This is a genomic window from Mycobacterium innocens, assembly GCF_900566055.1.
Classification (GTDB): Bacteria; Actinomycetota; Actinomycetes; order Mycobacteriales; family Mycobacteriaceae; genus Mycobacterium; species Mycobacterium innocens.
The window spans coordinates 1-56981 of sequence record NZ_UPHQ01000021.1; the positions used below are offsets into that span (position 1 = coordinate 1).

At 67.7% G+C, this 56981-nt stretch carries 50 protein-coding genes, 3 pseudogenes and 1 riboswitch (1 of these 54 running past the window's edge); of the genes and pseudogenes, 29 read left to right on the forward strand and 24 right to left on the reverse strand.

The window, feature by feature from the left end; translation table 11 throughout:
* The first annotated feature begins 139 nt into the window (after positions 1 to 139).
* The 4 genes from EET03_RS02145 to EET03_RS02160 all read left to right on the forward strand — a co-directional run bounded on the left by EET03_RS02145 (position 140) and on the right by EET03_RS02160 (position 4233).
* Positions 140 to 1225 carry an LLM class flavin-dependent oxidoreductase gene (locus tag EET03_RS02145; protein ID WP_075542498.1) on the forward strand — a complete coding sequence of 362 codons (1086 nt, stop codon included), beginning with the start codon at positions 140 to 142 and terminating at the stop codon, positions 1223 to 1225.
* The gene (locus tag EET03_RS02150) at positions 1222 to 2337 is read left to right on the forward strand and encodes an LLM class flavin-dependent oxidoreductase (protein ID WP_075542497.1); all 1116 of its coding nucleotides are present in this window, start codon (positions 1222 to 1224) and stop codon (positions 2335 to 2337) included. Before EET03_RS02145 ends, EET03_RS02150 begins: the two co-directional genes overlap by 4 nt.
* A complete protein-coding gene (locus tag EET03_RS02155; protein WP_075542496.1) occupies positions 2337 to 3671 on the forward strand; it encodes an NtaA/DmoA family FMN-dependent monooxygenase in 1335 nt (444 codons plus the stop codon). Before EET03_RS02150 ends, EET03_RS02155 begins: the two co-directional genes overlap by 1 nt.
* A 301-nt stretch (positions 3672 to 3972) precedes the next feature.
* Positions 3973 to 4233 (forward strand): hypothetical protein, encoded by a 261-nt coding sequence (locus EET03_RS02160; RefSeq protein WP_075542495.1) that lies wholly within the window; start codon positions 3973 to 3975, stop codon positions 4231 to 4233.
* A gap of 135 nt (positions 4234 to 4368) precedes the next feature.
* Here the strand turns inward: EET03_RS02160 and EET03_RS02165 are convergent, their stop codons facing one another.
* Positions 4369 to 5133, reverse strand: a complete 765-nt coding sequence (locus EET03_RS02165; protein WP_075542494.1) for an MBL fold metallo-hydrolase — start codon at positions 5131 to 5133, stop codon at positions 4369 to 4371.
* Between the two features lie 127 nt (positions 5134 to 5260).
* On the opposite strand from EET03_RS02165, the gene fgd reads away from it, so the two are divergent.
* Genes fgd through EET03_RS02180 form a run of 3 tightly spaced genes read left to right on the forward strand, consistent with a single transcriptional unit; the run spans position 5261 to position 9522 of the window.
* A complete protein-coding gene (fgd, locus tag EET03_RS02170; RefSeq protein ID WP_075542493.1) occupies positions 5261 to 6271 on the forward strand; it encodes a glucose-6-phosphate dehydrogenase (coenzyme-F420) in 1011 nt (336 codons plus the stop codon).
* A gap of 10 nt (positions 6272 to 6281) precedes the next feature.
* The gene (gene pta / locus EET03_RS02175; protein WP_075542492.1) at positions 6282 to 8360 is read left to right on the forward strand and encodes a phosphate acetyltransferase; all 2079 of its coding nucleotides are present in this window, start codon (positions 6282 to 6284) and stop codon (positions 8358 to 8360) included.
* Positions 8350 to 9522 (forward strand): acetate kinase, encoded by a 1173-nt coding sequence (locus tag EET03_RS02180; protein WP_075542491.1) that lies wholly within the window; start codon positions 8350 to 8352, stop codon positions 9520 to 9522. The genes pta and EET03_RS02180 overlap by 11 nt, the downstream gene beginning before the upstream one ends.
* Here EET03_RS02180 and EET03_RS02185 read toward each other — a convergent pair.
* Complete coding sequence (locus tag EET03_RS02185; RefSeq protein WP_075542490.1) at positions 9484 to 10665, reverse strand: DUF1501 domain-containing protein; 1182 nt, start codon at positions 10663 to 10665, stop codon at positions 9484 to 9486. The genes EET03_RS02180 and EET03_RS02185 overlap by 39 nt on opposite strands.
* Positions 10662 to 11972 (reverse strand): DUF1800 domain-containing protein, encoded by a 1311-nt coding sequence (locus EET03_RS02190; RefSeq protein WP_075542489.1) that lies wholly within the window; start codon positions 11970 to 11972, stop codon positions 10662 to 10664. Before EET03_RS02190 ends, EET03_RS02185 begins: the two co-directional genes overlap by 4 nt.
* 183 nt (positions 11973 to 12155) lie before the next feature.
* Here EET03_RS02190 and EET03_RS02195 point away from each other — a divergent pair, with 183 nt between their 5' ends.
* Entirely contained in the window at positions 12156 to 13016 is an 861-nt protein-coding gene (locus EET03_RS02195) for an endonuclease domain-containing protein (protein ID WP_075542488.1), read from the forward strand.
* A 448-nt stretch (positions 13017 to 13464) separates the two neighbouring features.
* On the opposite strand, the gene EET03_RS02200 is transcribed toward EET03_RS02195, so the two are convergent.
* Genes EET03_RS02200 through glnX form a run of 3 tightly spaced genes read right to left on the reverse strand, consistent with a single transcriptional unit; the run spans position 13465 to position 18058 of the window.
* Positions 13465 to 15753, reverse strand: coding sequence for a serine/threonine-protein kinase PknG (locus EET03_RS02200; RefSeq protein ID WP_075542487.1), 2289 nt, complete (start codon positions 15751 to 15753; stop codon positions 13465 to 13467).
* Positions 15753 to 16739, reverse strand: a complete 987-nt coding sequence (locus EET03_RS02205; protein ID WP_075542486.1) for a glutamate ABC transporter substrate-binding protein — start codon at positions 16737 to 16739, stop codon at positions 15753 to 15755. Before EET03_RS02205 ends, EET03_RS02200 begins: the two co-directional genes overlap by 1 nt.
* Positions 16739 to 18058, reverse strand: coding sequence for a protein kinase G-activating protein GlnX (gene glnX, locus EET03_RS02210; protein WP_063472067.1), 1320 nt, complete (start codon positions 18056 to 18058; stop codon positions 16739 to 16741). The genes EET03_RS02205 and glnX overlap by 1 nt, the downstream gene beginning before the upstream one ends.
* 175 nt (positions 18059 to 18233) lie before the next feature.
* On the opposite strand from glnX, the gene EET03_RS02215 reads away from it, so the two are divergent.
* A complete protein-coding gene (locus EET03_RS02215) occupies positions 18234 to 18857 on the forward strand; it encodes an NUDIX hydrolase (protein WP_075542485.1) in 624 nt (207 codons plus the stop codon).
* On the opposite strand, the gene thiE is transcribed toward EET03_RS02215, so the two are convergent.
* The gene (gene thiE / locus EET03_RS02220) at positions 18829 to 19488 is read right to left on the reverse strand and encodes a thiamine phosphate synthase (RefSeq protein ID WP_122508717.1); all 660 of its coding nucleotides are present in this window, start codon (positions 19486 to 19488) and stop codon (positions 18829 to 18831) included. The two genes, EET03_RS02215 and thiE, sit on opposite strands and share 29 nt — an antisense overlap.
* Before the next feature lie 217 nt (positions 19489 to 19705).
* On the opposite strand from thiE, the gene thiO reads away from it, so the two are divergent.
* The 4 genes from thiO to EET03_RS02240 are packed head-to-tail and all read left to right on the forward strand — an operon-like array spanning position 19706 to position 22446.
* Positions 19706 to 20728 carry a glycine oxidase ThiO gene (thiO, locus tag EET03_RS02225; RefSeq protein ID WP_075542484.1) on the forward strand — a complete coding sequence of 341 codons (1023 nt, stop codon included), beginning with the start codon at positions 19706 to 19708 and terminating at the stop codon, positions 20726 to 20728.
* Entirely contained in the window at positions 20725 to 20922 is a 198-nt protein-coding gene (gene thiS, locus EET03_RS02230) for a sulfur carrier protein ThiS (RefSeq protein ID WP_075542483.1), read from the forward strand. The genes thiO and thiS overlap by 4 nt, the downstream gene beginning before the upstream one ends.
* A 1-nt stretch (position 20923) precedes the next feature.
* On the forward strand, positions 20924 to 21679 hold the full coding sequence (gene thiG, locus EET03_RS02235) for a thiazole synthase (protein ID WP_075542482.1): 756 nt from the start codon (positions 20924 to 20926) through the stop codon (positions 21677 to 21679).
* Complete coding sequence (locus EET03_RS02240) at positions 21676 to 22446, forward strand: SGNH/GDSL hydrolase family protein (RefSeq protein ID WP_075542481.1); 771 nt, start codon at positions 21676 to 21678, stop codon at positions 22444 to 22446. Before thiG ends, EET03_RS02240 begins: the two co-directional genes overlap by 4 nt.
* 3 nt (positions 22447 to 22449) lie before the next feature.
* Here the strand turns inward: EET03_RS02240 and EET03_RS02245 are convergent, their stop codons facing one another.
* On the reverse strand, positions 22450 to 22971 hold the full coding sequence (locus EET03_RS02245; protein ID WP_075542480.1) for a serine/threonine protein kinase: 522 nt from the start codon (positions 22969 to 22971) through the stop codon (positions 22450 to 22452).
* A gap of 504 nt (positions 22972 to 23475) precedes the next feature.
* Here EET03_RS02245 and EET03_RS02250 point away from each other — a divergent pair.
* The 7 genes and pseudogenes from EET03_RS02250 (at position 23476) to EET03_RS02280 (ending at position 30453) form a co-directional block, all read left to right on the forward strand.
* Positions 23476 to 23805, forward strand: a complete 330-nt coding sequence (locus EET03_RS02250) for a CD225/dispanin family protein (protein ID WP_063472060.1) — start codon at positions 23476 to 23478, stop codon at positions 23803 to 23805.
* 9 nt (positions 23806 to 23814) lie between these two features.
* Positions 23815 to 24240 (forward strand): DUF2752 domain-containing protein, encoded by a 426-nt coding sequence (locus tag EET03_RS02255; protein ID WP_075542479.1) that lies wholly within the window; start codon positions 23815 to 23817, stop codon positions 24238 to 24240.
* A gap of 141 nt (positions 24241 to 24381) precedes the next feature.
* On the forward strand, positions 24382 to 25884 hold the full coding sequence (locus tag EET03_RS02260; protein ID WP_075542504.1) for a M28 family metallopeptidase: 1503 nt from the start codon (positions 24382 to 24384) through the stop codon (positions 25882 to 25884).
* On the forward strand, positions 25881 to 27344 hold the full coding sequence (locus EET03_RS02265) for a M28 family peptidase (RefSeq protein ID WP_075542478.1): 1464 nt from the start codon (positions 25881 to 25883) through the stop codon (positions 27342 to 27344). Before EET03_RS02260 ends, EET03_RS02265 begins: the two co-directional genes overlap by 4 nt.
* Before the next feature lie 190 nt (positions 27345 to 27534).
* On the forward strand, positions 27535 to 29031 hold the full coding sequence (locus EET03_RS02270) for a neutral zinc metallopeptidase (RefSeq protein WP_075542477.1): 1497 nt from the start codon (positions 27535 to 27537) through the stop codon (positions 29029 to 29031).
* Between the two features lie 264 nt (positions 29032 to 29295).
* Positions 29296 to 29769 carry an Rv1419 family lectin gene (locus tag EET03_RS02275; protein ID WP_075542503.1) on the forward strand — a complete coding sequence of 158 codons (474 nt, stop codon included), beginning with the start codon at positions 29296 to 29298 and terminating at the stop codon, positions 29767 to 29769.
* A gap of 207 nt (positions 29770 to 29976) precedes the next feature.
* Positions 29977 to 30453, forward strand: a pseudogene (locus EET03_RS02280) (Rv1419 family lectin).
* A 54-nt stretch (positions 30454 to 30507) separates the two neighbouring features.
* On the opposite strand, the gene EET03_RS02285 reads toward EET03_RS02280, so the two are convergent.
* The 4 genes from EET03_RS02285 to thiC form a co-directional block, all read right to left on the reverse strand.
* Positions 30508 to 31878 (reverse strand): HNH endonuclease signature motif containing protein, encoded by a 1371-nt coding sequence (locus EET03_RS02285; protein ID WP_075542476.1) that lies wholly within the window; start codon positions 31876 to 31878, stop codon positions 30508 to 30510.
* A gap of 144 nt (positions 31879 to 32022) precedes the next feature.
* Positions 32023 to 32643, reverse strand: coding sequence for an alpha/beta hydrolase family protein (locus tag EET03_RS02290; protein WP_099193923.1), 621 nt, complete (start codon positions 32641 to 32643; stop codon positions 32023 to 32025).
* Positions 32640 to 33482, reverse strand: a complete 843-nt coding sequence (gene thiD, locus EET03_RS02295; protein ID WP_425271493.1) for a bifunctional hydroxymethylpyrimidine kinase/phosphomethylpyrimidine kinase — start codon at positions 33480 to 33482, stop codon at positions 32640 to 32642. The genes EET03_RS02290 and thiD overlap by 4 nt, the downstream gene beginning before the upstream one ends.
* Before the next feature lie 83 nt (positions 33483 to 33565).
* Positions 33566 to 35200, reverse strand: a complete 1635-nt coding sequence (gene thiC / locus EET03_RS02300; RefSeq protein WP_075542473.1) for a phosphomethylpyrimidine synthase ThiC — start codon at positions 35198 to 35200, stop codon at positions 33566 to 33568.
* A riboswitch (TPP riboswitch) is annotated at positions 35190 to 35300 on the reverse strand. Its footprint overlaps the gene before it by 11 nt.
* Before the next feature lie 137 nt (positions 35301 to 35437).
* On the opposite strand from thiC, the gene EET03_RS02305 reads away from it, so the two are divergent.
* From EET03_RS02305 to EET03_RS02315, 3 genes are all read left to right on the forward strand, one after another.
* Positions 35438 to 36079 (forward strand): PAS and ANTAR domain-containing protein, encoded by a 642-nt coding sequence (locus EET03_RS02305; protein ID WP_075542502.1) that lies wholly within the window; start codon positions 35438 to 35440, stop codon positions 36077 to 36079.
* A gap of 93 nt (positions 36080 to 36172) precedes the next feature.
* Positions 36173 to 36553: an STAS domain-containing protein gene (locus EET03_RS02310; RefSeq protein ID WP_075542472.1), complete on the forward strand. Its 381-nt coding sequence runs from the start codon at positions 36173 to 36175 to the stop codon at positions 36551 to 36553.
* A complete protein-coding gene (locus EET03_RS02315) occupies positions 36550 to 40413 on the forward strand; it encodes a SpoIIE family protein phosphatase (RefSeq protein ID WP_075542471.1) in 3864 nt (1287 codons plus the stop codon). Before EET03_RS02310 ends, EET03_RS02315 begins: the two co-directional genes overlap by 4 nt.
* Before the next feature lie 55 nt (positions 40414 to 40468).
* Here the strand turns inward: EET03_RS02315 and EET03_RS02320 are convergent, their stop codons facing one another.
* Positions 40469 to 40744: a hypothetical protein gene (locus EET03_RS02320; protein ID WP_099194309.1), complete on the reverse strand. Its 276-nt coding sequence runs from the start codon at positions 40742 to 40744 to the stop codon at positions 40469 to 40471.
* A gap of 63 nt (positions 40745 to 40807) precedes the next feature.
* On the opposite strand from EET03_RS02320, the gene EET03_RS31075 reads away from it, so the two are divergent.
* On the forward strand, positions 40808 to 41122 hold the full coding sequence (locus EET03_RS31075) for an Rv1535 domain-containing protein (RefSeq protein WP_244232209.1): 315 nt from the start codon (positions 40808 to 40810) through the stop codon (positions 41120 to 41122).
* Here the strand turns inward: EET03_RS31075 and EET03_RS32590 are convergent.
* From EET03_RS32590 to EET03_RS02345, 5 genes and pseudogenes are all read right to left on the reverse strand, one after another.
* Positions 41085 to 45080 (reverse strand): annotated as a pseudogene (locus EET03_RS32590) (HAD-IC family P-type ATPase); the annotation flags it as partial. The gene EET03_RS31075 and the pseudogene EET03_RS32590 sit on opposite strands and share 38 nt — an antisense overlap.
* A 340-nt stretch (positions 45081 to 45420) precedes the next feature.
* The gene (locus EET03_RS02330; protein ID WP_075542469.1) at positions 45421 to 45867 is read right to left on the reverse strand and encodes a hypothetical protein; all 447 of its coding nucleotides are present in this window, start codon (positions 45865 to 45867) and stop codon (positions 45421 to 45423) included.
* A 127-nt stretch (positions 45868 to 45994) separates the two neighbouring features.
* A complete protein-coding gene (locus EET03_RS02335; RefSeq protein WP_075542500.1) occupies positions 45995 to 46810 on the reverse strand; it encodes an exodeoxyribonuclease III in 816 nt (271 codons plus the stop codon).
* A gap of 17 nt (positions 46811 to 46827) precedes the next feature.
* Positions 46828 to 47718 (reverse strand): N-acetylglutamate synthase, CG3035 family, encoded by an 891-nt coding sequence (locus EET03_RS02340; RefSeq protein ID WP_075542468.1) that lies wholly within the window; start codon positions 47716 to 47718, stop codon positions 46828 to 46830.
* Positions 47718 to 48311: a peptide deformylase gene (locus tag EET03_RS02345; protein WP_063472047.1), complete on the reverse strand. Its 594-nt coding sequence runs from the start codon at positions 48309 to 48311 to the stop codon at positions 47718 to 47720. The genes EET03_RS02340 and EET03_RS02345 overlap by 1 nt, the downstream gene beginning before the upstream one ends.
* Positions 48312 to 48673: 362 nt before the next feature.
* Here EET03_RS02345 and EET03_RS02350 point away from each other — a divergent pair, with 362 nt between their 5' ends.
* The 5 genes from EET03_RS02350 to EET03_RS02370 all read left to right on the forward strand — a co-directional run bounded on the left by EET03_RS02350 (position 48674) and on the right by EET03_RS02370 (position 52236).
* Positions 48674 to 48982 (forward strand): nucleoid-associated protein NapA, encoded by a 309-nt coding sequence (locus EET03_RS02350; protein WP_023370272.1) that lies wholly within the window; start codon positions 48674 to 48676, stop codon positions 48980 to 48982.
* A 64-nt stretch (positions 48983 to 49046) separates the two neighbouring features.
* Positions 49047 to 49520, forward strand: coding sequence for a LytR C-terminal domain-containing protein (locus tag EET03_RS02355; RefSeq protein ID WP_075509537.1), 474 nt, complete (start codon positions 49047 to 49049; stop codon positions 49518 to 49520).
* A gap of 171 nt (positions 49521 to 49691) precedes the next feature.
* Positions 49692 to 50399 (forward strand): superoxide dismutase[Cu-Zn], encoded by a 708-nt coding sequence (gene sodC / locus EET03_RS02360; protein ID WP_075542467.1) that lies wholly within the window; start codon positions 49692 to 49694, stop codon positions 50397 to 50399.
* Positions 50380 to 51543, forward strand: coding sequence for a glutamate--cysteine ligase (locus tag EET03_RS02365; protein ID WP_099193926.1), 1164 nt, complete (start codon positions 50380 to 50382; stop codon positions 51541 to 51543). The genes sodC and EET03_RS02365 overlap by 20 nt, the downstream gene beginning before the upstream one ends.
* A 45-nt stretch (positions 51544 to 51588) precedes the next feature.
* Positions 51589 to 52236 (forward strand): LON peptidase substrate-binding domain-containing protein, encoded by a 648-nt coding sequence (locus EET03_RS02370; RefSeq protein ID WP_082274600.1) that lies wholly within the window; start codon positions 51589 to 51591, stop codon positions 52234 to 52236.
* On the opposite strand, the gene EET03_RS02375 is transcribed toward EET03_RS02370, so the two are convergent.
* From EET03_RS02375 to moeA, 6 genes and pseudogenes are all read right to left on the reverse strand, one after another.
* Positions 52134 to 52571 carry a TA system VapC family ribonuclease toxin gene (locus EET03_RS02375; RefSeq protein WP_244232211.1) on the reverse strand — a complete coding sequence of 146 codons (438 nt, stop codon included), beginning with the start codon at positions 52569 to 52571 and terminating at the stop codon, positions 52134 to 52136. The genes EET03_RS02370 and EET03_RS02375 overlap by 103 nt on opposite strands.
* Positions 52566 to 52739 (reverse strand): annotated as a pseudogene (locus EET03_RS32880) (type II toxin-antitoxin system antitoxin VapB33); the annotation flags it as partial. The pseudogene EET03_RS32880 and the gene EET03_RS02375, both read right to left, overlap by 6 nt.
* Positions 52740 to 52784: 45 nt before the next feature.
* On the reverse strand, positions 52785 to 54980 hold the full coding sequence (locus tag EET03_RS02380) for an AAA family ATPase (protein WP_099193927.1): 2196 nt from the start codon (positions 54978 to 54980) through the stop codon (positions 52785 to 52787).
* Entirely contained in the window at positions 54977 to 55837 is an 861-nt protein-coding gene (gene pssA / locus EET03_RS02385; RefSeq protein ID WP_075542463.1) for a CDP-diacylglycerol--serine O-phosphatidyltransferase, read from the reverse strand. Before pssA ends, EET03_RS02380 begins: the two co-directional genes overlap by 4 nt.
* Positions 55834 to 56598, reverse strand: coding sequence for a phosphatidylserine decarboxylase (locus tag EET03_RS02390; protein ID WP_082274599.1), 765 nt, complete (start codon positions 56596 to 56598; stop codon positions 55834 to 55836). The genes pssA and EET03_RS02390 overlap by 4 nt, the downstream gene beginning before the upstream one ends.
* A 243-nt stretch (positions 56599 to 56841) precedes the next feature.
* Positions 56842 to 56981, reverse strand: the final stretch of a protein-coding gene (moeA, locus tag EET03_RS02395) for a molybdopterin molybdotransferase MoeA (protein ID WP_075542462.1). 1066 nt of this gene lie beyond the right edge of the window; the window shows 140 of its 1206 coding nt (coding positions 1067–1206); the start codon falls outside the window, past its right edge; it ends in the stop codon at positions 56842 to 56844.

A 56981-nucleotide genomic window follows, 5' to 3' on the forward strand; every position in this document is an offset into this window, starting at 1 on the left:
GCCGACTCTGCTCATGCGATATCTTCTTCACCACAAAGGCCTTTCCCGCTGGGCTGCGTTGAAGTCGCAAACCCAGCCAGGGTAAGGCCTTTGCCCTATCCTCCCCAGCCGACACGCTTACTCAGGGTCTAGCGCTGACATGACGGATCTGCTGCATCTGGCGGTCGCGCTGGACGGGTACGGCTGGCACCCGCAAGCCTGGCGGGCAACCGCGGCGGTCGAGTCCCGGTCGGTGCTCAGCGGGGGTTACTGGGCCGACGTGGCGGTCACCGCCGAACGTGGCCTGCTCGACTTTCTGACCATCGACGACACCCTGATGCCACAGCCGGGCCGCCGCGAGCGGATCGATCCGCGGCGGCTTGCCGGCCGCGCCGACGCCGTGCTGGTCGCGGCCCGCATCGCCCCGGCGACCCGGCACATCGGTCTGGTCCCGGTGGCCACGGTCACTCACACCGAGCCCTTCCACGTCTCGAAAGCCATTGCCACGCTTGACTTTGTTTCGCACGGCCGGGCCGGCTGGCAACCCAGGGTCAGTGTCACCACCCACGAGGCGGCCCTGTTCGGCCGCCGCTCGGTGAACCCCGACGAATTGTTCGATGAAGCCCGGGATTACGTCGAGGTGGTGCGCCGGCTCTGGGACAGCTGGGAAGATGACGCGGTGATCCGCGACGTGGCCACGGGGCGCTACATCGACCGGGACAAATTGCACTACGTCGACTTCACCGGAAAGTACTTCGCGGTCAAGGGGCCGTCGATAACCCCACGACCGCCGCAGGGCCAGCCGGTGGTGGCCGCCCTGGCGCATGCGGTGCCGGTCTATGAATTCGCTGCCGCCGCAGCAGATGTTGTCTTCATCACGCCGACCGACGATTCGCTGCCGAGCATCCTCGACGACGTGCGCGCCGCCGGCGGCCGGCTGAAAGTGTTTGCCGACGTGGTAGTTTCCTTCCACGGTGCCGGCGACTTCCGCTCCGACGCGCTCGTTTGGGCAGGTAGCCCAACGGATTTGGTTGAGCTGCTGCTGAATTGGCAGCGCCGCGGCATCGACGGTGCGCGGCTGCGGCCCGCGGTGAACGCTTTCGATCTGCCGGTGATCGTCGACGAGGTGGTGCCGCTGTTGCAGCGCGCCGGCCGGTTCCGGACGGGGTATCGCGACACCGAAACGCTGCGCCAGCGACTCGGCCTGCCGTCGGCGCCCAACCGATATGCGGCGGTGAGCCGGTGATCCCGCTGTCGGTCTTGGACCTGTCGCCGATCAGCGCCGGCAGCGACGTGGCGACGGCGCTGCGCAACACCGTCGAGCTGGCTCAGCAGGCCGAGCGGTGGGGCTATCGCCGCTTCTGGATCGCCGAGCATCACTTCGTCGCGGTCGCCAGCGCCGCACCGGCGGTGCTGATCGGTCAAATTGCCGCGGCCACCAACAGCATTCGGGTCGGGTCGGCCGCGGTCCAGCTCAGCCACACCACCGCCGCCGCGGTGGTGGAAAGTTTCGGCATGCTCGACGCCTTCTATCCCGGGCGCATTGATCTGGGCTTGGGCCGGTCCGCGCAGCGACGCGGCGTCAAGCCGAGGGACCCGGCCAAACCTCGGGCACCGCGACCACCGGTCGAGTGGCGCGAGGTCGACGGTGTGGTGATCCCGCCGCCGTTTGACCTGCGCACCCTGCTGGCAAGCGGCCGGGTGCAAGCCACCATGGCGATCCTGCAGCAGCCCGAGGCGGTCGCACCGGACTTCGCCGAGCAGGTCGGCGACATCATCGCCATGTTGGCCGGAACCTATCGGGTGGACGGCTTCGACGTTCACGCGGTGCCCGGCGAAGGAGCCGCGCTGACCCCGTGGATCTTCGGCAGCAGCAAGGGGCGCAGTGCTGCGTTGGCCGGCGCAATGGGACTGCCGTTTGTGGCCAGCTATCACCTCACCCCGGCCACCGCGCTGGAAGCCGTCGACGCCTACCGCGCCGCCTTCGTCCCGTCGGCGTATCTGCCGCGGCCCTATGTCGTGGTGTCGGCGGACGTCGTGGTCGCCGACGACACCGCCACCGCCCGGCACCTGGCAGCCAGCTACGGCCACTGGGTCTACTCCATCCGCGCCGGCGGCGGGGCCATCCCCTACCCCGACCCGGCCGACTGCGCTCCGCTGACCGACGAGCAGCGAGCCGTGGTCATCGACCGGCTGGCAACGCAATTCGTCGGCAGCCCGGACGAGGTCGCGCAGCGGTTGCACGCACTGCAACGGGTCACCGGCGCCGACGAACTCGTCATCACCTCCGTGACGCACCGGCACCGGGATCGGCTGCGCTCCCATGAATTGATCGCGCGGCATTGGGGGCTAACCTGATGAGCCGCAAGCCCGTTCACCTGGCCGCGCATTTTCCCGGAGTCAACAACACCACCGTGTGGACCGATCCGACCGCCGGCAGCCAGATCGAATTCGACTCCTTCGTGCACCTGGCCCGCACCGCCGAACGCGGCCTGTTCGACTTCTTCTTCCTGGCCGAGGGGCTGCGGTTACGGGAGCACCGCGGCCGGATCTACGACCTGGACGTGGTGGGCCGGCCGGACACTTTCACCGTGCTGGTGGCGCTGGCCGCCGTCACCGAACGGATCGGCCTGACCGGAACCATCAACACCACCTTCAACGAACCCTTCGAAGTGGCAAGGCAATTCGCCACGCTCGACCACCTGTCCGACGGCCGGGCCGGCTGGAACATCGTCACCTCGTCGGACGCGTTCACCGGCGCCAACTTTCGCCGCGGCGGCTTTCTCGACCATGCCGACCGCTACGCGCGGGCCGAGGAGTTCCTGGCTGTCGCCCGGAAGTTCTGGGACAGCTGGGCGCCCGGCGCGGTGCCGGCCGACGTCGGGAACGGCGTCTACGTCGACCCGGACCGAATCGGCCGCGTCGAATACTCGGGCATCCACTTCGAGGTAGGCGGTTTCGCGACGCTTCCGGCGGGACCGCAGGGGCATCCGGTGCTGCTGCAAGCCGGCGACTCCGCGGAGGGACGGGCATTCGCAGCCCGCCACGCCGACGCCGTGTTCACCCTGCACACGTCGCTGCACGACGGTCAGCGCTACTACGCAGACATGACGGGCCGGGCACGCTCCTACGGCCGGGATCCCAACCAGCTCAAGGTATTTCCGGCGGCGACCGTTGTCATCGCAGACACCGATGCCGAGGCGCGGGAGAAGGCGCGACACGTCCGCCGGCAACAGGTCAGCGGCGCCACCGCGATCGCGATGCTCGAGCAGGTGTGGGGCCGTGACCTGTCGGGCTACGACCCCGACGGCCCGTTGCCCGACGTGGAGCCGATCGCCGACAGCGCCATCAGTCAGGGGCGCGTCCGCCACGTGGATCCCGTTGCGCTGGCGCGTCGGTACCGGGATAAGGCCGCGGCGGAAAACCTCTCGATCCGGGAACTGGTCATCGCCGTCACCAGCCGTCAGCAGTTCGTCGGCAGTCCCGCACACATTGCCGACGAAATTGACCGCTACGTCCAGGCCGACGCGTGTGACGGGTTCATTTTGGTGCCGCATCTGACACCGCACGGACTGGACGAATTCGTCGATCGGGTGGTGCCGCTGTTGCAGGAGCGCGGTGCGTTTCGCACCGAGTACGCCGGTGCGACGCTGCGTGCGCATTTGGGCCTGGGGCCGGACGCGCGGGTGTAAGGATTCCGCAAACGCGGCTTGCCCACGGCGCCACGGCATAGCATATCGTCAACCAGGGGTGACGCTACGCTGATCTGCCCTGGCCGGAAAGCTACCTGAATGTCAAGCAGCGCAACGATACCCGGTGTCAGTGTAGTGACACAGGACGGCAGCGCGGTCGAAATCTACCGGCGGATGCCGTCGCTGGGCGAAATCGAGCACCTTCAGTCGCTGCTGACGCCCAAGAGTTCGGTGCTGGAGCTGGGCGCCGGCACCATCTCGCGCCAGGGGGCAGGCCATCATCGAATGGGTACCGCCCTCGATGTTGGCGTCCCGGCAGCAGGGCTGGACCAAAACCCTGACTTTCGACGGAGCAGAAGCGACCCTGACGATCCACTCCAACGCCGGCGGCATCGTCACGGGTGAGTTCACCTTGACGGCCGACGGCCGGCGATGGCACCAGTCGCTCGTGCTGCAGCGCGTCAGCCCGGCGACCGTGCGAGACGAGCTCACGGCTGCCGGGCTCACCCTGATGACCGCCACGCCCAATTCGACCCGGTGGTTGCTGGCGAAGCGACGCTGAAAATCGCGTCGTCCTTGAATCCGGAAGGAGGTGATCGACGTGACTTACGGGCAATTGTTCTGCGACGTGGAAATGTCCTGCGCGAACGTCTTCTTCGTGGTCGGCGAAATGGCGGAGTGAGCGGGCCGGCCCTGATCAGCGGGCGAATGCTCCCGCTCGCTTCAGGGCCTCGTCGGTGGCCGCGCGGATCGGGCCGCGCCACAGCTCACCGTGGCCGGGCGCCAGGATCTCGGTTTCCAGTAAGGCCAGCGCCGACAGGCTGCGGATGCAGTTCTGCTGGCTGTAGCTGAACACCGCCGGCAGTAGCTGCGGCCCGCCGCGACGCAGCAAGGGATGGCCGGTGATCAGGGCGTCGCCGCTGGCCAGTACGCCGTCGACCAGATACGAGCAATGCCCGTTGGTGTGTCCGGGAGTGAAGATCGCCATCGGATGGCCCGGCAGCCCCGCGGCCACCTCGGCGGTCAATGGCCGTGTCGTCGGGATGCCGTCGCGGACCAGGCCGCCGTTGCGCACCACATGGGCGGTCCACACCGCCCAACGGGGCCGCCAGATACGCAGCGCGACATCGAGTATCGACACCTGCTCCAGGTACTGGCGCTTGGCGTGCCCGACCTCGTCGGCATGGCAGTACACCGGGGTGTGATGCTCTCGGGCGAACCAGATCGCGGTGCCCAAGTGGTCGATGTGCGCGTGGGTCAGCAGAATTGCGCGCACGTCCCCGGGCTGATAGCCCAACAGGCGCAGCGACCCCACCACCTCCTCGCGATCGCCGGGATAACCGGCGTCGATCAACATCACCCCGGTGTCGTCGGTCACCAGGACCCAGTTGACTGCGTGCCCATGGACGAGGTGAACCTTGTCGGTAACCTGAACAAGCTCCGTCTTCAGCTGGTGGGCCATGTCTTCTCCCTACATCCAAGGCATTGCCAGCCCGATAACCGCGGTCAGCTTAACGGCCGCAGCGCTCACACCTGGTTTCGGTGCGGCGCCGACACCGGCTCCTCGGGCGCAGGAGTAGAAAGAACGAGTGGCTGAACTCAAACTCGGATACAAGGCATCGGCTGAACAATTCGCCCCGCGCGAGCTCGTCGAGCTTGCCGTCGCCGCAGAAGCGCACGGCATGGACAGCGCCACCGTCAGTGACCATTTCCAGCCGTGGCGCCATCAGGGCGGGCACGCGCCGTTCTCGTTGTCCTGGATGACCGCCGTGGGCGAACGCACCACGCGGCTGCTGCTGGGCACTTCGGTGCTCACGCCGACCTTCCGCTACAACCCCGCCGTCATCGCGCAGGCCTTCGCCACCATGGGTTGTCTGTACCCGGGCCGGGTCTTCCTCGGCGTGGGTACCGGCGAGGCGCTGAACGAGATCGCCACCGGATACGAGGGGGTCTGGCCCGAATTCAAGGAGCGTTTCGCCCGGCTGCGCGAATCAGTGCGGCTGATGCGTGAGTTATGGAGCCGCGGCCGTGTGGATTTCGACGGCGAGTACTACCGGCTCAAAGGCGCCTCGATCTACGACGTGCCCGAGGGCGGTGTGCCGGTCTACATCGCCGCCGGTGGTCCCGCGGTGGCCAAATACGCCGGACGCGCCGGCGACGGTTTCATCTGCACGTCCGGCAAGGGCGAAGAGCTGTACACCGAAAAGCTGATCCCGGGCGTGAAAGAGGGCGCGGCGGCCGCCGGCCGCGATGTGGACGACATCGACAAGATGATCGAAATCAAAATCTCTTACGACCCCGACCCCGAGCTGGCCTTGCAGAACACCCGGTTCTGGGCGCCGCTGTCGCTGACCGCCGAGCAGAAGCACAGCATCGACGACCCGATCGAGATGGAGAAGGCCGCCGACGCCCTGCCGATCGAGCAGATCGCCAAACGCTGGATCGTGGCCTCCGACCCGGACGAAGCCGTCGAGAAGGTGGGCCAGTACGTGACGTGGGGCCTCAACCACCTGGTGTTCCACGCGCCCGGGCACGACCAGCGCCGGTTCCTGCAGCTGTTCGAAACGGACCTGGCGCCCCGGCTGCGACGGCTGGGCTGAAAGGCGGGTTGTGCCTGCCAATTCTGCGATCTACATCGCCGCCCCCGAACCGGCGTCCGGTAAGGCGACGATCGCGCTGGGGATTCTGCACCGGTTGACCGCGACGGTCGCCAAAGTCGGTGTGTTCCGGCCACTTACGCGAGCATCCGATGCACGCGACTACCTCCTGGAACTGCTGCTGGAGCACACCACCGCGGGCCTGCCCTACGAGCAATGCGTGGGCGTGACCTACCAATACCTGCACGCCGACACCGACACCGCGATCACCGACATCGTCACGGCGTATCACGCAATGGCGCACAAGTGCGACGCGGTGGTGATCGTCGGCAGCGACTACACCGACGTCGCCACCCCCACCGAACTGTCGGTCAACGCCCGGATCGCGGTCAACCTCGGTGTGCCGGTGCTGCTGGCGGTCAGCGCCAAGGGGCGCACCGCCGACCAGGTGGTCAGCGTCGTCGGGGTGTGCCTGGCCGAGTTGTCGGCCCACCACGCGCACACCGCGGCGGTGGTGGCCAACCGCTGCGACCCGGCGGACCTGGCGGCCGTGGGCGAAGCGCTGCGCGCCGTCGGCCCGCCCAGCTACGTGCTGCCCGAAGAGCCGCTGCTGTCGGCGCCGACGGTGGCCGAGTTGGAGAAGGCCGTCAACGGAACCGCGATCAGCGGTGAGACGCCGCTGCGCAATCGCGAGGTGATGGACGTGCTGGTGGCCGGGATGACCGCCGACCATGTGCTGGAGCGGCTGCGCGACGGTATGGCTGTGATCACCCCGGGCGATCGCTCGGACGTGGTGCTCGCCGTCGCCAGCGCCCATGCGGCCAAAGGCTTTCCGTCGCTGTCGTGCATCGTGCTCAACGGTGGGTTCGACCTGCATCCGTCGATCGCGGCGCTCGTGTCGGGGCTGCGGCTGAGGTTGCCGATTATCGCCACCACGCTGGGTACCTACGAGACGGCCAGCGCCGCCGCGGCGGCTCGCGGCCGGCTCACCGCAACCTCGCAGCGCAAGATCGACACCGCGCTGGAGCTGATGGACCGTCACGTCGATGCCGCCGACCTGATGACCCACCTTGCCATCCCGATCCCGACCGTCACCACACCGCAGATGTTCACCTATGGTCTGCAGCAACGGGCCCGGTCGGATCGCAAACACATCGTGCTTCCCGAAGGTGACGACGACCGCATCCTCAAATCCGCCGGCCGCCTGCTGCAGCGCGGCATCGCCGACCTGACGATCCTCGGCGACGAGGCTCAGATCCGGCCGCGCGCTGCCGAACTCGGTGTGGATCTGGACCAGGCCGAGGTGCTCGACCCGCGCACCAGCCCGTTGTGCGACCACTTCGCCGAGCAATATGCCGAGTTGCGGAAGTCGCACGGCATCACCGCCGAGCTGGCACGTGAAATCATTTGTGACGTATCGTATTTCGGCACCATGCTGGTATACAACTCTCATGTCGACGGCATGGTGTCCGGGGCCGCCCACACCACGGCGCACACCGTCCGCCCGGCACTGGAGATCATCAGAACGGCCCCGGGCATCTCCACGGTGTCCAGCATCTTTTTGATGTGCCTGCCCGATCGGGTGCTGGCCTACGGTGACTGCGCGATCGTGCCGAACCCGACGCCCGAGCAGCTGGCCGATATCGCCATCTGCTCGGCGCGCACCGCCGCACAGTTCGGCATCGAACCGCGGGTGGCCATGCTGTCCTATTCCACCGGGGCCTCAGGGACCGGAGCAGACGTCGAAAAGGTCAGGACGGCAACGGAGTTGGTTCGCTCACGGGAGCCGCAGCTGTTGGTCGAGGGGCCCGTCCAATACGACGCCGCGGTCGACCCCGCGGTCGCGGCCGCCAAGCTGCATGATTCGCCGGTGGCCGGCCGGGCGACGGTGCTGATCTTTCCCGATCTCAACACCGGCAACAACACCTACAAGGCGGTGCAGCGTTCGGCGGGAGCCATCGCGATCGGCCCGGTGCTTCAGGGCCTGCGCAAGCCGGTGAACGATCTGTCGCGCGGGGCGCTGATCGAGGACATCGTCAACACGGTTGCCATTACCGCAATTCAGGCGCAGGGGATCGACGATGGCAAGTAGCCGGCTGGTGCTGGTGCTCAATTCCGGCTCGTCGTCGCTGAAGTTTCAGTTGATCGATCCGGTGTCCGGTATTTCACGGGCGGCCGGCAATATCGAGCGAATCGGCGAATCGTCGTCCTCGGTGCCCGACCACGACACGGCGCTACATCGTGCGTTCGACATGTTGTCCGAGGACGGCATTGACGTGCGGACCTGTGGCCTGGTGGCGGTTGGACACCGGGTGGTGCACGGCGGCAAGGACTTTCACCGGCCGACAGTGCTCGACGATGCGGTGGTCGAAAGGCTCGAGGAACTGTCGGCGTTGGCGCCGCTGCACAACCCGCCCGCGGTGCTGTGCATCAAGGTGGCGCGCACCATGCTGGCCGACGTCCCGCATGTCGCGGTGTTCGATACGGCGTTTTTCCATGACCTGCCCGCCGCGGCGGCAACCTATGCGATCGACCGGGACCTGGCCGAGACGTGGCAGATCCGCCGCTACGGATTTCACGGCACCTCGCACCGCTACGTCAGCGAGCGGGCTGCCGCCTTCCTGGGCCGGCCGCTGGGAACCCTGAATCAGATTGTGCTGCACCTGGGTAACGGTGCGTCGGCGTCGGCGGTCGCCGCCGGGCGACCGGTAGACACCTCCATGGGCCTGACTCCGCTGGAGGGTTTGGTGATGGGTACCCGCAGCGGTGATGTGGATCCCAGCATCATGTGGTACTTGTGGCGCAATGCGAACATGGGTGTGGACGAGATCGAGTCGATGCTCAACCACCGGTCGGGGATGTTGGGACTGGCCGGTGAGCGCGATTTCCGCCGGCTGCGCCAGATGATCGAAAAAGGCGACCGTGCAGCGCGATTGGCCTACGACGTATTCATCCACCGGTTGCGGAAGTACATCGGTGCTTACCTGGCGGTGCTGGGACACACCGACGTGCTGACTTTCACCGCGGGGATCGGCGAGCACGACAGCTCGGTGCGCCGTGACGCGCTGGCCGGCCTGGCTGAGCTCGGTATCGAAGTCGACGAGAAGCGCAACGCCAGTCCAACCGGCGGGCCGCGACAGATCTCGCCGGACAGCTCGCCGATCGCGGTACTCGTGATCCCGACCAACGAGGAATTGGCGATCGCCCGGGACTGCTTACAGGAAACCGAGGCTCGTCCGGCCGGTTCCGACTGACGGTGCCGGGTCGGTTCCGAGGGTGCGTACCAGCAGCTCGTAGTAGATGTCGCGAAAGTCGGTGGTGAACTTGAGGTCTCCGTGGTCGAGGTCGGTGAGACCGGGCTCGTCGCCGTAGTAGCCGCCCTTGACGGGTACCCCCGCGACGAAGACCGGCCCGGCCGTGCCGTGATCGGTGCCCTGGGAAGCGTTGGCGGCCACCCGGCGTCCGAACTCCGAATACGCCAGCACGACGACGTTGCGGCCGCAGCGATCACCGGCCATCTCGCGCAGGAATGCGGTGACGGCCTCGTCGAACGTCTGCAATAGCCGCTGCTGTGTGTCGCGTTCGTCGGCGTGGGTGTCGAATCCGCCGAGCTGCACGCTGTAGACGCGCGTGGGCACCCGCGCCTTGATCGCGGCGGCCACCACGTTCAGCTGGGTGGCCAGCGAATTGTGGGCGCTTTCCGGCTTGATGGACGCGAACGCCGCGTCGGTGGTGCGCGCGTCGCGATAGGCCGTGGAAACCGCCGCCATCGCCGGGGTGTCGTTCGGGTCTGTCGCGCTCAGCGCCAGCATCGTCGCGTCCAACGCATCAGCAGCTTTCTCCGCCGCGGCGGTCGAAAGCGCCGCGGCGGTGTGCTTTTCGCCCACCGCCAGCGGGGGCAGGACGGCACCGATGTTGACCGCGCGCAACGGATCATCTCCGGTGGCGTCGAGCCAGCGACCGATCCAGCCCGACGAGACCGGTTCGGCCGGCGATGCGGTCTGCCAAATGTCCATGGACCGGAAGTGGCTGTGGTCGGGCTTGGGATAGCCGACGCCGCGCACGATCGCGAGCTGCCGCTGCTGCCATAGTTGCGCCAGCCCCCGCAGTCCCGGATTGAGTCCCAGCTGCGCGTCCAGCTGAACGACATCGCCGGCAGCGTAGGCAAGTTCGGGACGGGCGTCGTGATATGCGCTGTCGGCGTAGGGGATTACGGTGTTGATCCCGTCGTTGCCGCCGTAGAGGGTGACAATGACCAGCACGCCGGCGTCGTCGGGCAACGGTCGGTCGTAGGCCGCGTGCTGCAGATCGCGCCAGCTGACCGCCACCGCTCCGGAAAGCAGACCGGTCGCGCCGACGCCGGCGCTGGCGATCAGGAACCTGCGGCGGTTGATCATGACGTCAGGTATTCCGGTGTGTTGACGGCGGCGGCGACCAGCTGGGATGGGCGGCGCACCAGCGGCCCGAGCGCCCGGGCGCTCCGGTCGGTCCAGGCGCCCACGCCGATCAGATAGCCGACGGCGTCGATACGGTCTTGAGCCGCGGTGTTTTCGACGGTCGACAGGTCGGCCGTGTTCGCCAGGTGCAGGGCGACGCGCAGGCGCGTCGCGGCGGACGCGGTGGACAGCCACACCTGGCCCCGCGGCCAGCCGCCGACGTCCGGGGGGAAGAAGGGCCGTTGTCCCAGCGCTTTGAGTGTCGCCTCGATCAGCTTGAGGTGGTTGTCGACGGGGACCCGAAGCGACCGGATCACGCCCACCAGCCATTCGACCGGGGTGGTGACGACCGTCGCGCGATTACCCGTGAACTCGTCGTCGGTGAGCACGGCCCGGGTCAGGGCGCGTAGGTCGCGCGTGGTGCCGTAGGCGCTGACCAGTCGGTCGAGCACCGCTGGGGGCGGCGGTTCGTCGGACGCCAACTGCTGCCACATCCGGCCCGCGACATAGTGCGCTGACTTCGGCTGGGCGAGCACCGCGTCGCAGAACCCGGCGGCATCGAAGTTGCCGGTGACCCCGAACAGCGTCTTGGGGGTGAAGTCGTGGCGCCTGGGCAGCATCGACGTCCGACCGTCGGCGCCGATGACCCAACCGGTCAGCGCGCGGGCACCGGCTCGCACGTCGTCCTCGGTGTAGCCGTTGCCGTGGCCCAGCGCGAACAGTTCCATGAATTCCCGGGCCAGGTTTTCGTTGGCGGCCCTGGCGGTATTGCTCTGGCCGTCCAGCCAGCGCAGCATCGCGGAGTCGGTGAGCATCGCGTAGGCCAGCGTGCGGAAGTCGCCCAGTGCCAGCGTGCGCAGCTTCTGGTTTTGCGCTGCCAGATATGCCGGGGCCCGTACTTTCCGCGCCGAGGTGGCAAAGTGGTTGTGCCACAACAGGGTCAGCTTCTCGCGTAGCGGCTGCCCGACGGCGACCATGCGGCGCAGCCACCATCCGGACAACTCGGCCTGCTGCTCGGCGAGCTCGCGGGTGAACTCTTCGCGAGCCGCTGGTGTTGCCCTTTTGCCCGGGGGCCGCGGAGTGGTCAGTTCGGGCATCGGGGTTTCTCGCGCGCCCGGGTCCGCGTCGGGGTCGGCGGCCAGGGCGGCGTCGAGGTAGGCGGGCCAGTCTTGACCGGCCACCGCGTCCACCTCGAGGCCGCTTGCCCCGAACCCGGCCCGGCGCAGGACTCGGGCCGTGGTGATCCACCCCGCGGATTGCCCGGCCATGCAACAACTGTGGCGGGTGAAGCTGTGTTTACGCTATGTGTGCCACAGCCGCCGGTGCCGTCGAGTGGCTTCGAGGCGATGCCCGCCCGACGCGCTCACCGGCGGCCCTGCACGCACGATCGATTCCCAGGCCTGTGGAAACGGGAAATCATGGTTGGCGGTCGGCGTGCCAGCCTTCCCTGCATGTGGGATCCGCAAAAGCCGTTCCTCGGCAGCGACGCGCTGGCGTCTGGAGCATTGACCCGGCATCAACTGCGCGTGCATTATCGCGCCGTTTTGCCGAACGTCTACCTGTCGCGACGGGTTCAGTTGTCTCTCGAACAGCGGATTGCTGCTGCCTGGCTGTGGTCGCATGGTTCGGCAGTCATTGCGGGTGCGTCGGCTGCGGCGTTGCACGGGGCCAAGTGGATTCCCGACGACTTCCCCGTTGAGCTGATTTGTCGGAACTCCCGGCCACCGCACGGTGTGCTGACGCGACGCGACGTGCTGGGCGATGGAGAAATACAGAACGTGGACGGGCGCGCAGTCACCACACCCGAGCGCACCGCCTTCGACATCGGCCGACGCGGCGCGGTCCGCTCGGCCGTCGTTCGGTTGGACGCGCTCGCTCGGGCGACGGGTTTCAAGGCGGACGACGTGCTGTGGGTAGCGAGCCGCCATCCCGGGGCGCGCGGACTGCGGCAGCTAGAGACTGCGTTGGAGCTCGTCGACCCTGGCTCACAGTCACCGAGGGAAAGCTATCTGCGGCTACTGCTGATCGATGCCGGATTTCCGCGGCCGCGCACGCAGATACCGGTACCAGGCGCGGATGGCATGCCGTTCGCTTACCTCGACCTTGGTTGGGAGGACTATATGGTCGCCGTCGAATACGACGGCGACCATCATCAACGAGACCGCCAGCAGTACGTCAAGGACATTCGACGCGTCGAGCTGCTCGAGCAGATGGGGTGGATCATCATCCGGGTGGTGGCCGAGGATCGGCCCGCGGACATCCTGCGCCGGGTACGGGCGGCGGTCGTGGAGCGAAGTTCGGTTGTGCGGTGAGCCGTGGCGGTGGCAGAGCGGAGTTCGGTTGTGCGGTGGGGGTTTCCAGTGTGCGTCTATGGCGTCGAGGGTGCATCCTGGGCGGTGTCTGGGCGATTCTTGCGACCTAGACGCACACTCGACGCCTTGGGCGCACACTCGACGCCTTGGGCGCACACTCGACGCCCCGGCCTGATGCTGAGGTAGTAAGCCGCTCACGGTCCGGCGAGACGGCGGCTGATCACCTCAGTCACATGAGTCACAAGGAGGTCAGGACGTCCGTCGTGCCCACCTAATAGCGACAAATCCGTTGTGCGCGTTAGGTTGTCGCTAAGAGGCGGGCAAATTGTGCATCACTCCACAGTGATTCATGTGACAGATGTGATTACCGCAGCGCAGGACACCTGTAAGACTATGGAAACACCAGCCCGGACGCCCGCCCAGCGCCCAACCACCCCAAACAACAAACCTAGAACGTGCTGGAGGGACGCACGTTGTTGGCCATGTCCACCAAGGTGTAGCGGTGCCGCTGCGTGGGCGCGATACGCGCCAGGCTACGCAACGCCGCCTCGACGCCGAGCCGCAGCCCGTGATCGGTGAACGGAAACCCCAGTATGTGGTTGGTGCTGGCCTGGTTGTCCTGCAGCCAGTCCATCGCGCCGCCGAGCACCAGCGCGCGGATCTGCAGCACGCGCGGTTCGGTGGGCGGCAGCGACTCCACTCGTCGAGCGGCGTCGCGGATCTGATCCTCGGTGATTTCGCTCCGCGACCGTCCCGACAGCAACGTCACCGCGCTGGTCAGCCGGGCGGTGGTGAAATGCCTTGAGCTGGGCGGCACTTCGTCGAGGGTGCGCACCGCGCCGGCTCGATCACCCTTAGCCGAAAGGGCTCTGGCCAGGCCGAACGCCGCCGATATCACGCCGTCGTTGGTCTGCCACACCGTCTGGTAGAAGTTGTGCTCGTCGGTGTAGCCGGCCAGTTCCGCGGTCGCGGCCAGCGCCAGTTTGGGTGCGAGTTCGCCGGGGAAGGTGTCCAGCACCTCCGTGAAATGTTTGATGGCAGAGTCGTAGTCGCCGGTGAGCAACTCGGCGACAGCCTTGTACCAGATCAGCCGCCAGCGCCAGCCCACCCGCTCGGCGAGGTCGTCGAGTTTGCGGGTGGCCTTGGCGACATCACCGAGGTCCAGCAGCGCCCGGACCTCCATCAGCGGCAGTTCGACCGATTCGGAAAGGTCGACACCTTCGGCGTCCAGGGCGCCGTGGCGGGCAGCGCGCAGTGAGTCCAGGGTCTGCACCGGCTGAGAGAGCACTGTGGCCTGCAGGACTGGGGCCGCGACGTCGGTCGGGTCGACCAGCGGTACCTGCAGCGCGGTCACGATCTCCTTGGCGGTCAGCTTCTCCGCATGGACCTGGCCGTCCAGGTACACGTCGGTGTGGGCGACCAGCAGGTCCACGCCGAAGGTGGACCGGCTGGGACTGAAGATGGTCGACAGCCCGGGCCGGGGCACCCCGGTGTCGGCGGCGACCACCTCCCGCAACACGCCCGTCAACTGCGCCGACATCTCGTCTGTGTTGGCGAATCGCCGTCGTGGGTCGGGGTCGATGGCGCGGCGCAGCAACCGGCCGAAGGAGTCGTACTTGTCCAGCACCGGGTCGTCGTCGGGCAGCCCGTCGGCATACCGGCCGTTGCGGGTGGGCAGGTTCAGCGTGAGCGCCGCCAGTGTGCGCCCGACGGTGTAGATGTCGGTGGCCACGGTCGGACCGGTCCGCACGATCTCGGGCGCCTGGAAGCCGGGAGTGCCGTAGAGGTATCCGAACGAGTTGATCCGCGACACCGCACCCAGATCGATCAGCTTGAGCTGCTCCTCGGTGAGCATGATGTTTTCCGGCTTCAAGTCGTTGTAGACCAGGCCGATCGAATGCAGATAACTCAGCGCCGGCAGGATTTCCAGGATGTAGGCGATCGCCTCGGCGACCGGCAGTTTCTCGCCGCGGCCGCGTCGCAGCGACTGCCCGCCGATGTACTCCATGACGATGTAGCCGACCGGATCCCCCTGCCGGTCGGTGTGCTCGACGAAGTTGAAGATCTGCACGATCGACGGGTGCACGACTTCGGCGAGGAACTTCCGTTCCGCCATCGCGATCGCCTGCGCCTCGGCGTCCCCGGAGTGCACCAGGCCTTTGAGCACCACCGGACGGTCGTTGACGTTGTGGTCGAGGGCCAAATACACCCAGCCCATTCCACCGTGCGCGATGCAGCCCTTGACCTCGTACTGACCGGCGATGATGTCACCGGGGCTCAGCTGCGGCAGAAACGAGTACGGACTGCCGCAGTACGGGCACCAGCCCTCCGAGGCGCCCGTGCCCTGCGCGCCGCTGCGCCCGACCGGGCGTCCACAGTTCCAGCAGAACCGCTTCGACTCGGGAACCACCGGGTCGGTCATCAGGGCCTTGAGCGGATCGATATCCGGTACCCGCGGAATCTCCACCAACCCGCCGCCGAGCTTTCTGACCGGCGGCAGCGCCCGCGTCGCAGCCGACATTCGCTCCTGCGGCTGGGTATCCATGGCGCCCAGTGAGATGGACAAGTCGTCGTCGTCATCGTCGAAATCGGGACGGAAAATCGCCTGAGTCGCTGGCGGCCGGCTGCCGGCGGCTGCGCCGGTCTGCACGTCGGCCGACTGCGTGCCCTGAGCCAGCTCTTGCCGGCCTTCCTGATCGTCGGTGGCTGAGGCGTTGTGCGCGGGCTTCGGGGACATCAATCCAGATACCTCGGCTGGGGTGGCACCGGTGCCGGACCGAGGACCGATAACCACTTGCGGTACAACGTATTCCAAGTGCCGTCGGTGCGGATCCGTTCGAGTGTGCCGTTGACGAACCGGACCAGCCCGGTGTTGTCCAGATTGATCCCGATGCCATAGGGCTGGTTGGCCATGTCGGGCCCGACGATGTGCAGATAAGGGTCTTCTTCCACCAGCCCGGCCAGAATCGAGTCGTCGGTGCTGACGGCATCGATCTGCCGCTGCTGCATCGCCACCAGGCAGTCGGCCCAGTTCACCACCGACACGATGACCGGCGGCGGCGCGATCTCGCGAATACGCCGCAGTGACGTGGTGCCCCTGGCCACGCAAACCCGCTTGCCGGACAGGTCCGACACCTTCGAGATGGACGAGTCACGGGGGGCCAGGATGCGCTGGTTGGCATCCAGGTAGACGGTGGAAAAGTTCACCAGCTTGCGTCGCTCACAGGTGATGGTCATGGTCTTGACGACGACGTCGACCTGGGAAGTCTGCAGCGCGGTGATGCGCTCCGCGGCCGACAGGATCCGGTACTCGACGTGTGACGGGCTGCCGAAGATGTCACGCGCCACCTCCCCGGCGATGTCGACGTCAAAGCCGGTGATATCCCCGGTGATCGGGTCGCGGAAGCTGAACAGGTTGCTGCCGATGTCGAGCCCGACGATCAACCGGCCCCGCTCGTGGATATTGGCCACCGCGGCATCGGCCTCGGCTTTGGTGCGGAACGGGCGCAGGCTGGCGGTCGGGTTGCAGTCCTGGCTCGCCGCGTCCGGCGGCAGCGGCGGCTCGGGCGGCATCACCTCCATCCCGACCGGCGTGGGATACGGGAGCGTCGGCGTCGTCTCCACTTTCAGCGGTTCGGAGTGGCCGCAACCGGCGAGCAGGATCGCCAAGGCGAGCGGCGCGAGTGGAGATGCCGCCCGCGCCAGGATAGGCAGGCGCGTCATCACCGATACTCTTTCAGCCGGGGCCACAGGCCGAGTGCGACGGCAATGGCGGCGCTCAGACTGAGCACCACGCCACCTACCTGGGCGCCAGCCAGTCCACGTTGCGCATGGAAGATGTCGTGGCGCAGTTGGTTGCGGCTTTGTTCCATGGCTCTGGTCAGTGCTTCGTCGAGCTTGTCGAATGCGGGGGTCGCATCGTCCTGGCCCTTACCCAGTGCCACCTGAATGGCGGCCCGGTAGTTGCCGACGGAGATGTAGGAGTTGATCCGGTCGTTGGCCTGCTGCCAGCGGACCAGCAGCTGATCGGCGCCCTGCAGATCGGGTTTGTCGACGGCGTCGCGGCGGGCCATGTAGTCGTCGAGCTGGTGATGCATGGCCTCGATGCGCTGATAGAACGACTGCTTGCGGATCTCTTCGTCGCCGCGCCGGATCAGGGACAGCGTCTCGTCGGCTCGCGCCTGCTGGGCGGTGATCGCCAGGTTGGTGACGGTCTTGAGCGACTCCGCCGCCGTGTCTTTGGCGCTACGACTGGCGGCCGTAGAGATTGTCAATGCGGTTCCGACCCAGACCACCATGACAAGAATACCGAGCGCACCGACGACAAGACCCGGATTGATCCGTCTGCGGGTGCGCCGGGCCAGCCAGCGATGCGAGAAGGCGCCGAAGACCACCGTGGTGGTGACGACCAGGATCACCGGCGCCGGGATCTGGGTGGATGCGGTGGTTTCCGTGTCGACCCGCTCCGACGTCGCCTGGTACAGCTGTTGTGCATCGGGCAGGATCGTCGACTGCATCAGCCCCGATGCCTCCGACAGGTATGACGACCCCACCGGGTTACCCGCCCGGTTGTTGGTGCGTGCGATCTCGATGAGGCCGGTATAGACCGCCAGTTCAGCGTTGATCCGGCCCAGCAGTTGCACCAACGACTCATCGGTGAGCCCACTCGATGCGCGGGTCACCGCCACCGCCGCGTCGGTGATGGCCTGCTCGTAGCGCAGCCGGACGGCGCGGGGTTCGGCCTGGGCGATGAACGCGGTGGCTGCCGCGGCGTCGGCCACCGACAGCGTCGTGTAGAGCCGTCCGGCCGCAAACGACAGCGGCTCGGTATGTTCCAGCACGGTGGTCAGCACCTGCTGACGGTGGTTGATCGTCGTCGACGTGGCGAACGCGCTGGACACGCCCAGAGCTGCCAGCACCATGCCGATGGTCAGGATCCGCCCGGGTGTCGTCGAGACGAACCACCAGCGCGGATGGGCCGGTTCAGCGGGCGACCGCGATCCCAGCGGCTCGGTCGACGGGTGCGCCAGCTCAACCGTCACGTCTGCTCCGACCTCAGCTTTCGATATCTATTCGGCTTGTTCGGCGAAGTCACCAACCCGGATAAGCGAATTCTAAGAGAATGCGCCGACAGATGTGGGGAGGCAGACCTAATTACCCTAATCACCCTCAAATACCCGGGAGTCCCCGGCGGCTTCGCGTGCATATCCTGAACTGGTGCAGGGCGACGGGGACGGATGGGTGGTATCCGACAACGGCGCCCACTACTGGGGCCGATTCGGCTCGGCCGGACTGCTGCTTCGGGCCCCGTTACCCGACGGCGGACCCGCGGTGCTGCTGCAGCATCGGGCGGTGTGGAGCCATCAGGGCGGCACCTGGGGCTTGCCGGGCGGCGCCCGGGACAGCCATGAGACTCCGGAACAGACCGCGGTCCGCGAAGCGCGGGAAGAGGCGGGCCTGGCCGCCGAGCGCCTGACCGTGCGGGCGGTGCTGGTGACGGCCAGCCCACGCGGCACCGCCTGGACCTATACGACGGTCGTCGCCGACACCGACGAGTTGCTGCACACCGTGCCCAACCGGGAAAGCGCCGAGTTGCGCTGGGTTGCCGAGGACGACGTGACCGACCTGCCGCTGCATCCCGGATTCGCCGCCAGCTGGCAGCTGCTGCGCACCGCCCCGGTCACCGTGCCGCTGCACCGGGGCGACGAACGCCGCCGACGCCTGCCGTGCACGGTGGAAATCGAGGATGGAGTGTTCGTGTGGTGCATGCCGGGCGACGCGGACCTGGCGCCGTCGCAGCTGAGCCCTCGGGTCAGCTCGTTGCTGGAAGCGCTGACCTGAGCTGTTCGGCCGCTGCCTTCGGGTCGTCGGCCGCCGTGATGGCGCGCACCACCACGATCCCGCGGGCACCGGCAGCCACGACGTCGGGCAGGCGCAGTGCGTCGATGCCGCCGATCGCGAACCACGGTTTGTCGCCACCGATTGCGGCGGCGGCCCGCACCAGGTCCAGCCCCGGTGCCGGGCGCCCCGGCTTGGTCGGGGTGGGCCAGCAGGGTCCGACGCAGAAGTAGTCGGCATCCCCGACGGCGGCCGCGGCAACCTGGTCGCGGTCGTGGGTGGACCGGCCGATCAGCACACCGGGCCCGACGATCTCCCGCGCGATGCTCGACGGCAGGTCGCGCTGACCCAGGTGCAGCACGTCGGCGCCGGCGGCCGCAGCGATGTCGGCCCGGTCGTTGACCGCGAACAGGGCGCCGTGCCGGCGGGCCGCGTCGGCGAGGATTTCGCAGGCGGCCAGCTCGTCGAGTGCCTCTAACGGACCGAACCGCTGTTCGGCGGCCGAGCCCTTGTCCCGCAGCTGGATGATGTCCACGCCACCGGCCAGCGCGGCGTCGGCGAACTCGGCCAAGTCGCCGCGCTCACGACGGGCGTCGGTACACAAATAGAGCCTCGCCTCGGCTAGCCGAGCCAGACGGGCCAGACGGGACTGCACACTGCGACGCTAGCGCGCTAGTTTGGAACCCAGAAGAACCCCTGTAGGCACGGGAGTCCCGGGTAACCAGCGGGACTGAGAGTGGGCACCGCCATTGTGCAAGCCAACTTGCAAGCCGATCTGCAAGCCAGCTTGCACCTTGGACCTGTCCTGACCGTCACACCTGATCCGGGTCATGCCGGCGAAGGGAGCAAGGATGTCAGCACCCACACCCGCGGGGTCATTGGCCGTAATCGGCGGCGGCGTCATCGGGTTGTCGGTGGCGCGCCGGGCGGCCCGGGCCGGATGGTCGGTGCGGGTGCATCGCAGCGGCGAGTCCGGCGCGTCGTGGGTCGCCGGCGGCATGATCGCCCCGCACAGCGAAGGCTGGCCGGGTGAGGAACGGTTGTTGCGGCTCGGGCTGGAGTCGCTGCGGCTGTGGCACGAGGGCGGTTTCCTGGACGGGCTGCCGTCACACGTGGTCACCGCCCGCGAGTCGCTGGTGGTGGCCGTCGACCGGGCCGATGTCGCCGACCTGCATACCGTTGCGGACTGGTTGTCGCGGCAAGGACATCCGGTGGTGTGGGAGTCGGCCGCCCGCGACGTCGAACCGCTGCTGGCACAAGGCATCCGGCACGGCTTTCGCGCGCCCACCGAACTGGCGGTGGACAACCGCGCATTGCTCGACGCGCTGACCGTGGACTGTGACCGACTCGGCGTCGCCTGGGCTGCTCCGGTGACCGAGTTGTCCGACGCCGAGGGTGACGCGGTGGTGATCGCCAACGGCATCGACGCCCCCGCGTTGTGGCCCGGCCTGCCGGTGCGCCCGGTGAAGGGTGAGGTGTTAAGGCTGCGCTGGCGGAAAGGCTGTATGCCGTTGCCGCGCCGAGTGATTCGCGCCCGGGTCCATGGTCGCCAGGTGTATCTGGTGCCGCGGGCGGACGGGGTGGTGGTGGGCGCCACCCAGTATGAACACGGCCGCGACACCGCGCCGGTGGTATCGGGCGTGCGTGACCTACTGGACGACGCGTGCGCGGTGCTGCCGGCCCTGGGTGAGTACGAATTGGCCGAGTGCTCGGCGGGACTGCGGCCGATGACGCCCGACAACCTGCCGATCGTGCAACGCCTGGACGCGCGGACTCTGGTCGCCGCGGGCCATGGCCGGTCGGGATTCCTGTTGGCGCCGTGGACGGCCGAGCAGATCATGTCCGAACTCGCCGCGGTCGGAGCGAGCGCATGATCGTCGTCGTCAACGAGCAGCAGGTGGAGGTCGACGAGCAGACCACCGTTGCCGCGCTGCTGCAGTCGCTGGGTTTCCCGGACCGCGGCGTTGCGGTGGCCCTGGACTGCGCGGTGCTTCCTCGATCTGACTGGGCGACAACGCTTTCCGAAGGTGATCGGCTCGAGGTGGTGACGGCGGTGCAGGGTGGTTGACGTGGCTGACAAACTGACGATCGGCGATCGCAGGTTCGCGTCGCGGCTGATCATGGGCACCGGAGGAGCGTCGAATCTGGCGGTGCTGGAAGAGGCGTTGGTCGCCTCGGGTACCGAGCTGACCACCGTGGCGATACGCCGGGTCGACGCCGAGGGCGGAACCGGTCTGCTCGACCTGCTCAACCGGCTGGGTATCACGCCGCTGCCCAACACCGCGGGGTGCCGCAGTGCCGCCGAGGCGGTGCTGACCGCGCAGCTGGCCCGCGAGGCGCTGGACACCAACTGGGTCAAGCTGGAGGTGATCGCCGACGAGCGCACCCTGCTGCCGGACGCTATCGAATTAGTCCGGGCCGCAGAGCAATTGGTCGACGACGGGTTTGTGGTGCTGCCGTACACCAATGACGACCCGGTGCTGGCCCGCCGCCTCGAGGACGTCGGTTGCGCGGCGGTGATGCCGCTGGGCTCACCGATCGGCACCGGCCTCGGTATCACCAACCCGCACAATATCGAGATGATCGTGGCGCAGGCCGGTGTTCCGGTGGTCCTCGACGCGGGCATCGGCACCGCCAGCGACGCGGCGCTGGCAATGGAATTGGGTTGTGACGCGGTGTTGTTGGCCACGGCGGTGACCCGGGCCGCAGATCCCCCGGCGATGGCCGCCGCGATGGCCGCGGCCGTCACCGCCGGCCATCTGGCGCGCCGTGCCGGCAGGATCCCGAAACGCTTTTGGGCACAGGCCTCCAGCCCCGAACTATGACCGAACGCTATGTGGCGCTTGGCAGTTCGATGGCGGCCGGTCCGGGCATCCGGCCCCGCGCGGCCGACGCGCCGTGGCGATCCGGCCGATCGGCCCGCAACTACCCGCACCTGGTCGCCGAACAACAACGCCTGGAGTTGGTGGACGTCACCTACTCCGGCGCCACCACCGCCAATGTGCTCGCCGATCACCAGCACGGCGCGCCACCTCAGATAACCGCGCTGGACGGCTCGGAGTCGTTGGTCACGGTCACCATCGGCGGCAACGACGTCGGCTACATTCCGCTGCTGATGGCCGCGGCGTTGCCGCGACCGGCGCGGCGCCTGCCGCTGCTCGGCGCGTGGATAGCCGAACTGCTGGACCATAACGCCCGCGATCAGGCCCTGGCCCAGGTCTTCGATTCGCTGTGCGAGGTCGGTCGTTCGTTACGGCGGCGGGCGCCGCGGGCACGGGTACTCTTCGTCGACTACCTCACGGTGTTGCCCCCGGCGGGGGTCGCGGCTGCGCCACTGTCCGCGGCGGACAGCGAGCTCGGCCGCCACGTCGCCGCAACGCTGGAACGTCTTACCGCCGACGCCGCCGCGCTCACCGGCTGTGAGGTCGTGCGCGCCGCGGCAGCCAGCCGCGACCACCACGCATGGTCGCCCGAGCCGTGGACGGAAAAGCCTGCGCGGTTCGGGGTGCCGCTACCGGCGCGGCCGGCGCCGCTGCACCCCAACGCCGCCGGGATGCGTGCGGTCGCGAAACTGGTTGCGGCCCAACTGTAAGCGTCAGCCGTTGGTCCGCCACCACTGGTAAAGTGCGGGGACATCCGAGTTGCCGGCACGGATGTAGCTGAGCACGTTCTTGGCGTCGGTGGTCCAGATGATCTCGGCGGCACCCTGGTAGGTGCCGCAGGCCACCTGTCCGGCCGTGGCGCCCGCGCTGCCCTGGCGCCAGGTGGTCGGCGACTGGCCGCTGTCCCCGCACGCGGTGAGCGTTTCGTCCTTGATGCTGGCCTTGAATGATCCGTTCATTTCGTCGGGGGTAGCGAAGAGGATGTACTTGGCCAGGGCGGGTCCCGCGGCGTCGGGGTTTTGCCCGCAGGAAAGCGCGGCGAGTTCGCCACTGGTAATCGTCTGGGCCGTGCAGTTGTTGAGGCCGTAACCCTTCGACACCGAACCGGCGAGCGTGTTGACGTCGGACGCAGCGCCGGTGGGGTCCGCATTCGCGGTGGCAGTACCCAGGCAGGCGAGGCTACCCATGAGTGCTGCAGCCGTCGCGGCCCGCAGCGCGGTGTTGAAGTGAGACATCCTTGACTCCTTGGTGTATCGGACCGACGATGCGGCTGCGTTGACATCGGTGAGTGTATTGGTGTCGCTGGTCGGAAAACAGGGCTTTGCCCATCGGTATGGGAGGGCCGTTATAGGGCTATGTCTGCGCCCTACACATATTCTGTGGGAAATTGTCTGTCGTGACATTAATTTCGGTGCGCGGCGGGCATTGATCAAGCTGACAGCACGGCTGGGCGCTGCTGCCGATGATTGGTGAAATCATCAGTCGGACAATATCTTTCGCCCGAGGTATACTGCGGGTTCTGGCTCCGCCTGACCCTGGTGGCAGCGGTAAACGATTGCCCCCGGGGGTAATCCGGGTCGAGCCGATCCGCACAAGGGCGCCGCATTGCGGCACCGAAGTGGTTCAGCGGCTGCCCGCCGCCGCGCGGATTTTTCCGATTAGGTGGTGCCGTTAGCACGGCTCTCGGGTATGGTAGGCACCGCTTTAGGCCAGCTAACTTCTCTTGATCTGGAGATTTCATGACACAACCACCACCGCCTGGTTACCCGCCGCAGCAGCCGCCTGCCGGGCAACAACCTGACAACTACTTGGTGTGGTCCATTCTGGTGACATTGTTCTGCTGTCTTCCGCTTGGGATCGTTGCGATCGTCAAGTCCACCCAGGTCAGTGGGCTGTGGGCACAGGGGCGCTATGCAGAGGCCCAGGCGGCCGCCGACAGCGCCAAGAAGTTCGTCATGTGGTCGGCCATCGCCGGCGTAATCGTGATCGTCATCTACGGCATCTTGATGGCGGTCGGCGCGCTGAACGCCGGGACGTCGAACGCGGCCATGCTCGTGGGAATGTTCTAAGGCGAGTACATGGTGACCCACCAAGGGTCGGTGCCGTTGCGGTTGGGTGCGCCACTGCTGGTGGCCGCGGCCACCATGTCGGTGTGCGCCGTTACCTGGGTGGGTGACCCGACAACGCCGAACGGTCCGCTGCCGGTATGCCCCACCAAGGCATTGCTGGGAATCGATTGCCCGGGCTGTGGCAGCCTGCGAATGCTGTACAGCCTGCTGCACGGCAATCTGTTGGCCGCCGCCAGATTCAACGCTCTCGGCCTGGCGGCGGTGGTGCTCTTGGTGTGGGCGTACCTGGCGTGGACTTATGGTCGCCTGGCAGGCCGGCGAATACGCGGCTGGCAGCGCAGTCGCTGGGCGGCCCTGGTGACGTTGTCGCTGGTGCTGGCCTGGTTCGTGGTGCGCAACATCCCGGTGGCGCCGTTCAACGCTTTGTTCGTCTGAGTGCGTCTGGGTCTGTCTGGGTTCGCCTGGGTCTGTCTGGGTCTGTCTGCGTTCACGTGCAGTCCCTAAGTCCGGATCGAATCGCCCGCCGGATGGGTGTCAAGCGGCGCCATGGCTGGACCGCGGTCTAATCTGGGCGCGATGGCGAACAAATCAAGGACCCCGGCAATGTCCGTGGCGGTGGTGGTGGTCATTGCCCTGCTGGTGGTCGGTTGTGTTCATTCGTCGGGCTGTCCCCAGACCTTTACCGGCAATCCCGCCGCGGCCCAGTTCGCCGACGCGTTGCACAACCGGGTGCATACCGAAGCGATGATGGCGCATCTTGCCAAACTGCAGGACATCGCCAACGCCAACGACGGCACCCGGGCGGTAGGCACCCCGGGCTACGAGGCCAGCGTCGACTACGTCGTCAACACCTTGCGCAACAGCGGTTTTGACGTGCAGACACCCGAGTTTTCGGCCCGCGTGTTCCACGCCGAGAAGGGGTCGGTGACCGTCGGTGGCCTGACCGTGGAGGCACATGCGCTGGAATACAGTCTCGGCACCGCTCCGGACGGGGTGAGCGGACCGTTGCTGTCGGTTCCTACCGACGACAGCCCGGGCTGCACCGCCGCCGACTACGACAAACTGCCCGCAAAGGGTGCCGTGGCGCTGGTGGACCGTGGCAGCTGCGAGTTCGCCCAGAAAGAAGACGTCGCCGCCCAGCAGGGCGTCGCGGCGCTGATCATCGTCGACAACGTCGACGAGCAGTCGATGGGCGGCACCCTGGGGGTCAACACCGACGTCAAGATCCCGGTCGTCGGTGTCACCAAGTCGGTGGGCATGCAGCTGCGCGGGAAGTCCGGGCCGACAACCGTCAAGCTCGCCGCGAGCACCCAGAGTTTCAAGGCGCGCAACGTCATCGCGCAGACCAAAACCGGGTCCACCACCGATGTGGTGATGGCAGGCGCCCATTTGGACAGCGTGGCCGAGGGTCCCGGTATCAACGACAACGGCTCCGGAGTGGCCGCAGTCCTGGAAACCGCAGTGCAACTGGGCAACTCGCCGCAGGTGCACAACGCGGTGCGGTTCGGATTCTGGGGTGCCGAGGAGCTGGGGCTGATCGGTTCCCGCAACTATGTCGAGTCGCTCAATCCCGACGCGCTGAAGAACATAGCGCTCTATCTGAACTTCGACATGCTGGCCTCCCCCAATCCGGGCTACTTCACCTATGACGGAGACCAGTCGCTGCCACTGGACAGCCGTGGCCAGCCGGTAGTGCCGGAAGGCTCGGCCGGAATCGAGCGGCTGCTGGTCGCGTATTTGAAGTTGGCCGGCAAGACCGCGCAGGACACGGCGTTCGACGGTCGTTCCGACTATGACGGATTCACCTTGGCGGGGATCCCGTCCGGAGGGCTCTTCGCCGGCGCGGAGGTCAAGAAGACCGACGAGCAGGCAAAGCTGTGGGGCGGCACCGCAAACGAGCCTTTCGATCCCAACTATCACCAAAAGGGTGACACCTTAGAGCACATCGACCGCACGGCGCTGGGCATCCAGGGCGCCGGTGTCGCCTACGCGGTGGGCCTGTACGCGCAGGACCTGACCGGCCGTAACGGTGTTCCCCCGATAGAGGATCGCACCCGTCACGTGCTCGTCAAGCCATGATGCGGGGCCTGATAGCGACGCTGCTGCTGGCGGCTTGTCTGCTGGCCGCATGCTCGGCGCCCAAGCCGGCGCCGCCGGCCGCGGCGCCCGACCTGGGTCGCACGTTGGCCGGCAAGGTCACCGCCGACGGGATGTTCACCCACCTGCGTGCGCTGCAGGCCATCGCCAACGCCAACAACGGCAACCGGGCGACGGGTACCCGTGGCTACGACGCCAGCGTCGACTATGTGGCGAATGCGCTGCGCACCAAGGGTTTTGAGGTGTCGACCCCACAGTTCGAGCGGGTGTACACCGCGTCGCAGGGTAAACCGGCGCTGACCGTCGCCGGCCGCAGTTATCCCGTCGACCAGGCCTCGCTGCTGGTTCGGACGCCACCCGGTGGCCTGACCGGCCAGCCGGTACGGCCCACCCAACCGGCCGGCTGCGCCGTCGGCGACTACCCGTCCGTGCTGCCGAAGAGCGCGATCGCCGTGGTGGACGATACGCGCTGTTCGGTCGTCGACAAGCAGAACAGCGCGCTCGCCAAAGGTGCTATCGGGCTGATCGTGGTGAGTGAGCCCACGAGACAGGGAAGCCCGCCGACCCTCTTCAGCCCCGGCTACTACAACCAGCTCACCGTGCCCGTCGCGGTGGTCGACGCCAACGTCGCCGCTGCCCTGGGACGCGCAACCGCCCCGGTGCGGCTGGTGCTGGACACCGAGTACGTCAAGGTCACATCGCGGAATGTGCTGGCGCAGACCAAAACCGGGACGCCGAATGAGGTGATCATGCTCGGCGCACATCTCGACAGCCCAGCCGGGGGCCCGGGCATCAACGACGGCGGGTCCGGGGTGGCCGCGGTGCTGGAAACGGCGCTGCAGTTGGGGCCGCTGCCGCCGGCCAACAATGCGGTGCGGTTCGCCTTCTGGGGCGCCGGGATCACCGGCGCGATGGACTACGTCTTCGGTCTGAACGGCGAACAGCTCAACAACATCGCGATGTACCTGAATTTCGACATGCTGGGCTCGCCCAACGCGGGCTTCTTCACCGACGACGGCGACCAATCCGGCCCACCGGGTCCCGGTGTGGCGTCAGCCGATGTGCCCGAAGGTTCGGCCGGCATCGAACGCACCCTTGCCGGCTATGTGAACCTGGCGGGTAAGCGGCCCGCTGACATGCCGCTGACCGCCAGTGCCGACTATCATCCTTTCCTGGTCGCCGGGGTGCCCATCGGCGGTCTGACCACCGGCGCCTCCCAGACGAAAACCACCGTGCAGGCACGCCTTTGGGGCGGTCAGGCAGGCGTCGCATTCGATCCCAACTACCTGAGCGCAAGGGACACCGCCGACAACGTCAACAGGGAAGCATTGGCCGTGATGGGCTCGGGAGTGGCGTTCGCGGTGGGCAGCTATGCGCAGTCCATCGCGGGCGTCAACGGCGTCACCCCACACGACAAGCGCCACCGCGCGCCGGTGTCGTAGCGGCCGCCGCGCCGGCCGGACTCCGGCAGGTCCGGCAAGTATAGAAACCGTTGTGGCACCGGCCTGCTCGGGCCGAATGCGGCACCCGGACTTTTTGCGGCGTCGCTGCTTGGTTTGCACACTGACTTCCAACCAACCGATCTAAACTGGGACCCTTGGGTGCAGGCCGGTCGGGATCGGGGTCGATTACATGGATAACTGCGGTCGGGCAAGACGTCAGTTGCGGCGGCGATGCACACGCGGGCTGACCGCATCGCTACGCACCGCGGCAGCCGGCCTGGGTGTCATGCTGGTGGTGGCTGGTTGTACCACCATGGTGGAGGGACGTGGGCTGTCGATCCTCAACGATCCGTTCCGGGTCGGAGGTCTGCCCGCGACCAACGGTCCCAGCGGCCCCCGTCCCGACGGGCCTGCTGCGACCGGCACGGTGATCAACACCAACAACGGACCGATCGACAAGTTGTCGTTGCTGTCGGTCAACGATATCCAGGATTACTGGAAAGCGGTCTACAGCGAAGCCCTCAAGGGCACGTTCAAACCCGTCGACAAACTGGTGTCTTACGACTCCAATGACCCCAGCAGCCCGATGGTCTGCCACAACGAGACCTACCAGCTGGTCAACGCGTTCTTCACCTCGCGCTGCAACATGATCGCCTGGGACCGAGGAGTATTTATGCCGGTCGCCGAGAAGTATTTCGGCGAGATATCCGTCACCGGCGTGTTAGCACACGAGTTCGGGCACGCCCTTCAGGTGATGGCGAAGTTGGTGACCCGCAACGACGCCACCATTGTCCGTGAGCAACAAGCGGATTGCTTCGCCGGCGTCTATTTGTACTGGGTGGCCGCGGGTAAGTCGCCACGCTTCACGTTGAGCACCGCGGACGGGCTCGACCACGTGCTCGCCGGGATCATCACCACCCGCGACCCGGTAATGGACGCGGATGCGGAAAACGACGACGAACACGGGTCCGCCCTGGACCGGGTCAGCGCCTTCCAGATGGGCTTCCTCAGTGGGACCGAGGCTTGTGCGGCGATCAACAAGTCCGAGATCGAGCGCCGCCGCGGTGACCTGCCGAAAGGCCTGCGGGTCGACAGCAGCGGGAACCCGGAGACCGGCGAGGTCGCGATCAACGAAGACACGCTGAAGACGCTGATGGAGCTGATGGGCAAGATCTTTTCACCCAAGAATCCGCCCACGCTGTCCTACCAGGCGGCCGGCTGCCGAGATGCCAAGCCCAGTCCGCCGGCGTCGTACTGTCCGGCCAGCAACACGATCGTCGTCGATCTGCCGGCGCTGGCGACCATGGGAAAGGTCGCCGGCACCGACGAACAGGCGTTGCCGCAAGGCGATGACACCGCATTGTCGATCGTGATGTCGAGATACGCGCTGGCGGCGCAGCATGAACGCGGGCTGGCGATGCAGAGTCCGTGGACCGCCCTGCGGACGGCCTGCCTGACCGGCGTTGCGCACCGCAAGATGGCCGAGCCGATCGACCTGCCGTCCGGTCAGCAACTCATTCTGACCGCCGGTGATCTCGACGAAGCCGTTTCCGGACTGCTGACCAACCACATGGTGGCCAGCGACGCCGACGGGATCAGCGTGCCGGCCGGGTTCACCCGGATCGCGGCATTCCGTGCCGGAGTGGGTGGCGATATGGAGGCCTGCTATTCGCGCTACGCGCTGTAGCGCAGGCGGCCGTATTCGCGCATTCGGCCCGAATCCCGTTGCCCCGAACAGGATTGGGCGGTGATCTTCGGCCGCGTCGACAACCGGTTGAGGTGGGGGCGCCGGCGGGGAACTCGAGGAACGCGGCACCAGATGCAGAGCGGCTTGGCGCAGGCTAAGGTGAGGATCTTGTTATCCGCGGCAAACCGGCTGTGGCGGATGTGGTTTCGGTGCGAGCTGCCCCGCCCGGTGGGTGAGGTGGTTCAAGACGATGGTGGAGCTGAGATGCGTGGATCGCGGTTGATTTGCAGTGGGCGCCGGGCCCTTGCCGTAGTCGGCGCAGTCTTGGGTCTCGCGGTGCTCAACGCCGGTGTGGCAGATGCCGACGGCCCGGTCGAGTTGAAAAGCCGACTAGGCGATGTCTGTCTGGACGCCCCGAGTGGCAGTTGGGTCAGCCCGGTGGTGATCAACCCCTGCAACGGGACAGACTTCCAGCGCTGGAATCTCAATGGCCAGGAGATCGAAAGCGTGGCCTTCCCCGGGGAGTGCCTGATCCAACCGGGGGAGGGTTGGTGGGCGAAACTCAATCCCTGTACCAACTGGATCAGCCAGCATTGGACCATCCAGCCCAACGGCCAGGTGACGAATGACCTTGGAGGCTGCCTCGCGGTTCTCGGCGGCCCAGACCCGGGGACGTGGGTATCCACCCGATGGTGCAACGCCGGTGCACCCGAGCAACAGTGGGATAGCGTTCCATGACCGGGCTTGCCGGGGATCCGGCGCGGCGAAGCAAGCCCAACACCCTCGTGACTTCGGATGCCGCGACGGGCGCCAGATTCAGACCGGTTCGGCGCAGCCGAAGGTAAGGACCTGGTCATCCGCGGCAAACCGGCTGTGGCGGAAGCGGTTTCGTGGGAACGCGGCGGTGCCGCGGGTGAGGTGATCCAAATGATCGGTCATAGTGAAATGCGCGGACCGCGGCTGACGGGCAGTGTGCGCCACGCCCTTGGCATAGCCGGCGCGACTGGGGTCTCGTGGTGCTCAACGCCGGTGTGGCGCACGCCGACGGCCCGATTCAGTTGAAAAGCCGGTCGGGCGATGTTTGTCTGGACGCCCCGAGTGGCGGGGGTGGTGACCGCGGTGGTGATCAACCCCTGCGGCGGGTCGAACAATCAGCGCTGGGATCTCACTGATTCCCGGGAGCTCGAGAGCGTGGCCTTTCCCGGGCAATGCCTGATCCAGCAGGGGGACTTTTTGTTCGTGCACCTCGACCCCTGTTTGAATTCGATCGCCCAGCATTCGGCTACCCAGTCCAACGGCCTGGTCACCAGTGACTTTCGTGGCTGCCTCGCCGTTCTCGGCGGCCCGAATCCTGGGACGTTTGTATCCACCCGCTGGTGCAACGCCGATGCACCCGAGCAGCAGTGGGACAACGTTGCCTGACCGGGCCTGCAAGGGGACCCGGCGCGCTGCAACAAGCTCGGCCCGCGCCGGTGATCACGGGTCATCGTCGTCTTTGTTGGCGTCGTGTAGCAGCTTTTCGGGGTGGAAGTAGGTGTTGGTTCTGGGTTGGCCGTAGTCCAGGTGGGCCGGTGGGATCCATTCGGTGTCACCGTGGGTGTTCTTGCGGGTGGTCCAGCCGCCGGAGGTGACGAGTTTGTGGTGGGGTCCGCAGCCTAATGCCAGGTCGTCGATGTTGGTTTGTTGGCATTGCGCGAAGTCGGTGACGTGGTGTACTTCGGTGAGATAGCCCGGCACGTCGCAGTTGGGAAATGAACAGCCTCGGTCCTTGGCGTACAAGACAATTCGTTGCCCCGGTGTGGCGATGCGTTTGCTGTGATACAGGCCCAGCTCGCGTCCTTTGGTGAAGATCCGCAGGTAATGATGGGCGTGGGAGGCCAGCCGGATCACGTCGGACATGGGCAGCAGGGTGCCGCCGCCGGTCAGGGCGTTGCCGCAGCCAGATTCCAGCTCGGCCAGCGTGGTGGACACGATGATGGTGGCGGGCAGCCCGTTGTGTTGACCCAGATCGGTCGAGCACAGCATGGCTCGCAGCGCGGTGCTGATCGCGTCGTGGGTTCGTTGGCCGGTGCTGCGGGTGTCGGACTCGATCGCGGTTTGGGTGGGGGTGCCGCTGACGCATGGGTGGGGGTCGTCGGGGTTGCACATGCCCGGAGCGGCCAGTTTGGCCAGCAGCGCATCCCAGGTGGCGCGGGCCTCGGGGGTCAGGTATCCGCTGATCGCCGACATGCCGTCGGGGCCTTGGGTGCCGATGATGATGCCGCGGCGGCGCGCGCGATCGGTGTCGGTGAAGTTGCCGTCGGGGTTGAGGCAGTCGGCCATCTTGGCGGCCAGCTTGTCCAGCTGGTCGGGGCGATGCTTGCCGGCCAGGGCGGCCAGGTCGGCTTCGGCCTTGTCACGCATGGCCGGGCCGACACAGTTGGGTAGCTGGTGGTAGAAGGTGCGGATCACCCGGACATGGGCGCTGCTGATCTGCCCGGCGCGTTGGGCGGCGGCGGTGGCAGTCAACAGCGGCGGCAGCGGCTGGCCGGTGAGCGCGCGCCGCGGCCCCAGATCGGCGGCCTCACCGATGCGCCGCGAGGCTTCGCTGCGGGTGATGCGCAGCCGCGGGGCCAGCGCGAAGGCCAGCTTGCCGCCCAGCTCGCTGGTGTCGGCCTGCTCGGCCAGGGTGTTGATCAGCGGATGCTCGGCGGCGGGCAACCGGCGCCGCACCACTTCGCAGCGTTCCAGCAGCGCCAGGCATTCCGGGACGGTCAGCACCTCGGCCGAGAGCTCCAGCACCCGGTTCAACGCCGCGTCAAGCTCGTCGAACGCGGCGCCGACCCCGTCCCGGCTACTCGAAAACATGTTCGAATGATACTGCGGGCCACCGACAAGACCCGACGCCGTTGTTGCTCAAGTGAATTCAGTGATCTGAGTGATCCTCGATGGCGAGGATCGAGACCGGCTCGCGGACGTGCCGCGGTGGCAGGGCCCTAAGAGGTGACCCGGTCAGCCAGCCAACAGGCGTAGCGCCGCATCGACCGCCAACGCTGCGACGTCGAGGGCCTTCGAGGCTAAATCGTGTCGCGCGCCGGTGATCTCGACGATTTCGGTCGGTGCGGCGATCAGCGCTACGGCATCGCGCAACTCCGCGATGGTGCCGAACGGATCGGACGTGCCGTGGGTGAACACCGTCGGCACCGTGATGCTCGGCAGGTGCTCGGTGCGGGCGCGCTCCGGCTTACCGGGCGGATGCACCGGATAGGAGAACAGCGTCAGCGCGTCAACTTCCGCCGCACCGGCGGCGACCACCATGGAGGTTTGCCGACCTCCGTAGGAATGCCCGCCCGCGATCAGCGAGCCGCCGGCCAGCCCGCGGCACACCTCGATCGCGTCGACGATGCCCGCGCGGTCGGCGTCGCCCGAGCCGGACGGTGGGCCTTTCGGGCGACGACGACGGTAGGGCAGGTTATACCGGACCGCCAGCCAGCCATGCCGGGCCCATTCGTCGCAAACACGTTGCAGCAGTGGGGAATCCCGGTCGCCGCCAGCACCGTGAGTCAGTACCACGACGCCGTGCGCGCGGCCGTCGGGCTGGTGTGCGATGCCCGCAATCCGGTCGAGGTTCATGACAGCCGAAACAACGCGGAGACCGGGCCATGGCCGGCCCCCAACGGGTAAGCGGCGCGCAGACATTCGGTGACCCATCGTTTCCCGAAGGCCACCGCGTCGGGCACGGTGAACCCGTGCGCCAGCGCACAAGCGACCGCGGCGGCCAGGGTGTCGCCGCCGCCGTGGTCGTTGCCGGTGGGCAGCCGCGGCGCGTCGAACTCGTAGAAATCGGCCTCTGCGGAGGGGCCACCATAGAGCAGATCACAGCTGTGGTCCGACGATCGCAGGTGACCGCCCTTCACCAAAACCCACCGGGGGCCCAGCGCACGCAGGGCCTTGCACGCTGCGCGCTGCGAACCCGGGTCGACGACCTCGATGTCCACCAGCAGGCGCACCTCGTCCAGATTCGGTGTCACCAGCGTCGCCAACGGAAACACCTCAGCGCGAAGCGAATCCAGGTCCGAAGCGGCCAACAGCGGGTCTCCGTGCATGGATGCGCAGACCGGGTCGACGACCAGCGGAACCCTCAATTCCAGGCGGCGCCAGGTGGCGGCCACCGCGGCGATGATGCGCGACGACGCCAGCATCCCGGTCTTGGCGGCCTGGATGCCGATATCGGTAACCACGGCCTCGATCTGACCTGCCACGACATCGTCGGGCACCTCGTGAAAGCTTTTGACTCCCAACGTGTTCTGCACGGTAACGGCGGTGACGGCGACGCAGGCATGCACCCCCAGCAGCGCCATGGTGCGCATATCGGCCTGGATGCCGGCACCGCCACCCGAGTCCGAGCCGGCGACCGTCAGCACCCGCAACGGCGTCGTACCCGGCGGCGGCACAGGCAGCACGGGAGGCAGGTAATTCACTGTGCCGGATGGCGATGACCCGTCCGCCGGCTCCGCGGGGGTACCTCCAGCGGCCGGCTGCGCCGCGCTTGCGATCACCGCTGCGTGATCGGCACATACACCCGGTTGCCGTGCTCGGCGAACTCCAGCGACTTCTCCTGCATGGCCGCCTCGATGGCTTCCTCGCTGTCGAGACCATGCGCGGCCGCGTAGTCGCGGACATCCTGGGTGATGCGCATCGAGCAGAACTTCGGCCCGCACATCGAGCAGAAGTGTGCGGTCTTGGCCGGTTCGGCGGGCAGCGTCTCGTCGTGGAATTCCCGTGCGGTGTCGGGATCCAGCGACAAGGCGAACTGGTCATTCCACCGGAATTCAAATCGAGCAGTGGACAGCGCGTCATCTCTTTCCTGCGCACGCGGATGCCCCTTGGCCAAATCCGCTGCGTGCGCAGCGATCTTGTAGGCGATCACCCCGTCCTTGACGTCCTTGCGGTCGGGCAACCCGAGGTGTTCCTTCGGCGTGACATAGCACAGCATCGCCGTGCCGGCCTGGGCGATGATGGCCGCGCCGATGGCCGAGGTGATGTGGTCGTAGGCCGGCGCGATGTCGGTGGCCAGGGGACCCAGCGTGTAAAACGGGGCCTCCTCGCACAGTTCCTCTTCCAGGCGCACGTTCTCGACGATCTTGTGCATGGGTATGTGACCCGGCCCTTCGATCATCACCTGTGCGCCATGGGCTTTCGCGATCTTGGTCAGCTCGCCCAGGGTACGCAGCTCGGCAAACTGCGCGGCGTCGTTGGCGTCGGCGATCGAACCCGGCCGCAACCCGTCGCCCAGCGAGAACGTGACGTCGTAGCGCGCGAATATGTCGCAAAGTTCGTCGAACTGCGTGTACAGGAACGACTCTCGGTGATGGGCCAGGCACCAGGCGGCCATGATCGATCCGCCGCGGGACACGATCCCGGTGACGCGTTTGGCGGTAAGCGGCACATACCGCAGCAGCACCCCGGCGTGCACAGTCATGTAGTCGACGCCCTGCTCGCACTGCTCGATCACGGTGTCGCGGTAGATCTCCCACGTCAGCTCGGTCGGGTCGCCCTTGACCTTCTCCAGCGCCTGGTAGATCGGCACCGTGCCGACCGGCACCGGCGAATTGCGCAGGATCCACTCGCGGGTTTCGTGGATGTTCTTACCGGTGGACAGGTCCATGATGGTGTCGGCGCCCCACCGGGTGGCCCACACCATCTTGTCGACCTCCTCGGCGATCGAGGACGTCACCGCCGAATTGCCGATGTTCGCGTTGACCTTGACCGCGAACGCCTTGCCGATGATCATCGGCTCGCTCTCGGGATGGTTGTGGTTGGCCGGGATCACCGCCCGGCCGCGGGCGACCTCGTCGCGGACCAGCTCGGCCGGCAGGTCTTCGCGGGCGGCGATGAACGCCATCTCGGCGGTGATCTCGCCGGCCCGGGCGCGCTGCAGCTGGGTGCCGCGGTCGCGGACCACCCCGGGCCGCGCCGCCAGGCCGGCGGTCAGGTCGATGACCGCATCGGGATCGGTGTAGGGGCCGGAGGTGTCGTAGAGGTCGAAGTGATCCCCGGTGGAAAGGCGCACCCGCCGAAACGGCACGCGCGCGCCGGGTACCCCGTCCAGCGCGCGATAAGCCTTGCTGCTGCCCGCGATGGGTCCGGTGGTCACGGAAGGTGCCGACGGTTCGGTGGTCACGGTCATTTCATCTCCCTACGCCGGCATTACCCGGTCAGGTTCGTACGGTCGACGGCCCCGAGCCGTCCTCTCAGCGCACTGGGTGTGCGCTCCCGTGTGGATTAGGTGGATGTACCCAACGCTAGCGCAGCGCGGCACCGCTGTGCAGGGGCGTCTGGAGCATGCTGGCCGGTCGGCTCGCCAAGTGGGATGATTTCAGACGTGCACCTGCCCGACTGCCGTGACCATCCGACCGGCGGCGAAATGCCCGCCGGGCTCAGTAAGTACTTGAATGTCGGCGGTTTTCGTTTCTGGTTCGTCGGTCAACGTTGGGAGTGGTCCGACGAAGTAGCACGAATGCATGGCTACGAACCCGGATCGGTTGTGCCGACGACGAAGCTGCTGTTGTCGCACAAACATCCCGACGACCGCGCCCATGTCCAGGACTTGCTCGACTACGCGTTGCGCTCGGGTGGCTCGTTTTCGAGCCGTCATCGATTCATCGACACCGGGGGCAAGGTGCACGACGCGATCGTCGTGGCCGATCGCATGCTCGACGATTCGGGTGCGGTATTGGGCACCGCCGGCTATTACATCGACCTCACCGACACCTTCGACGAAGCCCGGCAGGAAGTGCTCGACGAGGCCCTGCCCGACCTGTTCGAGAACCGCGCGGCGATCGAGCAGGCCAAGGGTGTGCTGATGGCCGTGTACCGGGTCAGCCCCGAGCAGGCCTTCCGTGTCCTGCAGTGGCGGTCGCAGGAGACCAATACCAAGGTGCGGGCGCTGGCAAAGCAGTTGGTCGCCGAGGTCGCCACCTTGCCGTCCTCGTCGGCGGCGGTCCAAAGCCAATTCGACCACCTGTTGCTAACGGTGCATGAACGTATCCCGGCCGAAGCGGGTTAGGCTGTAGCAATCTAGGACGGCGCAGGCGTGGGTCGGGCGCCCCGCCCCAGTTAGCTACCGGAATTCGACATATTCGCGGGCGGAGTGAAGGCCATGGACCTGCTGGCGGTCGGACATGAGGTTTGCCGGGACGCCGTTGTGGTGCGTGCCGAGGGCGATATCGACTCGACCACCGTGGACGAGCTCACCGCCCACCTGAACGCGGCGTTGCAGCTGGCCGCCACCCACCCCGCCCGCCTGGTCGTCATCGATTTGCAGCCGGTGACCTTTTTCGGAAGCGCGGGATTGAACGCGGTCCTGGATTGCCACGAGCAGGGCATCGCCGCCGGGACGTCGGTCCGGCTGGTCGCCGACCACGGTCAGGTCACCCAGCCGATCAAGGTGACCGAGCTGGACCGCATTCTCGAGATCTACCCCACCGTTTCGCAAGCCCTGCAGGCGTGCCCACCCAAGGATCCTGAACAGGCACGATGAGCGAGCCGACCCCGCCCAGCACATCCGGTAGGCGACAGCTACCCGATGACTTGGCGGCCGCGGTTCCGTTGGGCGGTGAGATGGGCCGCCGTTTCGCTGAATTCGACTGGGCAGCTCATCCGCTCGGCCAGCCGCAGGGTTGGGCGCCCGAGATAGTAGCGGCCTTAGCGGTGACGCTGACCTCGCGTTTTCCGATGGCGATGTTCTTGGGCGCGCACGAACTTTTCCAGGTGTACAACGACGCCTTTATTCCGATATTGGCCGACAAGCATCCGGCGGCACTAGGTGGGGCAGGTCGCGATGTGTGGTGGGACGCGTGGGAATCGGTTGGTCCCATGCTCAACAGCGTCACCGACACCGGCGCTGCGATATGGTCCGACGACTTGTTGGTGCCGCTGGTGACCGGCGGGCGTCCGCAGGAACGGTACTTCACCTTCAGCTACAGCCCGCTGATCGCTAACGGCGGGAATGTCGATGGGGTCTTCTGCGCGGTCACCGAAACCACCGAGCGGGTGTTGAGCGAGCGTCGCCTCCACGTGCTCAATTCCGTGGCGTCCGCCGTCATGGAAGCCCATAGCCTCGATGACGCTGTGAACGCGGTCATCGCAGTGACTGGGACACAGGCCGCGGACCTGCCATTCGTCGCGGTCTACGTCGACCAAACCGACGACGGCGCGAGGTCGCACGACCTGGTGTTGCGCGGGGCGACGCCGTCGATGTCGAGTTTGCTGCCCGCGACGCTGTCGGAGCTGCCGACCTGGGATGAGAGGGCGGGAGCACGGGCCCATCAGATCGATGACTTGGCAGCCGTAATGCCCGATATCGCAGCCGTTTTCGGTGGCGATTGTCCGCAGCAGGCCTTGGTGCTGCCGCTGCGCGACGGCGCGGTCGTCGGCGCCCTCGTGATAGGGATAAATCCGCTCCGGCCTCTCGATCGGCAATACCGCGGCTTTTGCCAATTGCTGGCCGACCAGCTATCGGCGGCGTTCGCGGCGGCATACGGCTACGAGCAGCAGCGGCGGCGAGCCGATGCGCTGGCCGAACTGGATAGGGCGAAGACGGCCTTGCTGACCAACGTCAGCCATGAGTTCCGTACGCCGCTGACGCTGCTGCTCGGGCCGCTCGACGACGCGCTGTCGGACGCGGGGCCGGACACCGTCCTGGCCGAACGGCTGGGCGCCGCACGACGTAATGCGCGGCGTCTGCTGCGGATGGTGGACTCGCTGCTGGACTTCTCCCGCATCGAAGCCGGCCGCGCCAACGCGAAGCTGGCATGCACCGACGTCGGCGCCTTGACCTTGGATATCGCTTCCTCGTTCAGCGAGCTCTGCGCGCGCGCGGGTCTGGATCTGGTGCTGGACTGTCGTCCGGTGTTGGCCGATGTCGATCCGGACATGTGGGAGACGATCGTGTTGAACCTGCTGTCCAACGCGGTCAAATACACGCTGACCGGATCGATCACCGTCGAGGTGCGCAGCGACGGCGCGCACTGCCGCATTGCCGTGCGGGACACCGGGGTTGGGATTGCCGAACCCGACCTGGGCCGCCTGTTCGAGCGTTTCTACCGGGCCGAAAGCGTCAGCGGGCGCAGCGCTGAAGGCACCGGCATCGGGCTGTCCCTGGTGCGCGGCCTGGTCGAGCTGCAGCGTGGCACGGTGCAGATCGACAGTGAACCGGGCCGAGGTACCACCGTGACCATTCGGCTTCCGTCGTCGGTGGGTGACACAGCGGTCGACCCGTCGTTCACCCGACCGAAGGGCGGGAACAATCCGTACGTGGAGGAGGCCAGCCAGTGGGTGGGTCCGTCCGCGCCCCGGCCGGAGGTCAGCCGTGACCACGGGCGCGGGCTGGTGTTGATCGTCGACGACAACGCCGACATGCGCGCCTATCTGGACCGAGTGTTGTCGCCGCATTGGGAGACCGTTCTGGTCGCCGACGGCGAGGCGGCGCTGAACGCGACTCGCCGGCTGCACCCCGATGTGATCGTGACCGACGTCATGATGCCGTCCCTGGACGGATTCGAATTCGTCGCGGCCATTCGCGATGATCCGGTCCTGGCGGCCACACCGGTGATCATGCTGTCCGCCCGCGCCGGCGCCGAGGCCGTCAGTGAAGGCCTCGCCGGCGGTGCCGACGACTACCTGCCCAAGCCGTTCCGGTCTCAGGAACTCGTCGAACGGGTGAGGTCGCGGTTGGCGGCCGTCGACCGCGAGCGCAGGCGGCAGGGGCTGGCGGTGGATCTGGCCGAGCTTGACGCCGCGCTGCAGGCCACCGACTCGGTGGCCGGAATACTGGCCGCGATGCTCGATTCCCGGTTCGGTTCGGACGCGGCCGCGGTCGGGATCGGTGTTGTCGACGGCGAGTACGCCCGCTTCGAATACGCCGGCGGTCTTCCCGCCGAAGTGCGCGACCGCTATCACGTTGTCTCGCTGCACAGCCCCCTGGTCGGACCCGACGTCATCCGCCGCGGAGCACCCATGGTCGTCAGCGACACCCTGGCGCTCCCGCCGCGCTATCAACACGCCGTGCAGGACACCGCGGCCAGTGTTCGCGCGTGTGTCGCCCACCCGTTGCGCGGTCGCACCGGCCGTGTCATCGGAGTGCTGATCCTGCTCTGGCCCACGCCGCGCCAGTTCTACGCCGCCGAACTCGACATGTTCACCCGGATAGCCGAAATCACCCAATCCGCACTGGACCGGGTGCTGCTCAGAGCCCAGGAACACCGGATTGCCGTCTCGTTCCAGGAGCACCTTCTCGACCTGCATCGCGGGTCGACGGCCGCGGTGGTGGCCGCGGTGTACCAACCGGCGGGTGAAGCGATGCGGGTTGGCGGCGACTGGTATTCGGTGACGCCGTTGGACGGCGACGGCACGGTCGGCATCTCGGTGGGTGACGTCGTCGGGCATGGTCTGCCCGCCGCAATCGTGATGAGCCGACTGCGCGCGGCGGTGGCTGCCTCCGCGCTGACGTCGGCCGAGCCGTCCGATGTGCTGGCTGCGCTGGACAAATATGCGGCTACCATCGCCGGCGCCCGCGGCGCCACCGTTGCTTACGCCGTCATCGACGCCCGACCGGACACCGGACCCGACGCCGGGGGCGGAGCCATGCGGTATCTGTGTGCCGGGCATCCCTATCCGCTGTTGGTCTCCGCGGACGGTCGCCCGGACTATCTCCAGTCGGGCCGGCGTCCCCCGGTGGCCACGTACGGAGAAAACTCCGCCGAGACCACCGGACACGCCGACCTGCCCGTGGGAAGTTTGATCCTGCTCTATACCGACGGATTGATCGAGCGGGCCGGGGAGACGCTCGACCAGGGATTCGCCCGTCTGCAAACCGCGGCCGCAGCGTGCGCCGGGCTGCCCGTCGATGCGGTCTGCGCCGAGTTGCTGCACCGCATGCGCCCCCCGGACGGCTACCGCGACGACGTGGTGGTGCTGGCGCTTCGGCCCAGCCATGCCGGGACGCGCAGTTTCGCCACCGTGTTGCGCGCGGTGCCGGCGGAAATCCCGGGCGCTCGGCAGCGGCTGCGGGACTGGTTGGCCACCATCGACATCGCACCCGCCGGTAGCGACAAGATCCTGCTGGCTACGGGAGAAGCGGTGACCAACGCAATCGAACACGGCAGCGGCTGCGATGCCCGCAAAACCGTCTCCATCGAGGCTTTCCTGCAGCGGGACCGGGTCGTGGTCACCGTCAGCGACTGCGGCCGGTGGGCGGGTGACTCCTCGGCCAGCCTGCGCAGCCAGCGGCGCGGACGCGGGCTCACCCTGATGAGCGGGCTCGCTGACCGGGTCGACACCGTCCGTACTGCCGGCGGAACCCGGGTTGCGCTGCAGTTCGACGATGCGGCAGCGACCTGACCAGGCCCTGACCGGAAACTGACGGGGAACTGACCAGGCCCTGATTAGGCCGTGATTAGGCCTCTTCCATCGCCTCGCCGAGCTCTTCCAGGAGCCGGTTGTGGTGGTTGCTCGCCAGGACGTGCCCGGTCGCGATCACCAAAGCGACCGGCCAGTCGATGAGTTCGAGGGCGGCCAGCGCGGCCAGACCGCCGTAGTAGGCCAGTTGTTCGGGCCGGGGCACTTCGAGTTGTCCTACCAACGGAAGATTAACCACGAAGGTCTCGCCCTCTCTGATCTTCTTCACGGCTTCACGCTGCGATGTTGCGCGACGAGCCTTCTTTTCTACCATCATTTGCCTTTCAGTAACGAAGGGTTTGCCGCCGAGCAGTGTCGTAGGGTCACCGTCGGGAGTATGTCGACGACCGACGCCCTGGCCGATCCGCTGGTTTCGTCGATTGCCGCGGTGCTGAGCGTGCCGTTGCGGGAGCTTTATGCGCTGCTGTGGCGTGTGGGGTTCGTGGAGATCGTGGAGCGGAAGCCGGCCCCTCGCCAGGTGCCGGCGGGGTACTGCGCTCGGGTGCCGACGGGTCCGATGGATCCGGTTGCGCATCCGTACTGTCCAGAATGCGGTTCAGAACGGCCATTGCGGCGGTCGCGGCGGCGGCCGACCCCAGGGCCTGCGCCCACCCGACCGGGCCGAGTGGGGTGCAGCCGATCAGCTGGCTGACGAGGGGAATGCTGATCAGGGTTCCCATCGCGGCCAGTGAGCCCAGCGCGGTGAGCACGACCAGCCAGTCATGCGAGTCCAGCAGGGTTTGGCCCAGCTGCGCCGCGACCAGCGCGACCAGTCCCACCGTCGATGCGCGGCGCGGCAGGCCGGTGAACCTCGCCACCGTCCACGCCGCGGTAGCCGCGGCGGCGGTGGTCGCCCCGCGGACGCCAACCGCCTGCCACAGCGCACGCTGATCCGGGCCGCGGGCGTCCAGACTCGTCGGGTCGCGGGGTTTGCTGACCGCCAGCGCCGCGGCGGGCAACGCGTCGGTCAGCATGTTCACCAGCAGCAGCTGTCGGGTGTTCAACGGCGAGGTTCCGCTGATGGCGCTGCCGATGATGGCGAAAGCCACCTCGCCGGCGTTGCCGCCCAGCAACACCGACACCGCCGCCTGTACCCGCTGCCACAATTGACGACCCTCCAGGATGGCGGGAAGCAGCGATTCGATGCGGCCGTCGATCAGCACCATGTCGGCGGCGACCCGCGCGGGGTCACTGCCGTGCGAGACCACCCCGATCCCCACGGTGGCGGCCCGAATCGCGGCGGCGTCGTTGGAGCCGTCGCCGACCATCGCGCAGACCCGCCCGCTGCGTTCCAGCGTCTGCACGATCTGCACCTTGTTCTCCGGGGTCATCCGGGCGAAGATGGTCCGCTCGGCCACCGCCTGTTCCTGGTCCTTGCGCGACATGGCGTCCCACTGCGCACCGCTGATGATCTGATCCGGGGTCACCGACATACCAAGTTCCTGCGCGATCGCCGCGGCGGTGATCGGGTGATCGCCGGTGATCAGCCGCACGTCGAGCCCGTGGTCGTAAAGGTCCGCGAGCAGTTGGGCGGCCGGGCCGCGCGGGGTGTCCGATAGCCCGAGGAAGCCCACCAGGGACAGGCCGTCGCGACAGCAGCGGGCGATGTCGTCGGGGTCGTCGAGAACCGACCGGGCCTGCTGCGGGTCGAGCTGACGGCGCGCGACCGCGATCACCCGCAGCCCGTCTGCGGCCAGTCCGGCGACCATCTGGTCCATGTCGGGTCCATCGGCGCCGCAGGCGGCCAACACCACCTCGGGCGCACCTTTGACGGTCAGCTCGGTGCCCGACACCGAGGCCGAAAACGACCTGCCCGAGCGGAACGGGAGGTGAGCGTCCGGCGGGTCCGCGTTGCCGGCCACGCCGGACGGCGCCGCCTCGACGATGGCGACATCGGTGGCGTGCAGCTGCGGGCCGCCGTCGGTGGCCGGAGCGGCGTGCACGGCACAGCGCAGCACCTCGTCGCCGCTGTAGCCCGGCGCCGGGCGCACCTTGGCCACGCGCAGGCGGTTCTCGCTGAGTGTCCCGGTCTTGTCGAAGCAGACCATGTCGACCCGGCCGAGTGCCTCCACCGAACGCGGGATGCGAACCAGCGCGCCGAACTGGGTCAGCCGTCGCGCCGAGGCTTGCTGTGCCAGCGTCGCCACCAGCGGCATGCCTTCCGGGACGGCGGCCACCGTGACCGCGATGCCGCTGGCCACCGCCTGCCGCAGGCCCTGGCGACGCAACAGCCCCAGCCCGGTGACCACGGCGCCGCCGGTCATGCTGACCGGCCAGGCCCGGTTGGTGAGCTGGCTCAGCTGATAGTGCAGACCGACATTGGACAGGTCACTGGAAACGAGTTCGGCAGCGCGCCGTTCTTGGGTGTCGGCGCTGACGGCGGTCACCACCGCCACCGCGCTACCCGCGACGACGGTGGTGCCCGCGTACAACATGCAGTGGCGCTCGGCCAGGTCCGCACCGGGGGTGGCTTCGACCTGTTTGGTCACCGACAGCGATTCGCCGGTGAGCGCGGATTCGTCGACCTCGACGTCGACCTCCTCGATCACCCGGGCGTCGGCGGGGACCACCTCGTGGGTTCGCACCTCGATGACATCGCCCGGCTGCAATTGCTCGGCGATGACGTCGCGGTACACCCGCTGCCCGCCCGGACCGGTCACCACCTTCCTGGCCGGCGGAACCTGCAGCGCCAGTAGGCGATTCAGTCGGCTTTCGGCGCGCAACCGCTGGGTCGCGGCGAGTACCGAGTTGCCGGTCAGCACCGAGCCGACCATCACCGCGTCGACGGGCGACCCCAGCACCGCGCTGGCGGTGGCGCCCAGCGCCAGCATGGGCGTCATCGGGTCGGACAACTCCGCACGCACCGCGCCGAGGAACTGCCCGATTGCCTGCGCGGGCCCCACGGTGAGCCGGGCGCCGCGCTTGGCCGTGTGAATGCCACCGGCAACGGCGCGGGTGGCCAGCGTCGAGTGCTCCGGTGCCGACTGCGCCGGGTCGTCCGGCGATGGCAGGAGTTTACCGACCTGCTCGGGGGACATCGCGTGCCACTCGTGGAAGGCCGCCGGACGCGGCGGCTGCGCACCGACGATCTTGCGCGCCAACAGATATCCCGACAGCATCCCCGCCGCCGCTCCGGTGGTCACGGGTCCGGGGCCCAGCCCGCGGACCCCGGGCAGCATCAGCAATGCGCCCAAAGCCGATGCGCCACCAGATATTTCGATGCCCCGCCGACGTGCTTCCCGGGCCGCCGGAATTGCGTGCATCATGCGCCAGGCGGCGGCAAGGTCGGGCAGCAACACGTCGGCATGCCACGCCGGGCCGGCCGCGGCGTGCGGCAATACCCCCAGTGCCACGTCCGCCGTCGAAATGGCTTGCCCGCCAATCGAGGACAACACCGCTACCGTCCGGCCGGCCTGTTGGAGATCGGCCACCGCGCCGGCCAGGGCGTCGTCGATCGAGCCGTTCTGCGTTGCCTTTGGCACTGGCCGGATATCGTCGAATGCCGGCCGCAGCTCGCCCAACGAGCCGTCGTCCACCGAGACCAGCTCTGCTCCGGTGCGATGTGCCTCGGCCACCACGGCCGCGGCGAATGGGTCGTGGGCCGGCAGAAAAAGCGCTCTGACACCGGATGCCCTTGTGCCGGACGATATTCCGGGTACCGGGTGCCAGCCGGGACGAAGACCGTTTTTTTCCAGGAGCAGCTGCGCGCGGTTCCAGGCGGCCGACAGCTCGTCCTGCTCGGCGCCGGCGATGCGGGCCACCCGCAGTTTTTCGGTGCACAACACCCGAGGGTCGACGACGATCGCGTCGACCTTGCTCAGGCGGCGCAGGCACTCCGGGCGCAACGGCAAAACCCGATGGCGATCGGCCAGCCCTTGCCCGAGCGCGGCGGCGAACGCCTCCGGCGCGGTTCGGCTGGCCTTCGGGGTGGCCACCAGCGCGGCGGTGGCGGCCATGTCCAGGTTGCGGGTGCTGGCGCCGACCAGACCGGCGCTGATCGCCTGGATGAGTGCAAAACGACCGGTAGCGCGCTCGACGGTGGGCGCGGGCCGGCGCACCGGCTCGATCGGAGCTTGGTCCGCATGCCGCGCCAACAGTGGTTCGTGGTAGTACCAGGCCCGTGCTGCGGCAAGGGATTCGGCGGCTTTGAGCGTCTGCATCACCAGGCCCACCGACAGCGACGCCGGCGCCTGCGTGAGCGTCTCTGCCGCGGCGACGGCCAGGGTCATGACGGTGTCGGTCGCCGCCGCGCCAATGCGGTCTTCGAGCAGGCCGCGTAATCGCGGCTGGTAGTCGAACGCCACCACGCCCGCGAGCACGCTGATCGGCAATCGGGGCCAGCGCAGGGCCCGGCCACCGACCGCTAGGCCCAGCCCGGCGGCGTTGGCGGCCAGGGTCACCGCCCGGGTCGCCAGCACCACACCATCGCCCGGCAGGCTGGCCGCGGGTGTGCGGCGGTAGCTGTCTTGCGTTGAGCGGTAACGGTTTTCGGCATCAGCGACGACGCGGCACAGCTCCCGCAGCGTTGTCGCCGGCTCGTCGATGCCGACGACGACACGGGATAACGGATAGTTCAGGCTGGCCGACGCCACGCCGGGGTGGGCCCGCATCGACTCCAGCACCACGCGGCCGAGTTCGCCGTCGTCGCCGAGGCCCCGCACCTCGATCCAGGCGCGGTCGTCACCGCGCCAGCAGTGCCTGCTCAGGGTCTCACGGGACAGCTCGCCGGAAACCGCCTTGGCTCCGTCGCGCAGCGGCGCGGCACCGGCCTCGAAACACGCCTTGGTGACCGAACCCGCCGTCTTACCCAACGTTTCGGCGACGTCCGCGGCGACCGTGACCGATGCGACGGTAAGCGCGGTGGTCGCCTGAATGCCAGTCGCGAGGGCGCGCAGCGGCAGAGACCGTGTTATGGACTTGGCAATGCTCAACGGGTGCTCAACACCGCCGTCAGTTGGTGCTGCGCAGCTCGGTGCTACCTGCCCGACGCCCGGCCGCCTTCTTGGCCGGTGCCTTACCGGTTGTCTTTTGTGGCGGGGCTTTTTCCGGCTCGGACTCGCTGGGTACCGGGGTGAGTTTCGCCTTCACCGGCGGCCCGGAGTCCCCGGGCTTCTTGTTCATCCGGCGCAACAACAACGCGCCGCCCCCGACGGCCAACAGGATCGGCCACTCGACGATTCCGGCGACGCCGAGCGCGCCGATGGCCAACGCGGCCGCCGGTGTCGACTTGGTGCCGGTGCTGAGGCCGCGCTGCATGCCTTCCGCGGCTCCTTTCACGCCGCCGACAACGCCGTTGACCGCCGCGCCGCCGACGGCGCCCGCGGCTGCCGTGGTCACCGTGGCGGCCTGACTCACCGTTCGACCAACGCTGCGGACCGCTCCGCCGACGACTCCCATGATGACTCCTTGGCTTGTAATCGTTTATCTACTCCGGGCCGCACACTTCACAGCACGCATGTCTACTAAAAGCCTGCCACGTTACCAACGCCAGGACAACGAAGAGTGACTGGAGAGTGTCTGCCGGTTATCCAGCCGTGCCGTCGCGTACATCGACGAAGACCGGCGCGTGGTCGCTGGGCGCCTTACCTTTGCGCTCCTCGCGGACGATCTGCGCGTCGACGACACGGCGGGCCAGCGCGGGCGAGCCGAGGATGAAGTCGATACGCATTCCCTGGCGCTTCGGAAAGCGCAGCTGGGTGTAGTCCCAGTAGGTGTAGACCCCCGGTCCGGGTGCGAAAGGTCTTACCAGATCGGCGAATTGGGCGTTGACAATGGCATTGAACGCCTTGCGTTCCGGTTCTGAGACATGCGTGGCTCCGGCATAGAACTCGGTGCTCCACACGTCGTCGTCGATCGGGGCGATGTTCCAGTCACCGGCCAGCGCAATGGCGGCGGCGGGATCGTCGCGTAACCAGCCTTCAGCCGTATTCTTCAGCGCCGCAAGCCAATCCAACTTGTAGGTGTAGTGCGGATCGCCCAGGGCGCGGCCATTGGGCACGTACAGGCTCCACACCCGGACACCGCCGCAGGTGGCACCCAGGGCGCGAGCTTCCGCCGTGGCCGCCACCTCCGGTTTGCGGCTCCAGGTGGGTTGGCCGTCGAAGCCGATCTGGACATCGTCGAGACCGACCCGGGATGCGATTGCCACGCCGTTCCATTGATCGAAGCCGACATGCGCGACCTCATAGCCGAGTTCGAATAGTGGCAGCGCGGGGAACTGTCCGTCGGCGCACTTGGTCTCCTGCATGGCCAATACGTCGACGTCGGCGCGGACAAGCCAGTCGAGGACGCGGTCCAGGCGGGTGCGAATCGAATTCACGTTCCAGGTGGCCAGCCGCATGGTGCCCTCGGGCATGGCTAGAGGCTATCGGGTGGCCGCAGGTAGCGGCGGCGATGGTGCAGCCGGAAACCCAGTGGCTGGGCCGGGCCGGCGTCCGGCACGCTCAGGTGGGCGCGGGTCGCGCCGCGCCGAGCGCCCCAGGCCAGCAGTGCTTCATACAGTGGGGCGGCGCGGGACTGGTCGCCGGCGCGGGGCGCCCACAGCCCTACCCAACGAGTGCCGTCCGGTGCGTCGGTGACGGCCGCGCGTGCGGCGGCCACCCCGGGGTAGCTGCCGAATGCGAGTTCACCGTCGACGACGGCGGTAAGGACGTCAACGGGTATCCGGCGGCCGTCGAGCCGCAGCCAGGTGTCGTCGGGACGGGCGGACAGGGTGATCGGGCGGTCGGTTGGGCGGGTGACCCCTTCTTCCACGTCGTCGACGTCGCGCACCAGGAGGAGTTCGGTGTGTTCGGGCACCCATCCGGTCGGCTGGGGCAGTAGCCGGTCGGGGATGGCCAGCCGAGGCGTGAGACCGCGGGCCCGGTACCAGTCGGCGATCGCCGGGACGGTACCGGCCCGGGCCGAGATGTCCAGCGGCACTGCCGAATCGGCGGGAGTGGCTCCGTGGCCGGCCCGCAGCAGCCAGCCGTCCAGCCAGCAGTGTTCCACACCGGGCCAGGCCTTGGCGGCCGCGTGCTCGACGGCCCGGATCTCCGCGGTGCGCACCGGAGCATCGGTGAGAACCCGCACCGCCACGACGTCGGCGGGTGCGATTTCGACCGTCGCGCCGGCCTTCGTCCGCACCCGCACCGTCGGGGCGACGGTCAGCAGCTTGCCCACCGCGTCGGTCAGCGGCGGGACAGACCCGGCGGGCCGGCGGTAGCGAACCGTCACCCGCGTCCCGGCGTCCGGCCACGAGACCGCCATCAGTGACCGAACGGGTCGGGCCCCTCGCCCGGCAGCCACGACAGGCCGGGTACGCCCCAGCCGTGTGACTTGACCGCCCGTTTCGCGCTGCGGGCATACCGGCCGATGAGACAGTCCAGGTACAGCAAGCCATCCAGGTGCCCGGTTTCGTGCTGCAGCATCCGCGCGAACAGGCCCGTGCCCTCGATGTCGACCGGTGTGCCGTCGGCGCCGAGGCCGGTGACCCGCGCCCACTTGGCCCGCCCGGTGGGAAACGACTCGCCGGGAACCGACAGGCAGCCCTCCTCGTCATTATCGGGGTCGGGCATGGTTTCGGGGATTTCGGAAGTCTCCAGCACCGGGTTGATGACCACCCCTCGGCGGCGCGCGGTCTTGCCGCGGTCCTCGGCGCAGTCGTAGACGAACACCCGCAGTCCGTAGCCGATCTGGTTGGCGGCCAGGCCGACGCCGTACGCGGCGTCCATGGTGTCGTACATGTCGGTGATCAGTTGCGGCAGATCGGCCGGCAGCGATCCGTCGGCGCCGACCGGTATCTGCTTCGTCGGAGTGTGCAAGACGGGATCGCCCACGATGCGAATAGGTACGACTGCCATGGTCGGCTAGCTTAGGCGGGCCGGCCCCGGCCCCAGGATCCGCCGTGAAGCGGCGCAGCGGGCCGGCTCCTCACGACGTGCTTGCGCATCCGCTATCAAGTTCGGGAACTGGGTACCGGTGCCGTCGGTGGCTGGTGTGGCTGATGTGACGCAGCGTTCGACGACGTCCCCGGGCCGGTTACCGGGTCGACGCGACCGGCGCAGCGGGGAAGCAGGGCAATGCACCCAATCGGCCGACTCGCGGGCCAGGGTCACCGGGCAACACTTCCGGGCATGGTTCAATATCGCCGGAACATGCGCCTTTGTAGGTCAAGTCATTCGAGCTAAGTGAGCATTCGCCGGAAGGGCCCAGGGGAAGCAATATGGACGGCGCTATGGCGCGGGCAAATCGAGCGGGGGACGACTCTGACATTGCCGAAGGTCTGACCCGTCGCGAGCACGACATCCTGGCTTTCGAACGTCAATGGTGGAAGTTTGCCGGCGCCAAGGAAGAAGCGATCAAAGAGCTATTCTCCATGTCGGCGACACGCTATTACCAAGTGCTCAATGCGCTGGTTGACCGGCCCGAGGCGCTGGCCGCGGACCCCATGCTGGTGAAACGGCTGCGGCGGCTGCGAGCCAGCCGTCAGAAGGCGCGGGCGGCGCGGCGCCTCGGCTTCGAGGTGACCTGACACCCGTCCACCTTTTTGACGTGCCGTTACAGTTTTCGGGCCACTCCTGGCTACAGTGGGCTCGATGAACGAGCGCGTACCCGACTCCACGGGGCTTCCCCTGCGGGCCATGGTGATGGTGCTGCTGTTCTTGGGCGTCATCTTCCTGCTGCTGGGCTGGCAAGCCCTGGGTTCGTCCGGGAAATCCGACGACGACTCGTCGACGGTGGCCGGCATGACGACCACCAGCACCGCGCCCACCTCGACCAGCGCCAAGCCCGCGGCGAACCAGGCCGAGGTGCGGGTGTACAACATCTCCGGCAAAGAGGGAGTCGCCGGGCGGACCGCGGACCAGCTCAAGGCGGCCGGTTTCAAAGTGACCGAGGTCACTAACCTCGCCGTGTCGGATGTCTCCGCCACCACCGTTTACTACGGCGACGCCGAGGGGGAGCGGGCCACCGCGGACGCCGTGGGACAGAAACTGGGAGCGCCCGTCGAGCGGCGCATCGCCGAACTCGCCGACCAACCGCCCGGCGTCATCGTGCTCGTCACGGGTTGAGGCCCGGCTTCTCAGCGGGTCGTTTCGACCCGCTTCGGCGCCAGGCTGGATCTGATTGCCCGGCTTCTCAGCGGGTCGTTTCGACCCGCTTCGGCGCCAGGCTGGATCTGATTGCCCGGCTTCTCAGCGGGTCGTTTCGACCCGCTTCGGCGCCAGGCTAGGCTCTCCGCTATGTCTATGCCCGCCGGTCACCGCCCCGTCGTAGCCGCCACCCTGTCCGCGGCCGCTTGCGTCGCGCTGGTAAGCGCGTGCTCGTCGCCGCAACACGCCTCGACGACACCGGGTACCACGCCGTCAATCTGGACCGGGTCACCCGCGCCGTCGGAGGGCAGGGGCCACCAGGAGGGGGTGCCCGGCGCACAGGGCTTGACCACCCAGCTGCGGGCACCCGACGGCACCGAGGTCGCGACCGCCAAGTTCGAGTTCGCCAACGGGTTCGCGACCATCACGATCGTGACAACCGGCACCGGCCGCCTTGCGCCCGGTTTCCACGGCGTGCACATCCACCAGGCGGGCAAGTGCGAGCCCAATTCGGTCGCCCCGTCAGGCGGGGCTCCCGGCGACTTCCTGTCCGCCGGCGGGCACTTCCAGGTGCCCGGGCGTGTCAAGGCCGGACAATCCAGTGGTGACTTGACGTCGCTGCAGGTGCGCGGCGACGGCAGCGGCACGCTGGTGACCACCACCGATGCCTTCGCCATGGACGACCTGGTGAGCGGTGAAAAAACCGCGATCATCATTCACGCCGGTGCCGACAACTTCGCCAACATCCCGGCGGACCGTTACACCCAGACCAACGGGACACCGGGTCCCGATCAGACCACGTTGACCACCGGTGACGCCGGCAAGCGGGTGGCGTGCGGTGTCATCGGTTCCGGCTAGCTCGCCGGTCAACAGGACGCCCAAAAAAGGTGATGTCCGTATTGATTTCGCACCGTCACCACGGCCGACTGTCGGTGTGGAATGGGAGTTCGCGCTCGTCGACGCGCAGACCCGAGATCTGAGCAACGAAGCCACCGCGGTCATCGCCGAGATCGGCGAAAACCCGCGCGTCCACAAGGAATTGCTGCGCAACACCGTCGAGGTGGTCAGTGGCATCTGTGACTGTGCCGCCGAGGCGATGCAGGATCTGCGTGACACCCTGGGCTCTGCGCGCCGGATCGTCCGGGACCGCGGCATGGAGCTGTTCTGTGCCGGCACCCACCCGTTCGCGCGGTGGTCGACCCAGAAGCTCACCGACGCGCCGCGCTACGCCGAGTTGATCAAACGCACCCAATGGTGGGGCCGCCAGATGCTGATCTGGGGCGTGCACGTCCACGTCGGGATCTCGTCGGCCAACAAGGTGATGCCGATCATCTCGTCGCTGCTCAACTACTACCCGCACCTGTTGGCGCTGTCGGCGTCCTCACCGTGGTGGGGCGGCGAAGACACTGGCTATGCCAGTAACCGGGCCATGATGTTTCAGCAGCTGCCCACCGCCGGGTTGCCGTTCCAGTTCCAAACCTGGGCCGAGTTCGAAGGCTTCGTCTACGACCAGAGGAAGACCGGCATCATCGACCATATGGACGAAATCCGTTGGGACATAAGACCTTCGCCGCATCTGGGCACGATCGAGATACGGGTGTGCGACGGCATCTCCAACTTGCGTGAGCTCGGCGCGCTGGTCGCCTTGACCCACTGCCTGGTGGTCGACCTGGACCGCCGGCTCGACGCCGGGGAGACGCTGCCCACCATGCCGCCCTGGCATGTCCAGGAAAACAAGTGGCGTGCCGCTCGCTACGGCCTGGACGCGGTGATCATCTTGGACGCCGACAGTAACGAGCGGCTGGTCACCGACGACCTCGACGATCTGCTGACCCGGCTGGAGCCGGTCGCCAAGTCGCTGAATTGTGCCGACGAGCTGGCCGCGGTGGCCGACATCCCCCGGGTGGGTGCTTCCTACCAGCGGCAGCGGCGGGTGGCCGAGGACCATGACGGCGACCTGCGCGCCGTCGTCGACGCGCTGGTTGCGGAGCTCGACATCTAAGGGTCGAGCTATCAACTCCCGGCTCGGCGGCCTTAGGTTTAGCTGATGGCGCATTTCGCACCGGTGGAGCTGCCCATGTTCCCGCTCGAGACGGCGCTACTGCCCGGCCAGGACCTGCCGTTGCGCATCTTCGAGCCGCGCTACACCGCGTTGGTGCGGCACTGCGCGGGCAGCGGCGATCCGTTCGGAGTCGTGCTGATCTCGCGCGGACGTGAGGTCGGTGGCGGTGAAACGCGTTGTGACGTAGGCACGTTGGCCAGGATCGAGGAATGCGCCGATCTCGGCCTCGGCCGATACCTGTTGCGTTGCCGCACCGGCGAACGCATTCGGGTGGCCGAGTGGCTGCCCGACGATCCCTACCCGCGGGCGATCGCGCAGAGCTGGCCCGACGAGACCGGAGAACCGGTGACCGAAACGCAGTTGCTCGCACTCGAGGGCCGGGTGATGGCGTTGTTCGAGCGGATCGCGGCGGCCCGTGGTGCGCAGTTGCCGGGTCGCGACGTACTGCTGGGCTACGGCCGTGCCGACCCGGAAGCAGGGCAACGTCTGTATGCGCTGGCATCCCGGATTCCGATGGGCACCGCTGATCGCTACGCGGTGCTGTCGGCGCCGTCGGCGGCAGCCCGGCTGGCAGCGCTGGATGAGGCCGTCGACGCGGTCGCCGCGATAGTGGAGTTCCAGATGTCCGAATAGCGTGCCGGTTTTCGGTCACGCAGTGGGTCGGTCCACGTGGGACCGGCGAATCGGGCGAAATCAGGGTCGTTGGACTGCATTTCGGTGTTGTGCTCGATCGCGTAGGCGGCCAGTTGGACGTCGGTGGTCAGGTTGGCGGCCGTGCCGAGTTCCTCGAGCAACCCCGATGCCAGGTCCAGATGGCGGGCAGACGGGATAAGAAGGTCCACGTTCGGCTGGGTAAGCCAGTCGCGCACATAGGCGACTGCTTCGGCCGCCGACAGGGGCTCGGTGAGGATGCGTGCGTTGGTCGCGATACGCAAAAAGCCGAATATGGCGGGGTATGTCGGCCGCACTGCCGTGCGATGCGGCTTCAACTGATACGGCGTGCGGCGCTCCATCGGCTGCGCCAGCGCGCTGCGCAGCGCGTCGTTGATGACGTGTTTCATGGGGCGGCGCTCGCGGTGAACCGCCTTCTCGATCAGGCGAACGACGTCCTCGTCGGGCGTCAAAGTGGTGCGCATACCAGGCATCATGATGCCCGGCCAGGCGCGCGTCCGGATGGGTCGCTACCGGCCCTCGGTAAAGCTGCGCAGCGCCGCCACCTGCAGCGGATCCAGCGACGGCCGGACGATTTCGCGGGCAGCGGCCAGATCGGCGGCGGTGACGTCGGCGGCATCGATGGAGCGCCGCATCGCGGTCAGGGCGGCCTCCCGTAGCAGAGCCACACAGTCGGCGGCGCTGTACCCGTCGAGCCCGGCGGCCACCTCGTCCAGGTCGACGTCGGCGGCCAGCGGGACCGACCTGCCGGCGGTGCGCAGAATTTCGCGCCGCGCCGCCGCGTCGGGCGGTTCGACGAACACCAGGCGTTCCAGCCGCCCCGGGCGCAGCAGGGCCGGGTCGATCAGGTCGGGCCGGTTGGTGGCGCCCAGCACGACGACGTCGCGCAACGGGTCGATGCCGTCGAGCTCGGTCAGCAGGGCCGCCACCACCCGGTCGCTCACTCCGGAATCGAAGCTTTGGCCGCGCCGGGGTGCGAGCGCGTCGACTTCGTCGAGAAACACCAGAGACGGCGCGGAGTCGCGGGCGCGCCGAAACAATTCGCGCACCGCCTTTTCCGACGAGCCGACCCACTTGTCCATCAGCTCGGAGCCCTTGACCGCGTGCACGCTCAGCTGCCCGGTACTGGCCAGCGCACGCACCACAAAGGTCTTTCCGCACCCGGGCGGGCCGTAGAGCAACACCCCGCGGGGCGGGTCCACCCCCAACCGGGCGAACGTGTCCGGGTGCTGCAACGGCCACAACACCGACTCGGTCAGCGCCTGCTTGGCCTCGGCCATGTCACCGACGTCGTCGAGCGTGATGCTGCCGACGGCGACCTCTTCGCTGGCCGAGCGGGACAGCGGCCGGATGACCGTCAGCGCGCCGACCAGGTCGTCCTGGTTCAGCGTCGGTGACTGGCCGTCCGCGCTGGCCCGCGAGGCGGCCCGCAATGCCCCCTCGCGCAGCAGCGCTGCCAGGTCGGCAACGACGAAACCCGGTGTGCGGCTGGCAATTTCGTCGAGATCAAGGTCACCGGTGGGGACATGCTTGAGCAGCGCTTCCAGCAACGCCCTGCGGGTGCCGGCGTCGGGCAGCGGCAGACCGAGTTCCCGGTCCAGCAGCTCGGGCGCGCGCAGCCGCGCATCGATCTGGTCGGGCCGGGCGGTGGTGGCGATCACCGCCACGCCGTCGGTGGCCACCGCGGTGCGCAACTCGGCCAGTATCAGCGAGGCCACCGGTTCGGCGGTTGCCGGCAGCAAGGCGTCGACGTCGATGATCAGCAGCACCCCGCCGCCGTCACGCACCGCCGTGACCGCCGACACGACAGTTTTGAGCCGGTCTTCGGCAGCCAGCGCGCCGACCTCCGGCCCGTCCAGCTCCACCAGCCGGCGCCCGGCACACACCGCGCGCACCAGCGTCACCTTGCCGACGCCGGCCGGACCCGACACCAGCACCCCCAGGTTGGCGCCTGCCCCCAGGGTCTTGAGCAGGTGGGGCTCGTCGAGGGCCAGCTTGAGCCATTCGGTGAGCTTGGCGGCCTGCGGCTGGGTGCCCTTGAGCTCTTCGACCTGGATCTCCGGGGTGGCGACGCTGGCCTTCTCCGCGGCCGTCGACGCCCGGTAGGGCACGCCCGCGCCCCAGGTGACCAGGGAATTCGGCTGCACGCTGACCGGCCCTTCGGGATCGACGCCGGTCACCGTCAACAGCTCCGACGTCCAGCTGATCCCGACCGATGCCGCCAACGCCCGGGTGGCCGCCGACGTGGAGGTTCCGGGACCCAGGTCGCGGGGAAGCAGTGACACCGCGTCGCCGACGGTCAGCACCTTGCCGAGCAGGGCCTGGCGCAGGGTGAGCGGCGAGATCGACTGCGAGGCCAGCGTCGAGCCGCTCAGCGTCACCGTTCGAGCGCCGTAGACGGTGACCGCATTGACGAGCACCGCGGTGCCCTCCCGTACACCGGCGTTGGACAGCGTGACGTCGTCCAGCAGGATGGTGCCGACCGGAATTTGCGGGCCGGCCATGCCGGCCACCGCCGCGGTCGTCCGGGACCCGGTCAGCGATACCGCGTCCCACTCCCGGATGCTCAGGGCGGCAATGGCGCTCGGGTGCAGCCGCACCACACCCCGGCGTGAGTCGACGGCCGAGGTGTTCAGCCGGGCGGTCAGCGTCAGCTGCGGGGCCCCGACGGGGCGAGTCCCAACCGGATCGCCGGGACGAGTCACAACCGCCCGCCCGGCTTACGCAGCCCCAGCCGCGCCATCGACCGCCGGTGCGGCTGCGCTCGGCGGATCGCGCGCCGGGCGGCACGTCGTTGCTTGGGTTTTTCGCCCCACACCTCGGGATGTTCGGCAAGCCAGCGTTTGCTGCGCACCGCGAACGGGATGTGGCACACGTAGGAGATGATGATGACCCAGATCAGGATGTAGGGCGCCAGGACGGCGGCGGCCGCCACGATCGCCAGCACCGCCAGCAGCGGGGCGGCCAGGTTGGGCGGCACCGCGACGGTGTGGATCTTCTTCATCGGGATGGTGCTGACCATCAGCAACGACGTTCCCGTCACCCAGAAGGCCAGGAAATACACCGACGTCCACCAGCCTTCGCCGAACTGCAGTTTGAGGCCGATAAGACCGATCATCGACACCGCGCCCGCCGGCGCGGGCATTCCGACGAAGAATTCCTTCGCGTAGGGGGGCAAGGTGCCGTCGTCCAGCTGAGCGTTGTACCTGGCCAACCGCAACACCACACACACCGCATACAGCAGCACCACCATCCAGCCGACCGGCCATTTGGACAGCATCGTCACGTATACCACCAGCGCGGGTGTCACGCCGAAGTTGACGGCATCGGCCAGGGAGTCGATTTCGGCGCCCATTCGCGACTGAACGTCCAGGATGCGGGCCACTCGGCCGTCCAGGGCGTCGAGGATGGCGGCCACGGCGATCAGCGCCATCGCCGGTATCGGCTTGTGGTCGAGGGCGAACTTGATCGAGGTCAAGCCCGCGCAGATGGACAGCACCGTCATTGCGCTGGGCAATAGATGCAGGTTCACCCCTCGTCTGATCCGAGGCTTGGTGGTCATGGCAGTTCGGCCAGTACAGTCTCGCCGGCGATCGCCCGCTGGCCCACCCTGACCACGGGTTCCGCGCCGGGCGGCAGGTAGGTGTCCAGCCGCGAGCCGAACCGGATCAGGCCATAGGTGTCACCGATCGACAGCTTGTCCCCGACATGTGCGTCGCACACGATGCGGCGTGCCACCAACCCGGCGATCTGCACGACTATGACCTCTGAGACCTGCGAGCCGCTAGGGGTGCGGATCCGCACACTGGTGCGTTCGTTGTCGACGCTGGCCGAGGGCAGGTCGGCGGATCCGAAGCGACCGGGCCGGTGTTGCACGGCGATCACCTCGCCGCTCACCGGTGACCGCTGCACGTGGACGTCGAAAATCGACAAGAAGATGCTGACCCGGGGCAGGGGTGCGGCGCCCATGCTGAGTTCGGCGGGCGGCGCCGCGGAGTCGATCACGCAGATCACGCCGTCGGCCGGCGCGACGATGGCGCCGGGCCGGGTCGGTGACACCCGGGAGGGGTGCCGGAAAAACCCCGCACACGCGCCCGCGGCCAGCAGACCCGTCCGGCGCAGCCACCGAAGGTCGCGTCCGGTGGCGGCCTGGCCCAGAATCCCGGTCGACGCCGCTGCCAGGCCGGCGGCGATGAACGGGCGCCCGGCCGGGTGGATCGGCGGAACCGTCGACCGCAACAATGCGAGCAGGTGCTGCGGACTCAGCGAGGGTGCCGGGTAGGAAGTGCGCTCCTCGGCGGGAGGGCGGGGGCGTCGTGCCACGCGGTCATCTTACGGAAGGCAGGCGTCCGGTGTGCCCTAGTCGATCCGGTGCCGATCCGGCCGATCTGCCGCACTGCCGGACCATGGCCGCCAGGATGGAGTAATCGGGGAGTGTCGGCGCATTCCTGGGCACTGGTCAGCGCCAATCCGGTGCTGGGTCGCGGTAGCGATCCACGGCACCGACGCGTTCGAAGCGGCCGACCAATTCCACCGCGACGCGGTCATGTCATCGGTGGACTGAGATCAGGACAGATCCCAGACCTGCAGCTCGGTTCCGGCGAACACCTCGACGACGTCCTCCGGTATGTCCAGCAGCGCGTTGGCCGAGGCCAGCCAGCGCAGATGGTGGGAGGCCGGCGGGCCGTAACTGGTGACCTGCCCGC

Bases quoted from the DNA above. Each gene is read 5' to 3' on its own strand.
- EET03_RS02145 (WP_075542498.1), top strand. From the start codon at position 140: ATGACGGATCTGCTGCATCTGGCGGTCGCGCTGGACGGGTACGGCTGG.
- EET03_RS02155 (WP_075542496.1), top strand. From the start codon at position 2,337: ATGAGCCGCAAGCCCGTTCACCTGGCCGCGCATTTTCCCGGAGTCAAC.
- EET03_RS02160 (WP_075542495.1), top strand. From the start codon at position 3,973: ATGTTGGCGTCCCGGCAGCAGGGCTGGACCAAAACCCTGACTTTCGAC.
- EET03_RS02165 (WP_075542494.1), bottom strand. From the start codon at position 5,133: ATGGCCCACCAGCTGAAGACGGAGCTTGTTCAGGTTACCGACAAGGTT.
- EET03_RS02180 (WP_075542491.1), top strand. From the start codon at position 8,350: ATGGCAAGTAGCCGGCTGGTGCTGGTGCTCAATTCCGGCTCGTCGTCG.
- EET03_RS02185 (WP_075542490.1), bottom strand. From the start codon at position 10,665: ATGATCAACCGCCGCAGGTTCCTGATCGCCAGCGCCGGCGTCGGCGCG.
- EET03_RS02190 (WP_075542489.1), bottom strand. From the start codon at position 11,972: ATGGCCGGGCAATCCGCGGGGTGGATCACCACGGCCCGAGTCCTGCGC.
- EET03_RS02195 (WP_075542488.1), top strand. From the start codon at position 12,156: ATGTGGGATCCGCAAAAGCCGTTCCTCGGCAGCGACGCGCTGGCGTCT.
- EET03_RS02200 (WP_075542487.1), bottom strand. From the start codon at position 15,753: ATGTCCCCGAAGCCCGCGCACAACGCCTCAGCCACCGACGATCAGGAA.
- EET03_RS02205 (WP_075542486.1), bottom strand. From the start codon at position 16,739: ATGACGCGCCTGCCTATCCTGGCGCGGGCGGCATCTCCACTCGCGCCG.
- thiO (WP_075542484.1), top strand. From the start codon at position 19,706: ATGTCAGCACCCACACCCGCGGGGTCATTGGCCGTAATCGGCGGCGGC.
- thiS (WP_075542483.1), top strand. From the start codon at position 20,725: ATGATCGTCGTCGTCAACGAGCAGCAGGTGGAGGTCGACGAGCAGACC.
- EET03_RS02240 (WP_075542481.1), top strand. From the start codon at position 21,676: ATGACCGAACGCTATGTGGCGCTTGGCAGTTCGATGGCGGCCGGTCCG.
- EET03_RS02245 (WP_075542480.1), bottom strand. From the start codon at position 22,971: ATGTCTCACTTCAACACCGCGCTGCGGGCCGCGACGGCTGCAGCACTC.
- EET03_RS02250 (WP_063472060.1), top strand. From the start codon at position 23,476: ATGACACAACCACCACCGCCTGGTTACCCGCCGCAGCAGCCGCCTGCC.
- EET03_RS02255 (WP_075542479.1), top strand. From the start codon at position 23,815: ATGGTGACCCACCAAGGGTCGGTGCCGTTGCGGTTGGGTGCGCCACTG.
- EET03_RS02260 (WP_075542504.1), top strand. From the start codon at position 24,382: ATGGCGAACAAATCAAGGACCCCGGCAATGTCCGTGGCGGTGGTGGTG.
- EET03_RS02265 (WP_075542478.1), top strand. From the start codon at position 25,881: ATGATGCGGGGCCTGATAGCGACGCTGCTGCTGGCGGCTTGTCTGCTG.
- EET03_RS02270 (WP_075542477.1), top strand. From the start codon at position 27,535: ATGGATAACTGCGGTCGGGCAAGACGTCAGTTGCGGCGGCGATGCACA.
- EET03_RS02275 (WP_075542503.1), top strand. From the start codon at position 29,296: ATGCGTGGATCGCGGTTGATTTGCAGTGGGCGCCGGGCCCTTGCCGTA.
- EET03_RS02285 (WP_075542476.1), bottom strand. From the start codon at position 31,878: ATGTTTTCGAGTAGCCGGGACGGGGTCGGCGCCGCGTTCGACGAGCTT.
- EET03_RS02290 (WP_099193923.1), bottom strand. From the start codon at position 32,643: ATGAACCTCGACCGGATTGCGGGCATCGCACACCAGCCCGACGGCCGC.
- thiC (WP_075542473.1), bottom strand. From the start codon at position 35,200: ATGACCGTGACCACCGAACCGTCGGCACCTTCCGTGACCACCGGACCC.
- EET03_RS02305 (WP_075542502.1), top strand. From the start codon at position 35,438: ATGCCCGCCGGGCTCAGTAAGTACTTGAATGTCGGCGGTTTTCGTTTC.
- EET03_RS02310 (WP_075542472.1), top strand. From the start codon at position 36,173: ATGGACCTGCTGGCGGTCGGACATGAGGTTTGCCGGGACGCCGTTGTG.
- EET03_RS02315 (WP_075542471.1), top strand. From the start codon at position 36,550: ATGAGCGAGCCGACCCCGCCCAGCACATCCGGTAGGCGACAGCTACCC.
- EET03_RS02320 (WP_099194309.1), bottom strand. From the start codon at position 40,744: ATGGTAGAAAAGAAGGCTCGTCGCGCAACATCGCAGCGTGAAGCCGTG.
- EET03_RS31075 (WP_244232209.1), top strand. From the start codon at position 40,808: ATGTCGACGACCGACGCCCTGGCCGATCCGCTGGTTTCGTCGATTGCC.
- EET03_RS02330 (WP_075542469.1), bottom strand. From the start codon at position 45,867: ATGGGAGTCGTCGGCGGAGCGGTCCGCAGCGTTGGTCGAACGGTGAGT.
- EET03_RS02335 (WP_075542500.1), bottom strand. From the start codon at position 46,810: ATGCGGCTGGCCACCTGGAACGTGAATTCGATTCGCACCCGCCTGGAC.
- EET03_RS02340 (WP_075542468.1), bottom strand. From the start codon at position 47,718: ATGGCGGTCTCGTGGCCGGACGCCGGGACGCGGGTGACGGTTCGCTAC.
- EET03_RS02345 (WP_063472047.1), bottom strand. From the start codon at position 48,311: ATGGCAGTCGTACCTATTCGCATCGTGGGCGATCCCGTCTTGCACACT.
- EET03_RS02350 (WP_023370272.1), top strand. From the start codon at position 48,674: ATGGACGGCGCTATGGCGCGGGCAAATCGAGCGGGGGACGACTCTGAC.
- EET03_RS02355 (WP_075509537.1), top strand. From the start codon at position 49,047: ATGAACGAGCGCGTACCCGACTCCACGGGGCTTCCCCTGCGGGCCATG.
- sodC (WP_075542467.1), top strand. From the start codon at position 49,692: ATGTCTATGCCCGCCGGTCACCGCCCCGTCGTAGCCGCCACCCTGTCC.
- EET03_RS02370 (WP_082274600.1), top strand. From the start codon at position 51,589: ATGGCGCATTTCGCACCGGTGGAGCTGCCCATGTTCCCGCTCGAGACG.
- pssA (WP_075542463.1), bottom strand. From the start codon at position 55,837: ATGACCACCAAGCCTCGGATCAGACGAGGGGTGAACCTGCATCTATTG.